Origin of the sequence: Streptomyces sp. 7N604, from assembly GCF_052245475.1 — a bacterium.
In the GTDB taxonomy this organism is placed as follows: Bacteria; Actinomycetota; Actinomycetes; order Streptomycetales; family Streptomycetaceae; genus Streptomyces.
Window position 1 is genome coordinate 113,741 of the sequence record NZ_JBQQBX010000019.1, and the last position, 57,474, is coordinate 171,214.

General features: G+C 68.0%; 53 protein-coding genes and 1 pseudogene (2 of these 54 only partly in view). 35 read left to right on the forward strand and 19 right to left on the reverse strand.

Annotated elements, in window-relative coordinates; all coding sequences use genetic code 11:
• The 7 genes from ACTWP8_RS21725 to ACTWP8_RS21755 all read right to left on the reverse strand — a co-directional run.
• A protein-coding gene (locus ACTWP8_RS21725) for a type IV secretory system conjugative DNA transfer family protein (protein WP_443323818.1) crosses the window boundary here: on the reverse strand, positions 1-1,002 show its 5' portion. Its footprint begins 861 nt before the window's first position; the window shows 1,002 of its 1,863 coding nt (coding positions 1-1,002); its start codon is at positions 1,000-1,002; its stop codon lies beyond the left edge, outside the window.
• A 166-nt stretch (positions 1,003-1,168) separates the two neighbouring features.
• Positions 1,169-2,410, reverse strand: coding sequence for an ATP/GTP-binding protein (locus ACTWP8_RS21730; protein ID WP_443323819.1), 1,242 nt, complete (start codon positions 2,408-2,410; stop codon positions 1,169-1,171).
• A gap of 125 nt (positions 2,411-2,535) precedes the next feature.
• Positions 2,536-4,026, reverse strand: coding sequence for an SCO6880 family protein (locus ACTWP8_RS21735; protein WP_443323820.1), 1,491 nt, complete (start codon positions 4,024-4,026; stop codon positions 2,536-2,538).
• Positions 4,027-4,071: 45 nt separating this feature from the next.
• Positions 4,072-5,277, reverse strand: a complete 1,206-nt coding sequence (locus tag ACTWP8_RS21740) for a hypothetical protein (RefSeq protein WP_443323821.1) — start codon at positions 5,275-5,277, stop codon at positions 4,072-4,074.
• An 83-nt stretch (positions 5,278-5,360) separates the two neighbouring features.
• On the reverse strand, positions 5,361-5,750 hold the full coding sequence (locus ACTWP8_RS21745) for a hypothetical protein (protein WP_443323822.1): 390 nt from the start codon (positions 5,748-5,750) through the stop codon (positions 5,361-5,363).
• A complete protein-coding gene (locus ACTWP8_RS21750; protein ID WP_443323823.1) occupies positions 5,740-6,534 on the reverse strand; it encodes a hypothetical protein in 795 nt (264 codons plus the stop codon). The genes ACTWP8_RS21745 and ACTWP8_RS21750 overlap by 11 nt, the downstream gene beginning before the upstream one ends.
• Positions 6,534-6,863: a hypothetical protein gene (locus tag ACTWP8_RS21755; RefSeq protein WP_443323824.1), complete on the reverse strand. Its 330-nt coding sequence runs from the start codon at positions 6,861-6,863 to the stop codon at positions 6,534-6,536. Before ACTWP8_RS21755 ends, ACTWP8_RS21750 begins: the two co-directional genes overlap by 1 nt.
• 1,078 nt (positions 6,864-7,941) lie before the next feature.
• Between ACTWP8_RS21755 and ACTWP8_RS21760 the strand changes: the two are divergent.
• The 3 genes and pseudogenes from ACTWP8_RS21760 to ACTWP8_RS21770 all read left to right on the forward strand — a co-directional run.
• Positions 7,942-8,325 (forward strand): annotated as a pseudogene (locus ACTWP8_RS21760) (M23 family metallopeptidase); the annotation flags it as partial.
• 54 nt (positions 8,326-8,379) lie between these two features.
• A complete protein-coding gene (locus ACTWP8_RS21765) occupies positions 8,380-9,069 on the forward strand; it encodes a hypothetical protein (protein WP_443323825.1) in 690 nt (229 codons plus the stop codon).
• Between the two features lie 129 nt (positions 9,070-9,198).
• The gene (locus ACTWP8_RS21770) at positions 9,199-9,408 is read left to right on the forward strand and encodes a hypothetical protein (RefSeq protein WP_443323826.1); all 210 of its coding nucleotides are present in this window, start codon (positions 9,199-9,201) and stop codon (positions 9,406-9,408) included.
• Positions 9,409-9,436: 28 nt separating this feature from the next.
• On the opposite strand, the gene ACTWP8_RS21775 is transcribed toward ACTWP8_RS21770, so the two are convergent.
• Together ACTWP8_RS21775 and ACTWP8_RS21780 are read right to left on the reverse strand one after the other, a co-directional pair.
• Positions 9,437-10,450 (reverse strand): hypothetical protein, encoded by a 1,014-nt coding sequence (locus ACTWP8_RS21775; protein WP_443323827.1) that lies wholly within the window; start codon positions 10,448-10,450, stop codon positions 9,437-9,439.
• Positions 10,451-10,456: 6 nt separating this feature from the next.
• Positions 10,457-10,873 (reverse strand): hypothetical protein, encoded by a 417-nt coding sequence (locus tag ACTWP8_RS21780; RefSeq protein ID WP_443323828.1) that lies wholly within the window; start codon positions 10,871-10,873, stop codon positions 10,457-10,459.
• A 641-nt stretch (positions 10,874-11,514) separates the two neighbouring features.
• Between ACTWP8_RS21780 and ACTWP8_RS21785 the strand changes: the two genes are divergently transcribed.
• From ACTWP8_RS21785 to ACTWP8_RS21810, 6 genes are all read left to right on the forward strand, one after another.
• Positions 11,515-11,889 (forward strand): hypothetical protein, encoded by a 375-nt coding sequence (locus ACTWP8_RS21785; protein ID WP_443323829.1) that lies wholly within the window; start codon positions 11,515-11,517, stop codon positions 11,887-11,889.
• Positions 11,886-13,559, forward strand: a complete 1,674-nt coding sequence (locus ACTWP8_RS21790) for a hypothetical protein (protein ID WP_443323830.1) — start codon at positions 11,886-11,888, stop codon at positions 13,557-13,559. The genes ACTWP8_RS21785 and ACTWP8_RS21790 overlap by 4 nt, the downstream gene beginning before the upstream one ends.
• A 30-nt stretch (positions 13,560-13,589) precedes the next feature.
• Positions 13,590-14,753 carry a hypothetical protein gene (locus ACTWP8_RS21795; protein ID WP_443323831.1) on the forward strand — a complete coding sequence of 388 codons (1,164 nt, stop codon included), beginning with the start codon at positions 13,590-13,592 and terminating at the stop codon, positions 14,751-14,753.
• A gap of 130 nt (positions 14,754-14,883) precedes the next feature.
• Complete coding sequence (locus ACTWP8_RS21800; protein WP_443323832.1) at positions 14,884-15,180, forward strand: hypothetical protein; 297 nt, start codon at positions 14,884-14,886, stop codon at positions 15,178-15,180.
• Positions 15,177-15,425, forward strand: a complete 249-nt coding sequence (locus ACTWP8_RS21805; protein WP_443323833.1) for a hypothetical protein — start codon at positions 15,177-15,179, stop codon at positions 15,423-15,425. Before ACTWP8_RS21800 ends, ACTWP8_RS21805 begins: the two co-directional genes overlap by 4 nt.
• Before the next feature lie 322 nt (positions 15,426-15,747).
• Positions 15,748-16,161 carry an acyl-CoA thioesterase gene (locus ACTWP8_RS21810; protein ID WP_443323834.1) on the forward strand — a complete coding sequence of 138 codons (414 nt, stop codon included), beginning with the start codon at positions 15,748-15,750 and terminating at the stop codon, positions 16,159-16,161.
• 150 nt (positions 16,162-16,311) lie between these two features.
• Here the strand turns inward: ACTWP8_RS21810 and ACTWP8_RS21815 are convergent, their stop codons facing one another.
• Complete coding sequence (locus ACTWP8_RS21815) at positions 16,312-16,641, reverse strand: NAD-dependent epimerase/dehydratase family protein (protein ID WP_443323835.1); 330 nt, start codon at positions 16,639-16,641, stop codon at positions 16,312-16,314.
• 148 nt (positions 16,642-16,789) lie between these two features.
• Here ACTWP8_RS21815 and ACTWP8_RS21820 point away from each other — a divergent pair, with 148 nt between their 5' ends.
• The 3 genes from ACTWP8_RS21820 (at position 16,790) to ACTWP8_RS21830 (ending at position 19,770) form a co-directional block, all read left to right on the forward strand.
• The gene (locus ACTWP8_RS21820) at positions 16,790-18,397 is read left to right on the forward strand and encodes a hypothetical protein (RefSeq protein ID WP_443323836.1); all 1,608 of its coding nucleotides are present in this window, start codon (positions 16,790-16,792) and stop codon (positions 18,395-18,397) included.
• Positions 18,398-18,399: 2 nt separating this feature from the next.
• A complete protein-coding gene (locus ACTWP8_RS21825; RefSeq protein WP_443323837.1) occupies positions 18,400-18,990 on the forward strand; it encodes a transcriptional regulator in 591 nt (196 codons plus the stop codon).
• A 321-nt stretch (positions 18,991-19,311) separates the two neighbouring features.
• Complete coding sequence (locus tag ACTWP8_RS21830) at positions 19,312-19,770, forward strand: hypothetical protein (protein ID WP_443323838.1); 459 nt, start codon at positions 19,312-19,314, stop codon at positions 19,768-19,770.
• A gap of 503 nt (positions 19,771-20,273) precedes the next feature.
• Here ACTWP8_RS21830 and ACTWP8_RS21835 read toward each other — a convergent pair.
• Together ACTWP8_RS21835 and ACTWP8_RS21840 are read right to left on the reverse strand one after the other, a co-directional pair.
• Positions 20,274-21,836, reverse strand: a complete 1,563-nt coding sequence (locus tag ACTWP8_RS21835) for an MFS transporter (protein WP_443323839.1) — start codon at positions 21,834-21,836, stop codon at positions 20,274-20,276.
• Between the two features lie 286 nt (positions 21,837-22,122).
• Positions 22,123-22,737 carry a TetR/AcrR family transcriptional regulator gene (locus ACTWP8_RS21840; protein WP_443323840.1) on the reverse strand — a complete coding sequence of 205 codons (615 nt, stop codon included), beginning with the start codon at positions 22,735-22,737 and terminating at the stop codon, positions 22,123-22,125.
• Between the two features lie 105 nt (positions 22,738-22,842).
• On the opposite strand from ACTWP8_RS21840, the gene ACTWP8_RS21845 reads away from it, so the two are divergent.
• Both ACTWP8_RS21845 and ACTWP8_RS21850 read left to right on the forward strand, forming a co-directional pair.
• The gene (locus tag ACTWP8_RS21845) at positions 22,843-23,148 is read left to right on the forward strand and encodes a hypothetical protein (RefSeq protein WP_443323841.1); all 306 of its coding nucleotides are present in this window, start codon (positions 22,843-22,845) and stop codon (positions 23,146-23,148) included.
• Positions 23,149-23,357: 209 nt separating this feature from the next.
• Positions 23,358-23,525 carry a hypothetical protein gene (locus ACTWP8_RS21850; protein WP_443323842.1) on the forward strand — a complete coding sequence of 56 codons (168 nt, stop codon included), beginning with the start codon at positions 23,358-23,360 and terminating at the stop codon, positions 23,523-23,525.
• Here the strand turns inward: ACTWP8_RS21850 and ACTWP8_RS21855 are convergent.
• The 4 genes from ACTWP8_RS21855 to ACTWP8_RS21870 form a co-directional block, all read right to left on the reverse strand.
• Complete coding sequence (locus tag ACTWP8_RS21855; protein ID WP_443323843.1) at positions 23,469-25,169, reverse strand: acyl-CoA dehydrogenase family protein; 1,701 nt, start codon at positions 25,167-25,169, stop codon at positions 23,469-23,471. The genes ACTWP8_RS21850 and ACTWP8_RS21855 overlap by 57 nt on opposite strands.
• 218 nt (positions 25,170-25,387) lie before the next feature.
• Positions 25,388-26,605 carry a beta-ketoacyl-[acyl-carrier-protein] synthase family protein gene (locus ACTWP8_RS21860; protein ID WP_443323844.1) on the reverse strand — a complete coding sequence of 406 codons (1,218 nt, stop codon included), beginning with the start codon at positions 26,603-26,605 and terminating at the stop codon, positions 25,388-25,390.
• Positions 26,605-26,832 (reverse strand): acyl carrier protein, encoded by a 228-nt coding sequence (locus tag ACTWP8_RS21865; protein ID WP_443323845.1) that lies wholly within the window; start codon positions 26,830-26,832, stop codon positions 26,605-26,607. Before ACTWP8_RS21865 ends, ACTWP8_RS21860 begins: the two co-directional genes overlap by 1 nt.
• Before the next feature lie 215 nt (positions 26,833-27,047).
• Positions 27,048-28,235 (reverse strand): beta-ketoacyl-ACP synthase III, encoded by a 1,188-nt coding sequence (locus ACTWP8_RS21870; RefSeq protein WP_443323846.1) that lies wholly within the window; start codon positions 28,233-28,235, stop codon positions 27,048-27,050.
• Between the two features lie 445 nt (positions 28,236-28,680).
• On the opposite strand from ACTWP8_RS21870, the gene ACTWP8_RS21875 reads away from it, so the two are divergent.
• The 13 genes from ACTWP8_RS21875 (at position 28,681) to ACTWP8_RS21935 (ending at position 46,914) form a co-directional block, all read left to right on the forward strand.
• Positions 28,681-29,067 (forward strand): hypothetical protein, encoded by a 387-nt coding sequence (locus ACTWP8_RS21875; RefSeq protein ID WP_443323847.1) that lies wholly within the window; start codon positions 28,681-28,683, stop codon positions 29,065-29,067.
• Between the two features lie 169 nt (positions 29,068-29,236).
• Positions 29,237-29,392, forward strand: a complete 156-nt coding sequence (locus ACTWP8_RS21880; RefSeq protein ID WP_443323848.1) for a hypothetical protein — start codon at positions 29,237-29,239, stop codon at positions 29,390-29,392.
• Between the two features lie 453 nt (positions 29,393-29,845).
• On the forward strand, positions 29,846-30,484 hold the full coding sequence (locus ACTWP8_RS21885) for a hypothetical protein (protein WP_443323849.1): 639 nt from the start codon (positions 29,846-29,848) through the stop codon (positions 30,482-30,484).
• Between the two features lie 717 nt (positions 30,485-31,201).
• Positions 31,202-32,467, forward strand: a complete 1,266-nt coding sequence (locus ACTWP8_RS21890; RefSeq protein ID WP_443323850.1) for a cytochrome P450 — start codon at positions 31,202-31,204, stop codon at positions 32,465-32,467.
• Positions 32,464-34,224: a non-ribosomal peptide synthetase gene (locus ACTWP8_RS21895; protein ID WP_443323851.1), complete on the forward strand. Its 1,761-nt coding sequence runs from the start codon at positions 32,464-32,466 to the stop codon at positions 34,222-34,224. Before ACTWP8_RS21890 ends, ACTWP8_RS21895 begins: the two co-directional genes overlap by 4 nt.
• The gene (locus ACTWP8_RS21900) at positions 34,217-35,413 is read left to right on the forward strand and encodes an alpha/beta fold hydrolase (RefSeq protein WP_443323852.1); all 1,197 of its coding nucleotides are present in this window, start codon (positions 34,217-34,219) and stop codon (positions 35,411-35,413) included. The genes ACTWP8_RS21895 and ACTWP8_RS21900 overlap by 8 nt, the downstream gene beginning before the upstream one ends.
• Positions 35,414-35,642: 229 nt before the next feature.
• A complete protein-coding gene (locus ACTWP8_RS21905; protein WP_443323853.1) occupies positions 35,643-36,272 on the forward strand; it encodes a hypothetical protein in 630 nt (209 codons plus the stop codon).
• A gap of 123 nt (positions 36,273-36,395) precedes the next feature.
• The gene (locus tag ACTWP8_RS21910) at positions 36,396-37,409 is read left to right on the forward strand and encodes a DUF4331 family protein (protein WP_443323854.1); all 1,014 of its coding nucleotides are present in this window, start codon (positions 36,396-36,398) and stop codon (positions 37,407-37,409) included.
• 1,915 nt (positions 37,410-39,324) lie between these two features.
• Positions 39,325-39,507 carry a hypothetical protein gene (locus ACTWP8_RS21915; protein ID WP_443323855.1) on the forward strand — a complete coding sequence of 61 codons (183 nt, stop codon included), beginning with the start codon at positions 39,325-39,327 and terminating at the stop codon, positions 39,505-39,507.
• A gap of 22 nt (positions 39,508-39,529) precedes the next feature.
• A complete protein-coding gene (locus ACTWP8_RS21920; protein WP_443323856.1) occupies positions 39,530-40,546 on the forward strand; it encodes a zinc-dependent alcohol dehydrogenase family protein in 1,017 nt (338 codons plus the stop codon).
• A gap of 489 nt (positions 40,547-41,035) precedes the next feature.
• A complete protein-coding gene (locus tag ACTWP8_RS21925; RefSeq protein ID WP_443323857.1) occupies positions 41,036-44,326 on the forward strand; it encodes a thioester reductase domain-containing protein in 3,291 nt (1,096 codons plus the stop codon).
• A 17-nt stretch (positions 44,327-44,343) separates the two neighbouring features.
• Positions 44,344-46,194, forward strand: coding sequence for an acyl-CoA dehydrogenase (locus tag ACTWP8_RS21930; RefSeq protein ID WP_443323858.1), 1,851 nt, complete (start codon positions 44,344-44,346; stop codon positions 46,192-46,194).
• Positions 46,195-46,425: 231 nt separating this feature from the next.
• Positions 46,426-46,914: a hypothetical protein gene (locus tag ACTWP8_RS21935; RefSeq protein ID WP_443323859.1), complete on the forward strand. Its 489-nt coding sequence runs from the start codon at positions 46,426-46,428 to the stop codon at positions 46,912-46,914.
• Between the two features lie 193 nt (positions 46,915-47,107).
• On the opposite strand, the gene ACTWP8_RS21940 is transcribed toward ACTWP8_RS21935, so the two are convergent.
• Positions 47,108-48,100, reverse strand: a complete 993-nt coding sequence (locus ACTWP8_RS21940) for a hypothetical protein (RefSeq protein ID WP_443323860.1) — start codon at positions 48,098-48,100, stop codon at positions 47,108-47,110.
• A 237-nt stretch (positions 48,101-48,337) separates the two neighbouring features.
• Here ACTWP8_RS21940 and ACTWP8_RS21945 point away from each other — a divergent pair, with 237 nt between their 5' ends.
• The 7 genes from ACTWP8_RS21945 to ACTWP8_RS21975 all read left to right on the forward strand — a co-directional run bounded on the left by ACTWP8_RS21945 (position 48,338) and on the right by ACTWP8_RS21975 (position 55,777).
• Positions 48,338-48,625, forward strand: a complete 288-nt coding sequence (locus tag ACTWP8_RS21945) for a type IV toxin-antitoxin system AbiEi family antitoxin domain-containing protein (protein ID WP_443323861.1) — start codon at positions 48,338-48,340, stop codon at positions 48,623-48,625.
• 781 nt (positions 48,626-49,406) lie between these two features.
• Positions 49,407-50,570: a hypothetical protein gene (locus ACTWP8_RS21950; protein WP_443323862.1), complete on the forward strand. Its 1,164-nt coding sequence runs from the start codon at positions 49,407-49,409 to the stop codon at positions 50,568-50,570.
• A gap of 679 nt (positions 50,571-51,249) precedes the next feature.
• Complete coding sequence (locus ACTWP8_RS21955; RefSeq protein ID WP_443323863.1) at positions 51,250-52,188, forward strand: DUF1173 family protein; 939 nt, start codon at positions 51,250-51,252, stop codon at positions 52,186-52,188.
• Positions 52,189-52,193: 5 nt separating this feature from the next.
• Positions 52,194-53,834, forward strand: coding sequence for an MFS transporter (locus ACTWP8_RS21960; RefSeq protein WP_443323864.1), 1,641 nt, complete (start codon positions 52,194-52,196; stop codon positions 53,832-53,834).
• A 99-nt stretch (positions 53,835-53,933) separates the two neighbouring features.
• Positions 53,934-54,071: a hypothetical protein gene (locus tag ACTWP8_RS21965; protein WP_443323865.1), complete on the forward strand. Its 138-nt coding sequence runs from the start codon at positions 53,934-53,936 to the stop codon at positions 54,069-54,071.
• A 323-nt stretch (positions 54,072-54,394) separates the two neighbouring features.
• Complete coding sequence (locus ACTWP8_RS21970) at positions 54,395-54,820, forward strand: hypothetical protein (RefSeq protein ID WP_443323866.1); 426 nt, start codon at positions 54,395-54,397, stop codon at positions 54,818-54,820.
• A gap of 594 nt (positions 54,821-55,414) precedes the next feature.
• On the forward strand, positions 55,415-55,777 hold the full coding sequence (locus tag ACTWP8_RS21975) for a hypothetical protein (protein WP_443323867.1): 363 nt from the start codon (positions 55,415-55,417) through the stop codon (positions 55,775-55,777).
• A gap of 202 nt (positions 55,778-55,979) precedes the next feature.
• On the opposite strand, the gene ACTWP8_RS21980 is transcribed toward ACTWP8_RS21975, so the two are convergent.
• Both ACTWP8_RS21980 and ACTWP8_RS21985 read right to left on the reverse strand, forming a co-directional pair.
• On the reverse strand, positions 55,980-56,114 hold the full coding sequence (locus ACTWP8_RS21980; protein WP_443323868.1) for a hypothetical protein: 135 nt from the start codon (positions 56,112-56,114) through the stop codon (positions 55,980-55,982).
• 543 nt (positions 56,115-56,657) lie between these two features.
• Positions 56,658-57,011: a helix-turn-helix domain-containing protein gene (locus tag ACTWP8_RS21985; protein WP_443323869.1), complete on the reverse strand. Its 354-nt coding sequence runs from the start codon at positions 57,009-57,011 to the stop codon at positions 56,658-56,660.
• A gap of 130 nt (positions 57,012-57,141) precedes the next feature.
• Between ACTWP8_RS21985 and ACTWP8_RS21990 the strand changes: the two genes are divergently transcribed.
• Positions 57,142-57,474: the 5' portion of a hypothetical protein gene (locus ACTWP8_RS21990; RefSeq protein ID WP_443323871.1), read on the forward strand. Its footprint extends 81 nt past the window's final position; 333 of the gene's 414 nt are visible here — the first part of the coding sequence; its start codon is at positions 57,142-57,144; the stop codon falls past the right edge of the window.

The window sequence follows — 57,474 nt, forward strand, 5'->3', positions numbered from 1 at the left end:
GGCCCAGCGCAGGATGTCCATGGCGCTGAGGCCGTCGAGAGCGGCGGCGTGTAGCCAGCAAGTCATGAGCATTTGCGCATTCATGACAAAGTATCCGCCGTTTTTTGTCCCTTCATCGGATTTGGTGGTTCCCGCGAGGGTCTCAGCGCGTTTGCGTGCCACGGTGAAGTCTTCGCAGCCGTCAACGAGGCTCCACTGCAGCTGGAGCGGCCAGTTGGACAGGCCCGTGGGGTCGAGAACCATGACGGGTCCATATTTCTCGCGGAATTTTGCCGTCGCGTAGAGCACGTCGGTTTTCGATGAGGTGGCCAGGACGGAGCCGGGGAAGTCGAGGATCCACGGAATGATCAACTGGCTGGTCTTGCCCTCTCGGGGCGGTGCGACGATGAGGGCTGTTTCTTCGAAGGGTATGTACAACCGGACGCCGGTGGGGATGGCGGTGCCGCAGAACACCGCGACTTCGGTCACTGCCACGTCCGTCACCTTCGGAGGAGCGTTGGTGCGCCATGGCAGCGCGCGTGCAGCGCCTGATGCCTTCTCCAAGGAGGGGCGCGGAGTTGACAGGCTTGGGCGCAGAGCGCCGAGCCGCGAGAGGGCTTTGGCCTCGCCCATGGCTTCCTCGAGCTGGGCGCGGGTGGCGAGGCCATCGGTGCCCTCATCACGCATGGCCCGCCAGCGGTGCCACCCGACGCGCACTCCCCAGCAGGTCGCGACCGCGGTCGCGAGGAAGGGCGGATAGAAGGTGAGGGGACCACCCACGCCTGCTTCGGCGGGGAAGGCGTCCTGCGGACGCAGCGGGTGGAAGAAGAGGTCGGGTATGGCTGCGGCCGTCTCGCTCCAGGACACCAGAGCGGGAGTGGCGTGAGCGAGAAGGCCGGACAGCAGTGCGGCGGCCCACGTCCAGAGGGTGAGGGCGACCGCGGTGAGGCACAGGGCGATCCACCAGGCGTCCTTGTACAGGTGCAGGCGGTTACCTGAGTGAGGGGTGACGACCTTGGCCACTAGTGCGCCTCCCTACGGGGAGCGATCGCGCAGCCGGCTGCCGTGCGGGAGGCAGCGAGCTGCTTGGGCTCGGGGTGTACGGGACTCCCGGTCGCGGTGATTCCACATGGGGGCATTGCGGGTGCGTGTGGCCGCGGGGCGTGGGCGGCACGGTTCTTGTGGGTCATCACGCTGCGCTCTTTCGCATCGAGATGAGCGGTGCCGCCGGGGTCTGATCGCCGGTCTGGGACTCCGTCATCTTGCGGTTGGTATTGGTCAGCTCGATCTCTGTGGCGCTGCGGATGTGCTCGACCAGGTGCATGCGGTTGCCGACCTGCCACACGGCGCGGCCGGGGGAGCAGCGGCTCGCGCCGTCGGTGATCGCTTCGCGCGCCCAGTCCGGCAGCTGCAGGTACTCGGCGGTGGTGTCTGCCTCCGCCTTGTCCATGTGGTAGAGCACGCGGGTGGCCGTGAGCTTCAAGATCGCGGAAGCTTCCGGGGCCTCGTCCACCATCAGATCGCCGAGGTGATGCAAGATCGCCCAAAAGGACAACCCCAGCCGTCGCCCATAGCGGACGAACTCCTCAAAGAGCCTGGCGACGGGCCGATGGGAGAGGATGTGCCAGGCCTCTTCCACGATCAACGTGCGCTTGACGGTGTCACCGGGCTTGATCCAGGCGTACCGCAGCCAGGGGCCGATGACGCTCATCAGCAGGGGCATCGCTTCGCCCTCGCGCGGCAGCTTGGTGAGGTCGAAGACGATCAGTCGCGCATCCAGATCGATGCCCGGGGTGGTGGGCCCGTTGAACAGACCCGCCAGGTCGCGGGTTTCGCTGCACAGCTGGTCCATCGCCAGCGACGCGGGCTGACCCCAGCGCACCATGTCCTCGATGCCGACCTCGCGCTTGCCGAGCATGGCCGGCTGTGGATTGGTGAGCGCGTCGTGGATGTCGGACAGCACCGGTACGCGGTCCTCGTCGGCAGCACGCACTCGCGCCGCGGCATGCGCCACCGACAGGGCGAACTCACTCTCGGATGCCAGCTCGCCACCGATGATCTCCACCATCGAGCAGAGAATCTTGAACTGGTGCTGGGACGGGATACGAGTGTCGAGCGGGTTGAGCCTGACCCCTTCGCCTTCCTCGCCGCCGTAGACCAGACGGATGGGGGTCACGCCCAGAGCGCGTGCGATGCTGTCCCACTCGCCGACGCCGTCCTCGCCTTGGGCATCCAAGATCGCGAATGACCGATCCCTGAAGCGCAACTGCCGCAGCACGTAGCACTTTTCGAGACTCGACTTGCCGAAGCCCGACTTCCCCAGGACCAGGGCGTGGCCACTGGGCAGACGTTCTCGAGCAGAGGGGTCGTAGAGGATGAACGGGTCGTAGATGTAGGCCTTGCCGGAGTAGATCTCCCGGCCGATGATCACACCGCGGGGGTCGGAAGACGGCGCCCCGACCGCCGGGTACAGTCCGCTTGCTGTTGCGGAGGTGGTGCGCAGGGCACGGCGCCGCGTCTGGGACTGGGCGCGTATGAGTTCGAGCATGAGACACCTCAGTCCTTCAGCAGGCCGGTGACGAGGGGCAGGGTGTTCGCGAAGGCGCGGTACTGTTCGGAGTCGCACCACTCCAGCGCCAGCTGCGACTTGACCGCCGCGGCTCTCACGGTGTTGCGGTGCTGAACCAGCAGGTCGGGGTCTGGGGCGGTCACGGTCACCCAGCCGGTGAGGCGAATGCCGGCCGCGCCGTTGGCGAGGTCGTGCATGGTGGAGGCCGAGGCGCCCAGCTCGCGCTCCTCGCGCGGGTCCGTGATCTTGCCGGGGTTGCGGTCGGCCTGACCGGCCTCATTGGTTACATCGGCCATTGCGTCTTCCAGGGCCTTGTCGGTCGGCAGCAGCCGCATGGTGACGCCGACTGTCAAGATCACATCCGAGACGTACAGCAGCAGCGGGGCCATGAAGTTGACCCCCACCGGCAGGACCGGAAACTGCTTGATCCAGGCAGTGGACGTGTACCAGGGGTCGGCGCCCTCCCAGCTGCGGGCTGCCATGCGGGTGGGCTCGCGGGCGTCCATCTCGGCGGGCCAGCAACTGCCCCTGTCCATGCCACGGGTGTCGTTCAACCAATGGTCGGGTGCGTAGCTGTGATGGATGAGCGAGGCCAAGGCCGGCTCATCAAGGTTCCGGATCCAGCGCAGTTGAGCGCCGGACAGGTTGCGGATGAACTGCTCGATTTCCTTGCCGAGGACTTCGCCGTACCCGTCGTGCAGGGTCTGGTACTGCAGGGCCTCGGCAGCCAGCTCCTGGGTGTAGGGGATGCCGAGCACGAGGAAGAGGCGACGGTCCTCCGCATAGACCGCGACCATGTCCACCAATTGGTCGTAGGAGTCGCTCAGCCACGAGGGGGCGGCCGGGTCACGGCGCGCGGCGGCGTCATGTGCGTGTGCGTTTGGATCCGTGGGCAGCAGTCGCGCCAGCCACTGCACGTAGGAAATCCGCCCGCCAGACTCGGCGGTCTCCTTGAGCAGGTATTCGTACGCGGCGACGAGCGCTTCCTTGTCCGCGCCGTCCAGGCCGCCGAAGTTCTTCGCTCCCTCCACCTCGATGGACGTCACGAACATCGACTCGGTCGGCTGGAGCAGGACGGCGATGTCGCCGTACGCGGTCTTCGCCGTGATCCATTCCAGCGACTCCGGAACACCCACGGGCTGGGCCACTGGCGCCGGGGTGCCATCCCCGCGCCGACCGGACAGCGGGGCCGTCGACCTGTAGAGCAACTTTCCGTCGCGCAGCAGCCGACGGTAGGAGCGACGGATCTCGAACCATCGCATGAAGGTCCGGCCCTTGTAGGGAACCATCGTCGCCCACACACACGTGCCTGCTGCGCCGAGGCATCCGAGGATCTTCAACACGACACTGGGCAGCGCGGCGAGTAGCCCGACGGACAGGGCGATGCCGCCGAGAAGGACCAGTTGCTCGTCCATTTCGAACCGGCGACCCAACAGGCCGCGGGGTCGCGGTCTGGGGAACGAGAAGACGCGGTCCATGGCGACTCCTTTCGCAGGGTGGCTTGGGTGATGGGCTGCCGATTGCTAGCGCTCGGGCGGCGGGGGGAGAGGGGCAGGAGCGGGCGGCGGGGGTGCCTGGCCCGCGGATGGCCCGGGCGGAGGCGGTGGGGGAGGAGCAGCACGTGACCCCGGCCGCGGAGGCGGTGCGGGAGGCCGCCGCGCGGCGCCCCCTCCGCCCCCGCTGCGTCCGCCCCCGCTGCGTCCGCCGCCTGAGGGGCCGCCACCTTGGCCACCGCCACGTGGGCCGCCGGTGCTGCCGCCGCCGGTCTGACCGGGACCGCCCCTGGAACCCGTCCCGCCGCTCGAGCCAGCCTGCTGGCCGCCGTCGCCAGAGGCGTTGTTGGTGCCGTCGGCAGCCGCCTGCGTGACCTGGTCGCGCACTTGGTCGGCGGCCTGCTTGACGGCCATCCCGGCCGCCACAGGTCCTGCTGCCCCACCAGCGGCACCAGCCCCAGCGCCGCCTCCGCCAGGGGAGGACTTGTTGGCGGCGCGCTGCTTCAGCTCGTCGTTGTCCTTCTTGGCGCCATCCCACCCAGCCTTGGTGTTGCGGTGACGCTGTGCCGCCTCACTCTTGGCCTGGTGCATGCTCTGGATCTCGTCGCCCACGAACGGCAGCCACTTGGCGACTTGGAAGGGCATGAGCAAGGCGATGAAGAACAACGCGAGGAAGGTGATCGCCCCACCGATAGCCCGAGGCAGCGTGATGGTGTCCAGGTCGGTGGCGCCGTCGAATATCGCTCCGGCCAGGGCCAGCGCAAGGTAGATCCCGAGCTTGCTAGCGATGAGCCCGCCCATGATCCCGACCCATTTGCGGATGTGGCCCCACAGGTCCTTGTCGACCAGGCCGCTGAAGACAACAGGCCCGAAGATGAGCCCCATCAGGATCAACGCCTCGCGCACGACAAGCATGACCCACAGGCCGAAGATGGAGAGCAGCAACATCACCAGGATCGGCATCGTAATGATCAGCCCCACGGCCGGCAGGAAGGTGTTGATGGCCACGAGGAAGGCGAATACGGCCAGACCACCGACGAATACTTCGGCGAGGTAATCACCGAGAATTGCCTCGGCGGAGCTATCGACAAAGTCCACCGTGTAGGCCACCGCAGCAGGAGCGAACGCCGTCACGGCGACCGACATCAACAGATAGCCGACGTTTTCCATCGCCGCCTGGCCGATGGGAACGCCGCGCACCACACGCTTCACCACCGATATCAGCCACATGACCATGGTCAGTACGGTGGCGAGCCCGAACACGAGCCCGTACAGGCGCAGGAACCCCGCATTCCCCCAGTCGATCTCAATAAAAATGGCTAGCCCCCCTCAGTCTTCCCAGTCTTCCGGCCATTCTTGGGGGCACTGGGCTTCTTGCCGGTGAGTTCTTCGCCGAATGCTTCGAACATGCCCTTGGTTCCGGCGCGGAGCTTGGACTCGATGTAGCCGAGTGGGTCAGTAGCGAAGTCCACAACCTCGGCCGTCGTCTCGACGGCGCCCTTGACAGGCGAGTTCTCATAAAGCCACTTGGAGCCCTCTTCTGCCTTTTTGCACGCAACGCCGCCGCCCGGCAGATTGCAAGGGTTGAAATCGTCCCAGTCGACGGCATGCGCTTTGGGAGCGGCCGGCCCGGCGACAATGAACGAGGCGGAGAGCAATGCGGCAACAAGCCCCTGGGCTAGCCACCGGCGCACATAATCAGCCTGCATATGGGGGAGCATCGAATTCCTCATTCGCAGAGCGCATCTGACTGGTGGATGATGGAGTCGAGTCAGCCGCAATCAGCGGGGTGGGCCCGTCCGCCCGGTTGATCGTCGCGACCTTCCAGTCGCTGTCCTGCCACTGCAAGATCAGCGTGTAGGTCGACCAGGTGCCCGATACCGGCATCGCCGACTTCTCGCTGGGGACACCGACGATCTCGCTCATCCAGACGTTGACCGTCGCCGTGTCCGAGGAGAAGGCGCTGACCCGCGTGCCAATCGGCGCAGAGCGCATTACCATCTCCGGCGCCGTCTTCGCGGTCACGCCGAGTGCGGCAAGCATCGCCTTGGTCGCGGTGTCGTCCTGTTCGAGCTGGCCCGGAAGTGCCGCGCGGGACATCACCGTCTGCAGCACCTGATGGCGCTGCGCCTCATCGGTGAAATAGCCGGGACTGGAGCGTGCCGTCTGGTAGTTGACGGCAGCAGCCACGGCGCCGTCCTTGGTCCGCGGGTATCCCACGGGCACGCCGTTTTTGACAGTGCGCGCCTTGGCGCCGGGACCGCTGCCGCCGGCCTGGCTCGCCGGCGTCGCCCCGGGGGACTGCGATGATCCTTGGTCCTGCTTTCCGCCCCCGCCGAACAGCATGAGCAGCATGCCGATCAGGAGGACGGCCCCAAAGATGATCGCGCCGATCTTCGCCCGTCGCCACGGGGACTGTGCCCCAATTCCGGGGACCTCGGCCGCCTTCGGCGTCAAATTCCGCGTACCGGACTGCTTCTGGTTCCCAGCCATTAGATTCCAAACCCGTAGACGATGGTGAAGAGCGTTGCCATGGATGCGACGGTGAACAGGCCGAGAAGAGAACTGGCGACCATTGTCTGTCCCTTCTTGGTTTCCATCGTGTTGTGCTGCTGATTGCCGACGCGGATATGGACGGCTCCTATGACGGCGCTACCAAGAAGGAAGAGGATGGCGCCCGCCATAATGACGCCGACAATGATCTTCGCTTTGTCGCCGACCTCGCCGAACACATCCCAGTTAGGCGAGATTCCGTCGACGAGGCCACCGATGCCATCCTTCTTGCCGGCCGCTATTTCGATCAAGTGCTGCGTTGCGTGCACGAATCCCTCCCAGGCTGCGGAAGCCTGCCCCAGTCCGCACGAGGACCTGGACATCCGGTCGTCAGTAGCGAGGAATTCGCGCCACGTGCCGAGAACATGGCACTTGGCAAGACGGGCTGCTGACTAGTTCACCGTCTTCGCCGGTGCGTTGACGCATCGGCGATTAAGTGCCATAGAATTCAACGCGAGTTGTCGATTCCCTGCTGCGTTCACTCGGCGCAGACGCTAGCCGCGCAACGCGCGGCTATGAACAGGCGCATTCGCAGCCCTGGGACGCCCGAGAATCCGGGCTCACCCCATGGCACGGGAATTGCGTTTTCCGTCCCTCGTGGCGGGACGCGCATCGACGACTGGGGATCGAAACATGAGCAAAGCCATCCGCATAGCGGCGGGCGGGGCCGCGGCGGTCTGCGGTGGTCTGCTCTTCCTGCCGCTCATGCTGGGCACCGGCGAGCGGGAGAGCGGCCCAAACTGGGAGGACGCCTGCACTCCGGCCGACCCGGCCGTCCCGGTGGCCGACGAGCAGGACGCCACCCCAAAACCAGCAGCAGGCGGACAGGTCCAGGTCCCCCTGAACCCACAGGGCAGGCAGAAGAGCGCCAACTGGAACAAGGAACAGCGGCACTGGGCCAGCGTGATCACCAACGTGGCCCGCAGCCGCGGCCTGCCGCCGCGCGCAGCGGTCATCGGCGTGGCCACGGCAATCCAGGAGTCCACGCTGGACAACATCGACTACGGCGACCGTGACTCGCTCGGCCTCTTCCAGCAGCGCCCCTCCCAGGGCTGGGGAACCGCCGCACAGGTCACCGACCCGGTCCACGCCAGCAACAGCTTCTACCGCCGCCTCGAGAAAGTGAACAAGTGGCAAACCCGCCCGCTCACCACGGCCGCGCAGGCCGTACAGCGATCCGGCCTCCCGAAGGAGTACGCCAAGTGGGAGAAGACCGCCGGAGAACTGGTCGTCAAGAGCTGGGGCAAGGACGCGGTGCTGACCACCACATCGGGGTGCGACCGCGTCGAGAACGCCGCCAACACCCGCGATGCCAAGGGCTCGGGAGCCTGGGCTCTGCCCGTCGAAAACTCTCGGGTCAGTACCCCCTACAAGGCCGGTGGGGGGATCTGGTCCTCAGGCAGCCACACCGGAATCGACTTTCCCGTCCCCACCGGCACCCGCGTCCAGGCCGTCGGCACAGGCACCGTGGTCGAGGCCGGCTGGGGCGGCGCCTACGGCAACAACGTCGTGATCAAGATGAGCGACGGCAAGTACACCCAGTACGCCCACCTCTCACGCATCACCGTGTCCAAGGGGCAGAAGGTCACCGCCCGCCAGCAGATAGGCCTGTCCGGCGCCACCGGCAACGTCACCGGCCCCCACCTGCACTTCGAAGCCCGCACCGGACCCGCCTACGGGTCCGACATGAATCCCGCCGGCTACCTCCGTGGCCACGGACTGTCGCTGTGACCTCATGAAGGAGGAGAGCTGCCGGCCCAAGGCGCCGGACGGCCCGCACACACCATGAACACCACCACGCGCCACCAGGTCCGCATCACCAGCGACGGCCGGCTGTACATCGATGCCGAACCCCAGCACGTCCCAGACGGTGTCGAACCCTCTCAGGTGGCCATCCACGTCCTCCACGTCGAAGCAGCTGGACGCGGTGAACCGGTCCTGGCTGAGGTCCAGGACGACCGCAGCAACTCCCAGTTCGACATGGAGGTTGGCCCTGACGGATCTACCCAGGCACCGGGCAGTACTCCCGCGCCCGCCTCGCGCCAGGGCGCCTCCTACCTCGAGCGCCTTGCCGCGGCCCAAGCGGCCGGGCGCGCCCACGACTTCACCACGGCCATTCCCGCCGCCGACGAGATACTCCAGCAGCTCACCGCCGAACTCGGCGACACAGCGCAAGAGACTCTCGAAGTCGCCCAGTTCCGCGCCGACCTCGCGTTCCTCAGCGGTGACTTCGCCTACGCCACTTCCTCGTGGACTTGGCTCGCACTCGCCTGGTTCGACCGGCTAGGGCCGGGCAAGCGACGCACTCAGGAAGCAGCGAGCAACGCCGCAGCCGCGTGGATGCGGCTGCCGCCCAGCGACGCGATCGGCCTGGGACCCGACCTGGTCAACATGCTGCTCGAAGTTGCCGCGCCCGAACGCACCGCGACCATGCGCGCACAGATCCAGATGCGACTGCAGGAGATCATCCGCTAGACGAGGATCAACACCAGATGGGTCTTGACAACGTAGTGATCGCCCCAACTGCTACAGTCGCCACAGGCCTGAACAGACCAACTCACCGTTGTTCAGGCGTGCAACCATGGAGGCAGGAGGAGGGAGAGTATGAGCGGTTGGCGTCTCCTGACCCCTTTCGTCTATCTCATCTTCACCATCGCGGGTCTCATCCTGTTCATGGCCGCCCTGATCCTCGCCAGCGACGGCATGAGCATTGACCTGATCGAGGCACTGGCTCTGCTCGCAGCCTGTCTCACTGTCCTCCTCATCACCCACCGCCTCGACACCGGCCGGTGGTTCAGGTGGTCGCGGCGCTGACCTACGAGGTGCCGGCTACCGGCACCTGTCACCGATAGCCAGCATCACGACTGGCAGACTGGGCGGCCTGCTGGCCCTCCTGCTGGGCTTGGTCATGCTGCTGCGGCGTAGCGGACGCGCTGGTCTGGCGGTCACGTGAGGCCTGCACCGCCTCTACCGCTGCACTGCGAGCCGCAGACATCTGCTCGGGTGAGGGGACGCGGCTCCCCACATAGGCCGCATCGATGCCCTGCGCGTCCAGCCACGCGCGCATGGCGGCCCGCTCGGACTCGGGCAGTACGAGCAGCCGCTGCAGCACACCACTGTCGGGCCCCTCTGTCTCCGGCGCGGCGCGCGCGACGCGCTCGGCCATCGCCACAATCGCGCTCCGCACCTCCTCGGCTTGCTCTGCGGCAACACCGAACCCGGCGAAGCCGGTCTGAGGCATCCGCGTCACCCGCGCCAGACTGCGGTGCATACGCAGGAACGGACCAGCAGGGTCCTGCGTGGGCAAATTCCGTGCCTCGCGCTCGAGGACCTGAACGGTGAGCTTGTCGAATGCCCGGGTCCCCCAGTGCCGTTCCTGCATGGTCAGGTCGACGAAGTCACGGGGGTCGAAGCGTCCGCGGACAGCCTGCAGGGAGCGCACCGCCAAGGTGGTCATGGAGCTGACGGGCAGCTTCTCCAGCCCCTGGACCTGCACCGGGTCGTTGTACTGCGGCATGCGCGCCGTGGTGAGACGGATCGGTGGCTCCTCGCCGTGGCGCTGGCCTGGGCCTGTGAACTGCACAGCACGGTAGGTTCCCGGCCCCCCAGCTCCGACAGGATCGGCCCTTACCTCGTAGCCGACGAACTGCAAGGCGCTGGTGATGAGTTCCATCACCCGGTCCGCATCGTGAGCTTGCTCGGTCATGAGGTTGATGTCGCCCACCTGCCGCCGCAGCGCCTGGTGCGCAGCCAGTGCGAGGCCCCCGCCGAGCTCGAGGCGCACACCGATCCCCTCGTGTACGGCGGCGGAGGCGATCTCAGCGGCATGGAGAGCCCTCGGGACGTCCCAGATCACCGCTGGTCACCCGCTCAGCTCAGGGAACCGGTTCTCCCAGGCCCCGCTGACGGGCGGCGGAAGGAGCTCGGTGAGCGCTGGCCACGCGTCGATGAGTCGCTGCGGGTGGAGGAGCTCAGCCTGTTCGGCAGGGCTTCCCGACACGAGGACACGCGCATACAGCTGCACCAGATCTTCCTCGGCGTCCACCCGCGCAGGGAGACCGGCGCGCCAGGCCTCAGGGAGATCGACGGGACCGGCCGGACCGCGGAGATCTCCCCACGATGGAACGATCTGGAACGGGCGAGCCAGGTGCCAGTCCGGACTGTCTGCCCTGGCGACAGCCTGAGCGATATCAGCGTCCAGCCGGCTGCTGAGGTCCCGTGCCATGGATGCGCGCGTGGCCTCCGCGCGACTGAAGTCGATCTCAGGTTCTGCTGCCATCGAGAACATCCCCACTTCCCCAAGGGTGCGACGGGGCAGCCGACGGCCGCCCGCTCAGAAGGTCGAGCCTACGCGGCAACCGATACGTCTCTACTGCAGCCGAGTTGAGGGATGCGAGCTACGGGAAAGGAACGGGCTCGTGCTCCCACGCCGCGGAATATCAGCCGCGGAACGTAGGACGGCAATTCGGGCAAAAAGGAAAGAGACCAGCCATACCCGCACCCCGAAGGGCTGCAGGATTTCGCTGCTCAACTCGTCGGAAGAGCCTGTGAGATGGCTGGTCTCGCTTCTCAGTTAAGCACACCTCGAACACCGACCGTCAAACCCGCCAGCCGCAAGACACTCAACAACAGTGACCCGGCACCGGCGGGACGAGGCATGCATGTCGGCGAACCCGTACCCAGCGGCGCCCCCTCGATGGACCAACTCAAGGCCCAAAACGTCCACCCGTGAACCCAGGGACCCAGCGACGGCGCCCACCCACACGCCAATGGTGTTCCCGCCTCGAGGGACGCCCGAGGAAGTTTTTGCAGTCCCCGGACTCACCCCTTGGACCACCCCCAGCGATCGGCTTGTTGCCGGACGAGCCCGCAGCGGAGCCTGCTAGCAGTCCGCCGTCCTCGTCCGAACGGAGTGTGGCCATGGCCGAGCCTGGCACCCAGACCGCCGCCTGGGCTGAACGGATGGAGCTCCTGAAGGACTCCGCCCAGCAGCGTGTCCTCGGAGCGCCGATGCCCGCCCCGGCCATGGAACAGCTCCTGGCGGACGGCAAGGCGGCCTCGCTGGGACGCTTCGAAGGGAGTCCGATCCGGTACTTGGACCGCTGGTGGCGCCTCAGCGAAGCCGGGTGGGTTGCCCTGGACGAGGCCGGCAGCGCACAGCTCGATCTCCATGCCGAGCGCTACCGCGCCGCGACCGGCGCAGTCGAAGCCGGCACCGCCGAACCGGCTGCCACCGCTCCCACGCCGCGAGACACCACCACGCCGCCCGCCCTTCCGCGCCAGGGGCCGGCATGAACAACGAACGATTCGGCGTGCCCCAGCACGAACTGAACGTGGTCAGCAGCCTGTTGCGCGACCGGCGGGTCGCCTTCGAACAACTGGTCGACTGGGGGCGTAGAGAGCCGCAGTACTGGCTGAGGCCTGAGCACTTCCAGACGGGCTGGCTCGGCGACGCGTACCGCGTGCTGCTCTCCGGCGGACTCGACGAAATCGACCAGAGCCTTCAGGCATACCCGAACGCCGACCCGGCGCAGGTAGCCGCCGACGTAGTCGTGCAGCGCCTCTGGACGCAATACCAGCAGATGGCCGAAAGCGGTGACCCCGGGGCCCGGGCGACCCTCCACGACCGAGAGTTCTGGACGAATACCTACAACGGCCTCCGCCAGCTGTCAGACGCATCCTGGCCCGCTGACCCGAGCGACGCACGCCACGATGCCTACGTCGTCGTGCAGGCCGCCCAGTACCCCTCCGCCACCGAAGGCGTGCCCTTCCAACTGGCCCAAGGACGCCCGTACGACGAGGTGACCCAGCACAGAGAACTCTCCGTCATCGGAGCCGTGCTCAACGACCCCGCTCGGGCCCTGCAGTTCCGCTACACGCCCTCCAACCCCGACGCGTCGCCCTACTGGCTGCAACCGCAGGACTTCGGCGACCCCTCCACCGCGGAGATCTGGGACGCCCTGGTCACCGGTCCCGATCCCGCCATCGCCCTCCCCGCAGCCACAGACCCCAACCTGACACCGGAACAACGCACACAGGCCATGGTCCAGCACGTCTACCGACGCCTTTGGTACAACGACTACCACCGCTCCGGAGCTGACCCGGCCGCACAGGCCCGACTGGAGAACAAAACCAATCAGGCCATAGCGCAAATCCTGGTCAAGGCCAGCCAACCCGACTTCAGCCCCAACCCGGACAACGCGAGCCTGTACGCCGTCAACTTCATTCTCGAGCCCAGCATCCCAGCCGCCGTCGACGCCCTGGCCGGCCAGGTGCGCCGCGACGGGCGCGCCGACGCCTCGCTCTACCAGGTGGCCGTGCAGCTCAGCACGCACGAGCACGCCCTGGATCAGCTGAAGGAACGCCTCGACCACTCTCCCCGCACACTCGACAACTACGGTGCAGCTGAACCCGCCGCCACGCCCTCGCAGGAGGAAGGCCCCCGCTACGCCTCCCGGGACGTCGAGCGGCGGGTCCTGATCTCACTGATCAGAGACCCCGCTCAGCTCAACGATGGCGGACGGGTGCAGAGCCTGGCCGCTCAAGACTTCACCCAACCCGAACACGCATACCTCTTCAAGGCGATCCAGTCCCTGCCCCAGCACGCTGCGCAGGACACGTGGGTGGTGGCCAACCAGGCACGCCAGCTCGCCATCCGAGACCAGGCACCCCGCCTGGACGGGTACGAGCTGGAAAACATCATGCGCGCCGCAACCTCCCTGCCTCCCGTCCCCCCAGCACAGCAGAGCGCCGGCCACCTCATCACCCTGACTGTGCGCCGGACATCGCACGAAGCCAGCACCGCCATAGCAGCAGCCGCGCAGCAGGCCAGTCTCGATCCGCGGCACCTGATCGAGCAGAGCCGCGCCCAGGTCCAGCAAGCCACCCACGAAGCACTGCGCTACCACGACCAGTCAGTACCAGCCCAGACCATGCACTCCGCACCCGGGGCCAATGTCGCTTGATCAGCCCGCGCAAGACTGAAGGGATGGACCGTGGTTGCCGATGAGCCACAGCCAAGCCAGGCTGCTGCAGACCAGCCGGACGACAGCATCCAGGCCGCAATTCGGTGGTTCAGCCTGGACACGGCGGCCACGCGTCAGGCCATCCCGCGCCCTGACCGCCCGCAGCCGACGGGACCGGGCACGCTCCTTGCTGACGCCACATACGACTTGCAGTTCGAGCGCCTGCTCCCTGGGGAGGGGCGCGAGCGGGCCCTCGTCGATGCGCAGGCAACGTGGCTCATCCGGCGACTGCCCGCTGGCCACCAGCCGCCCTCGCTTGACAGTGCCCAACAGGCCGGGCGTGCCTGGGGCGTGCTGATCGCTGCCCACACCGATGTCCTCCCCACCCAGGACGTGCTGACCGCGGTGGCACGCCGCACGGGCATGTCAGTTCGCGCCGCAGACCAGATCATTGCGCAGGCGCGCACTACCAGCGCCGCATACAACCGCGCCACATCCCTCGTGCCCTACGATCACGCCCCAGACGAGGCCCTTATAGCCGACTGGAACCGGCTCGCCGCATGTGGCCCCGAACTGCCCGATGCCGCCGAAAGAGCCCATGACCTCCTCGAACTTCTCGCGCCGCGCATCACGGGGGCCGATGACTACACCTGGATGAACCCCACCGCCCGGCAGGTCGCTCACCTGTACAACACCATCGTCCAGGCCCAGCCCATGCTGCCCTCGCTATCGAGAATCATCCCCGATAAAGGCGCACCAAACGCCGACGCGGGCCAGGACCGCCTCGTAGAAATGCAACAGCAAGGTGCGCTGACCTCCGCCACGACAGCGGCCGCTCGCGCCCAAGCAGTGCTGGACTGGGCCAACAGAGCAGGCACTCCCAACCTCGCCCGAACCAACGCGTTGGAAGCCGCAGGACCAGGGATGCGCACCATCCTCGAGCTGAACCGCGCACTCGCCGCCCTGGAACCCGCGCAGAGCCGCCCTCTGGAGCTCGTGCTCGCCCCCCAGCGTGTCGCCCAGGTCGTCGAGGCGTTCGACCGCCTGGTGGCGCGGATATCGGAAGACCCCCACCTTCCCAGTCCGCTCCCGTCAGCCACGCACCGCCCCGGACGACATCCCCACGCCAGTGAGCGCCACCACCAGCCCCCCGCACCCGGACCCGGAGGCGGAACACCACGGCCGGCTCCCTAACCGGGCTGGCCATGCGCCGTCGTCCGAACCAGCCGGACCAGGCTGATTCGCTCCGTTCTACTGCCACCCGCTGTGGCTGACCCCCACGCTCCGCTACGCTCGGAGTGGTCAGCCGCAGGAGGAGGTTCCCATGAGCAGCCGTGAGTGGACCATCGACGGGATCGCCCACGCGATCGGCGTGCCAGAACAGCGGCAGAAGTTCCTGCGCGACATAAACCTCACTCCGCTCGCGGACTTGCCCGCGGTCTTGGACCGCTGGGTTCGGCACGTGATCGCTCTCGAGGCCGCGAAGCCGGGCATCCAGGCACTTCATGCGGCCGCGGCCGCGGGCGAGGACCTGCCAGCCGAATTCCAGCACTCCGACGAGGCCGCGTCCGTTATGGAGCAGTGGCGCGTCCAGGCCCAGCAGGCTCGCGGAGCCGCGTGACCTGGACGTTCGTACGTAGCCCCCACACCATTGATCAGCTAGCGGGGTTGCCCGCCGAGGCCCGCGCAGCGGCCCTGGATCTCATCGATCGCCTGGAGACGGATCCGTACGGCAACTCGGCCTCCTACGGTGAAGACGACGGCATGACGCGGCAGACCTGGTTCGCTGACTGGGGCACCATGGTGATCTTGTGTAATCCGGTCACTCGTCGCATCACACTGCTCGCCGTGGTGTGGACGTCCTGACCTCGATAACTCCGGCTCCGCTGGGCGCCGCCCGGCCGCGAGCTGAGGGTGGACATCCTCCGGCCGCCCGCACACCTACTCAGTGTCGTCGAGGCGGGAGCCCTTGTGGGAAGGTGCTTCACTTCCCACAGCGGCCGGGGGAACCGGTCGACGCTGCTTCCCAGCGAGATCCACATACTCAAACAGCATGTGGATCTTGGTACCTGAGCGGAACTGGACGCCGCACCCGCGGTACATAAGCCGGCACCTCGCGGTCACTGTACGAATAGGCCGCTCTTCCGCCGCCTCGGTCATCAGTGCGGGAGGCAACTACGATCTCGCCATGGCCAAGCTATTCACGCACCGATTGCGAGTGCGCTACAGCGAGTGTGACCAGCAAGGCGTGGTGTTCAACGGTCACTACCTCTTCTACTACGACGTCGCCGTGACCGAGCTGTGGCGGGAGGTCATCGGGGACTACGCGTCCATGGTTGAGGGCGGAGCCGACCTAGTCGTGGCAGAAGCGCGGATTCTCTACCGCCTGGGGGCGCGCTTCGATGAGCTGCTCGACATTGAGATGCCCATCACCCATCTCGGAACAACGAGCATGATCGTGCGCCCGGTGTTCAAGGTCGGTGAACGGCTCGTCGCAGAGGGTGAAGTACGGCACGTATTCATCGATCCCGCGACCAGCAGCAAGAAGGAGATGCCCACCGCGGTTCGTTCGGCCCTCCAGCCCTACACCTCAGCAGGGTAAGAGGACCAGCACAGCAGCACGCGCTTCGCAAGCCCGATGATCAGCGGTGGGTCACGCCCAATAACTGATGAAAGGCCCCTGGCTCACGCCTCGGGGCCTTTTTCAACGAGTTCTTCAGCGGTTGGACGAAGTGAGAGCCGGCCCGTCCCGTCAAGGGCATCTTCGGCGTCGCGGGCGATGACCTTCGGGCACCCCCCGAGGGTTGACGCCCCTGAGATTCCCACCCGTGCCCCCGTACAGGCCGTCCGCGCGTACCGGGTCCTGTGGACCGGTGAGATCTGCGGCCGGATAGAAGCCGGTCACGCGGTTGCTGCTGGCCAGCACCACCCGCTCGGTCCCTCCGCGCCGCGCCGCTTCCAGGACGTGCTGGGTGCCGAGCACGTTGGCTTCGAGCAGGCGGCGCCGCCTCCACGGCGGCCGCGTCCCGCAAGGCCACGGTGTGCACGTCCTCATTTTCAGCCTCCGGCCGAAGCGGCACATGGTCGAGCAGGATCAACCGCGCCGCCTCGTGCTGCAGCGCCTCCCTTACCACGGAACCGATGTTCCCCGCCGTGCTGGGGCCCGCACCTTTTTGCAATTGCCGCAACTCCATTGCATATGCTGCAAGCCAGTGTCTATAGTTGAGACCATGTCGACGAGCACCCTGGAGTCGCTGCGGCGATCCGTAGACGCGCTACTGAAGGCCACGGGCCAGACTCAGGTCGAGCTGGCCGCAGGCATCGACCTCCCCCACTACGCCGTCAGTCGTCGCCAATCCCATTCGCCGTGGAGCTTTGACGAGGCGGACCGAATCGCCGTGCACTTCGGCGTGCCCGTCCTCAAGCTTCTAGCCGGCCCCGCGGAAGCGTGCGAAGCCCTCGCGAACCGCCTGGGGTACTCGTTGCCCGAGCTGCTCGCAAACCCGAGCCTGGCCACCGCCAACTCAGCCCCGGTGGCGCAGAACCCCGCCACCGACGAGCCCTTGGTCCCGGCATCGCAAGTCGCCCCAGTCCAAGAGGACTCGGCTGATGAAATGGAATGGCTTACCCAGCCCGAGCCCTGCGTCCTGTGTGGCTTCCCGGCCACGACGCGACTTCAGGGCTTCGTCCAGCACCCCACCGCCGACGACTGCCAGGCCGCACGGCAGGCGAGCCAGCCGACACCCAGTGCGAGCCCCGCCAGCGAGGCCGCACCGCAGCCTCAGGATCCGCCGACTGAGTCGGCCGCGCGCACTCGAGGAGTCCGCCGGAACCGGGACACCCGGCCCGGACGCCCGCGGCAGGAACGCGCGGACACCACAGCGGCTGGCATCACCTTCCTGCACCACAACGTCCGGGCCGCCCTGGAGAGCCACGGTGGAGACATCGAGGCCGCCCAGGAGTACCTGCTCCCGAAGGCCATTCCGCATGCCGTGGAACTGCTTGACATCACCCGCAGGGGCGGCCGCTATGACGTTGTTGCCTACCCGTGGCTTCCCGAGATCTTCGACAAGCCGACCAACGACAAGGCCGATCAGATCTGGGAGGCGCGTCCCAAGTGGACTCGCCGCCGGGAAACCCTCCCGCCGGGTACCCACACGATCGACGAGCTGGACATGAATGGTGCCTATCTCAGTGCTCTCAAGACGCACTTGCCGCTCGGCGAACCCGAGCACACCACCGGCCCGATCGATACCCAGAAGGAACGGCGCGCCGGAGTCCACCTCGTGACGCCGGGAGAGTGGGTGCACGAGCACCTGCCCAACCCCATCGGAGCCCGCGATGAACCCGGACCACTGTGGATCACGGAACCCACACTGCGGCTGCTCAAGCGCCTATCGACCGACAAGTACCACCGACTGTGCGCTCCCCCGGAGATCCACGAATCATGGACCAGCGGCAGCACGGAACACCTCTTCGAATACTTCCGGGCGGCGCTCACGCAGGTGCGCGAGGAGGCGATCGCCAGCCATGACGATCTCACCCTGGAATATGTCAAGGCGATGTACTCCAAGTTCGTCTCCACCCTGGGCCACTCGAACTACCAACGAGACATCATCCGCCCCGACTGGATGCACATCATCCGGTCACAAGCCTTCTCGAACCTCTGGGGGAAGGCGTACAAGGCAAACGAGGTCGGAATGCACGTCGTTAGGGTCATGGGCACCGACGAGCTCCACGTCATCGGCGACTGGCGCAACGTCTTCAACGAGGGACGCGCCGTGACACAGGTCAAGCTCAAGGACCAGCACACGATCACCATCGGCTCAGAGGAGTAGACGTGCCCGGCAGGACCATTGACTTCGGGCACTACGGCGCGAAGGGGGAGCGGAGCAGTCTCGCTGTCGCGCGAGTCCTTGACTCGCTGGCCGGCGGAATCTCCTCGCCGGTGACCACACGCCGCGGCCTCACCGCGCGCCTGCGCTACATGACCCGCTCGGAGCACGCCCGCAGGGCCATGATCGATGAAGGACTCAAGCCGAGTGCCAAGACACTGGCGAGGTGGCTCGAGGGAACCCAGACCCCCAGAGCCGCTAACCTCACGCTCATTGACCAGACGTATCGCCGCATGCGACGGCGCAACGTCGCTCGCTACCTCCTGCAGCGGCTCAACGCCAGCGGTGGCACGCGCGTCGAGATCCATCCGGCCGACGACAGTCAAGTGGCTCCGCGCCACCGGCGCCCGGACAGGCGCCTGCGCCGGATCAACATCCGCCGCTGGGACCGCATCGTCGAGGCATGGGCGGACGGTGGCTGGGAGAGGGGCATCGAAGCGCCCCTCGACGATGCGTGGATTGACGAGCTCAGCGACGCCATCGGCTCCGACTGGGGCGCCTACGAGTACACCAAGTCGCTCGGCTTCAATGCCTGACCCCAGCTGAGAGCACGCCGCAATCGGCGAGTTCCTTCAACCGCGGCCCGCGCCCCTGAACCGGGAGCGCGGGCCGCCGGCGTTCCTGCTCCGTGCCCGACGCGTGCCTCGGTCTACTTAGTCCCGCTTCTCGGGACGTGCTTGGCGATTGCGACCTCACCAGGTGGGACGGCGCGGTCCTGAGGCGGACTCGACGGCGCCGAGAGATAGAGGCTCAGCATGCCGGGCCGTCTTCTCGCGGGCGCCGACGCCGGCAGCTACCAGCCACCCGGCCACCCGGCCACCCATGAGCCTGCACCACCAGGAATGGAGTTCTATCCGATGCCCAAACTGCGCAAGACCCTCGCTGCTGCCACCGTCGGACTTGCAGCTGTGGCGGGCAGTGTCATGACCGCGCCCGCCGCCAACGCCGCCACATCTCTGTGCGGCTCCAGCTATGGCTACGTCGGTAAGCACGCAATGACGCGGTACTCCGGCGTCGGTGGGCCGCGGATCGGCGGCTACGTGTACGTCTACTACAGCAGCAAAACCCAGCACAACTGTGCGATAGCTAAGCCTGTCTCCGAACTTCGTGGTTCAGCTCGGAAGCTCGGAGTCGGACTGTACAGCCCCGCCTACAGGAGGGGGCACTCCGACGGTTACAACTCGTGGGAGAACTACCGGCGCTGGGCAGGACCGGTGTACGTCAAGGCACCACACTCCTGCATCAACCTGGTCGGCGACGTCTCCACAACCCTCGCCCACTACAGCGTGAACAAGAAAGGCGTTCACTGCGATTGATCACAGGGGGTAGTTCGATACGGCGAGAACCCCCGGGGTCAAGTTAGGAACGCACCGGCCGGGTGCAGGGGCCGCACCCCGCTTAACCGGGTTGCGGCCCTGCACCCGGCGGAATGCTCACCCGCCCGGTCAGCGGCTTCACGACGTCGCCTCCGGGTCACGTCCCTCCTGCGAAACCCACGGCGTGCAGGTGAACGCACCCCTCGGCGTACGCAGCGAGGCGCAAGCCCTCGACCCGCGGCCGAGTCGACGCCCTGGTCACCAAGGTGCTCAAGGCGGCGGCCGCGATCAACGCCGACCCGGGCGCCACCTTGTATTGGGTCCAGGAGATCCGCGCGGTGGGCGCCTACGCCGAGCCCGCAGCGGACCCGCTCCTCGCTCGACCGCTCGCGCTCGCCGGACGCAGCAAGGCCGTACGCCTGTTCACGCTGGGCGAGGACACCGACGGACCGGTGCTCTTCCGCGGGGAACGCGACCTAGAGTGGCCGGAACCGGCCAGGAGTTCAGTTCTGGACCGGGCTCGCCGCCGGCCGCTCCCTGGTCGCGGTGTCCGTCGGCACCCGGCGCAACACTGCCGCAACCACCGCGGCACCCATCGCCAGCACCGCTGCGCTCACCGCTGCCGCCACCCGCAGCCCGTCCGTGAACGCCTGCCCGGCCGCCGTCAGGACCTCGGCGGGCAGCTCACTGGCCGCGCCCTTGGCGCCGCCGAGCGTGGACCGGGCGGCCTCCGCCGCCTCGGACGGCTCGGCGTCGTGCGGCAGCACGCCGTCCATGCCCTGCCGGTACACGAAGGTCGCACTGCTGCCCAGGAGTGCGATGCCGAGGGCGATGCCGAGTTCCTGGGTGGTCTCGGTGATCGCGGAGGCGGCGCCTGTGCGTTCGGCCGGTGCGGCCCCGACCACGACGTCGACGCCGAGGGCCAGGACGGGCATGAGACCGCCGAAGAGGAACACCAGGGCACCAATCACGATCACCAGCTCGGCACCAGTGCCACCGAGCAGTGCCAGTGCGGCGAGTCCGAGAGCGGCCAGCGCCATGCCGCCCGCGAGCACCGAGGCCTGGCCCACCCGCTGCGCGAGGGTCGGGACGAGCACCGTCGTCACCGCCCCGGCCAGGAACGGCGGGAGCGTCCACACGCCGGCCTCGAACGGCGCCAGGCCGAAGACGAGTTGCAGGTGCTGCAGGGTCAGATAGCCGATTCCGCCGACGGCGACCGCGCCGACGGTGAGCGCGAGCAGCGCGACACGGACCGTGTTCCGACGGAACAGCGTGACATCGATCAGCGGGTTCGCGGTGGTGCGCTGCCGCTGTACGAAGAGCAGACAGCCGAGTGCGCCGGCGGCCATCGCCAGCACCGGCCACAAGGTCAGGCCGCTCTCCGCGACCTTCTTCAGGCCGTACATGCCGCTGAGCACCGCCACCAGGGCGACCATGGCGCTCGTCAGGTCGAGCCGCCCGGGCTGCGGGTCACGGTACTCGGGCAGCACCGTGGGCCCCGCACTGAGCAGCAGAAGCATCACCGGCACGCCGATCAGGAACGCCGCGCCCCACCAGAAGAATTCAAGGAGCGCGCCGCCGACGAGCGGCCCGATGGCCGAGCCCGCCATGAAGCTCATGAACCACAGGGAGATCGCTCTCGTCCGCTGCTGCGGATCGCGGAACATGTGACGGATCAGGGAGACGGTCGACGGGGCGAGCGTGGCACCGGATATGCCCAGCAGAGCGCGGGCCGCGATGAGCAGCTCCGCACTGGTGGCGAACGCGGCGAGTACCGAGGCCACGCCGAACCCGGCGGCGCCGATGAGGAGCAGCCGCCGACGGCCGATCCGGTCGCCGAGCGTGCCCATCGTGACCAGGAAGCCCGCAATCATGAAGCCGTAGACGTCGACGATCCACAGCAGTTGGGAGCTGCTCGGGCCCAGTTCCATGCTGAGCGCGGGGACCGCCAGGTGCAGCACCGTGAGGTCCATCGACACGAGCATGGCGGGCAGGCTGAGCAACGCGAGGCCGATCCACTCCCGCCTCCCGGCCGGGGAATGGTCGACTGACTGACGCGTGGGCAACTGATGTCTCCTTCGGCCCTTGCGGATCCCTCTTCGGCCCTGTGGATCCCTCGGATCGTGCGGGTCAGGCCTTGGTGCGGGCGGGCTCGCCCAAGTCGGCCCGGGTCTCGGCCCAAGTGGCCCGCCGGGCGACAGTCACGCGAGGATCGACGCGGCAATTACCACGTTTTCCCGGGCGGCTGTGACTCCCCCCATAACCGAGACCCGGCGCGTCAAGGCCGGGGGAGTGCGGGCCCGCCGTGACCGAATCAGGAGACACCAGCACATTCATTGTTCGGCACCCCTCTCAGGCGCACAGAGTTCGCTCGGCGGTCGTCAGGAGGGTGTCGGCGACCTGCTCGACCGGCGCGTTCCGGCCGGTGTACAGCAGGTCGAAGCTGTCGAAGCCGGTCAGCAGCCAGAGCACGTCGGCAGCCTGCTCGGCGGTGGCGTCCGGGCGCAGCAGCCCCTGCTCCGCCAGTCGGTCCGCGAGGTGCGCCATGCCTGCCGCCCGGCCTTGTTCCAGGCGCTGGACCGCCCCGCCGACCGCGGCGGCGTCCAAGAGCGCCATGGAGTGCAGCGCACGCAGCACGTCCCGGTGCGCGGCGTACATCTCGACCACGCCCCGGATGCAGCCGCGCAGCCCCTGGCGGGCGTCGGGGTGGTCCGCGATCTCGATCATGGACTCGAATCCGCCGCGCTGCAGGAGGTCGGCGCCGACCGCGTCGAACAGTCCGGCGCGGGAGCCGAAGACCAGGTACACGGTGGGGCGCGCCACCCGTGCCGCCTGGGCGATGCGGTCGATGCTGACCGGTTTCGCCGGCGCCTCGCGGAGCTGTTCGCAGACGGCATCGAGGATGCGGCGCCGGGTTGCCTGTGCCGTCTCTGCGCGCAGGCGCTGCTCGTACTTCCGGGTCGTCATGGCCCCATCGTAGTTCACTTGACAGAGTGTTTTTTGAAAGACAGAGTGTCTTCCGAAATGAGCCCGAGAGTCGGTGACAGTGACCCGGCTGCTGGAGGAGGAAGAGTGGCCGCGCAACAAGTGATGATCCGGTGGAAGGTCACAGCCGATGCGCTGGAGCGGCATCAGGAGATGCTCCAGACCGTCTACGCGGAGCTGGAGTCGGTCCGGCCGGACGTCCTGCGGTACGACACGTACCAGCTCGAGGACAAGGTCACCTTCGTGTCCTTCGTGGAGCTGGCCAACGGCCCGGGCGTGCTCGGCACTCTCGACGCCTTCCAGCGCTACCGGGCGGCACTCGACGCGATGTGCGAGGAACCCCCCTCGCTCACCGCGCTCGAGTGCGTCGGAAGGTACGCCGCCGAAAAGTGACCAGCCGCCCACCGGCGCCCGCGACAGGCCTTCGCCCCGCACCGAACAGCCCCCGTAACCGGCACAGCCACACCGCACCAAGCATTCGCCCCGTCAACAGCATCAGTTCCGGAGAGGCAGAATCACCATGGCTTCATCGCCCGAGCAGACCCCGGTCAAGGTCGCGATCATCGTCGGCGCCACCCGTCCCTGCCCGCAAGGCCGACGCCGTGGCCGACTGGGTCGACGGCATCGCCGCGGGGCGCGAGGAAGCGACCTTCGAGATCGTGGACGTCGCCGACTACGCCCTGCCGCGCAGCTTATCGAAAAGGCCCATCGGGTCAGCCTACGGATATCTGGCCGCACTCCACCTCGCCGCGATCCTCATCCGGAGGTGATGCGGTGAATTCAGGTCTTGTTAGGTAATTTTCTGCAGCTATGGGTGCTCTGAGGACGTTATTCGGCAGGTTGAAGCCGTCGACGAGCATCCGGGAGTAGGGGAGGATTTTCGCGCACAGGTCGTCTATCGTCCCGGAGATTCGGGTGATGTGCTCGGTGCGGAGTACTCCGTGAGCGAGGTACCAACCGCTGCGCTTGTCGACTTCCTGAAGGCCGTAGAGGGCGGCGAGCAGGCGTAGTGCGTGGCCGGCGTCTGCGGTTGCTGCCTTGTCCGCTGCGGCCATAAGTGCGCTGAGAGCCAGTCGGCTGCCGTGGCTGCGTCCGAGGTCAAGGGCGTCGTTGATGGTGCTGTTCCAGGCGTCGAAGGCGGTGACGCTGGGCTGGCGCAACTGTTCTTTGAACCTCCGTTTGGCGGCAGCGTGAAGGGTGTGTTCGCTGTGGGTGAGGAGGGAGAGAAGGAAGGCGGGGTCATCAAGGCGGGCGTCCTCGGGATGGATTGTCTCGGGCGGGGTGGTTTCCGGCATGGTGATGAGTTCTCCGGCTGCTTGGCTCAGCAGGACGGTGTTGTCGCCTTCGGCGGTGGCGACTCCTTGGGCGGTGCCGATGTAGGCGGCGATGCGGTTCACTGCGAACATGCCCTGGGCGCCGCAGCGTTGTTGGCATTCGGCGAAGGTTTCGGTGGCTGTCCAGGTGGCGACCGCTTTGGTCACGCTGATGAGCCGGTTGACGGCGGCCGCGCCGTGCCGGTCCGCCTGGGCATAAGCCTGCTTGGCCTGGTTGACGAGCAGTGTCATGGCGTAGGTGCTGGCCAGTGCGCCGAAGAGTGAGCGCTGGTGGTTCCGGTAGGCGATCGTGGGTACGGGGTGCGAGCCTGGGGCGTAGGTCAGCCGCTGGTGGGAGTAGCGGATGGCGATGTAGGTGCTGGCGCGCGCGCAAGCGACGAGAGCGCCGGTGAGGCAGAGCCTTCCGGGGATGACGCGGTCGATGGAGTGCAGGAATCTGGTTCGTTGATCAGCGATCATGCTGTGGAATCGGCCGTCGTCGGTGAGGTGGCCCATCTTTCCGGACAGCAGGCTGCGGCGTGGGATGCGGACGTGGTCGAACCAGGTGACGCCGTTGTCGAGGACGGCGCCAGGCTTCTCGGGAAGCTTACGGGCTCGGATTCCCGGGCGGAGACCGTTCTCGTCGCTGATGCGGACAATGAACGGCAACACGCCGTGATCAGTGTCGCCGACCTTGAGGCGGGCAAGGACGATGGCGATTTTCGGGATGTCTGTGAGCCCGGTGTACGGCATGAACTTCTGTGCCTGCGCGCTGGGCGTGTTCAGTACGAATTCCCGGGTCTGTGGGTCGTAGCTGGCTTCGGTCTGAAGGGCGGCTGCGTTGGTGCCGTAGCCGAGCTCGGTGACCATGAACACGCCCACGGAGCTCATCGTCTCCAGCTCTTCGAGGTAGTCGTCGAGGTCGTCTCGTCCCTGGCCGTGCTGCAGGATGCTGCCCACGACCAGGTTGTAGTGGACCCCGATCAGGGCAAGTGTGGTGCCGTCGAGGAGGGCGGGCCATTCGGCTAGGGCGAAGAGGCGTTGTGGGTTCTGTGCGATCTCAAGGGCTGATTCTTTGAGGTGGCGGTGGATGAATCGCATCCGCTGGTAGGACAACTGGCATGCCTGGTCCGTGGTGAGTCCTTCGTGGGCGTCGAAGATCTCTGCCTGGAGCAGGCCGCGGAGGTCTGCGTGGTGGGTGTCGAATCTGCCATCGAAGAGCAGGTGGGTCAGTTCCTCGCGCGGAGTCTGCAGGGCGGCGGGGCGGGTTTGCGTCTGCGGCGGTGCTTGCGTCATGGGTGTGGTCTTTCTGGCGTGGTTTAGGTGGACATGATGAGGGCGGCGTTGTGTCCGCCGAAACCGAAGGAGTTGTTCAGGGCCGCGGTGATTTTTCGGCGTCGCGGCTCTCCAGTGACCAGGTCCACCTCGATACCGGGGCCAGGCTCGTGCAGGTTGGCCGTGGGGGGGATCAGGCTGTGCTGAACGGCCAGGATCGTGTAGATGGACTCGATGGCGCCGGCGGCACCCAGGGAGTGGCCAGTGGTGCCTTTGGTGGAGGTGACTGCGGGGCCAGTGCCCAGCACGCGATGTATGACCTGGGCCTCGGTGATGTCGTTGAGGGGGGTGGAGGTGCCGTGGGCGTTGACGTGGTCAATGTCGTTGGGGCTGACGCCTGCGTCGGCCAGGGCCGCTCGGATTGCCTGTTCGGCGCCTCGGCCTTCCGGGTCAGGTGAGGTGACGTGGTGGGCGTCTGCGGACGCCCCGTAGCCGAGAAGGTGCGCGTGGATCCGGGCGCGGCGGTCGTGTGCGTGCCGTGCGGTCTCCAGCACGACCATGCCGGCGCCCTCTGCCATCACAAAGCCGTCACGCGCGGTGTCGAAGGGACGCGATGCCGTCTCGAGGGGGTGCCGGGTAGACAGAGCGCCCATTCTGGCGAAAGCTGACACATAGTAGGGTGTGATGACGGCTTCGGTACCTCCGGCGAGCGCGATGTCCACGGTGCCGGCGCGTAGCAGGTCGCGGGCCACACCGATGGCGGTGGCGCCAGAGGCGCACGCCGTGTTCACACCGAGGTTGGGGCCGGTTGCGGCGAGCTCGATGGCGAGTTGGCCCGCAGCCATGTTGGGCAGGGCCATGGGCAGAGCCAGGGGGGAGATTTTGTGCGGGCCGAGGTCCCGCAGGTTGCTGTACTGGGTTTCGGTGGTGCCGGCCCCGCCTATCCCGGTGCCGATGACGATCGCGACCCTGGTCCCCTCCCAGGTTCCCGGGTGCAGATCGGCGTCCTGGATGGCTTCCCTGGCCGCGACGAGGGCGAACTGCACGTAGCGGTCGAGGCGCCATGCGGTGCGTCGGCTGAGCAGAGCAGCGGCGTCGAAGTTGGGGACCGGGCAGGCGAAATCGACGGGCAGCTGGGACAGTTCCGGGATTCGTGTTGCGGTCGGCTTGCCAGCCAGAACCCGTTCCCAGCTGCTGGCCACCCCAATGCCCGCAGGGGTCACCAGCCCGAGACCGGTGACCACCACGGCGGTACCGTCCATCAGTGCAGTGCTGCCTTGCTGGTGAGGAACCCGGCGATGTCGCCGACGGTGGTCGCCTTCGATGCCTCCTCGTCGCTGATCTGTATGTTGAACTCTTCTTGCAGCAGCTCCACGAGCTCGAGTCGGGCAAGGGAATCGAACCCCAGGTCATCCAGGGTCCGTTCGGCATGTATTTCGTCTGCGTCGACGCCGAACCTGGTCAGCACCGAGCTGATGCGGTTGTTCACAGATGCCATGACGGTGGGCGCCGTCCGCGGCCCTACGGGGCCTGGGGCGGATGCGCCTGCCTCCTCAGTGGTAGTTGATCCTTGAGTGCGTTATGGGGAGAGACGTGTCCCTTGCCGCGGAATCGATGGGGGAGATCCTGGTACGGCCGGTGTCGCTCGCCCCGAGGCGAGGCGAGGCCCGCTTCTCCGGGGGTCCTCTTCGGCCCGGATGCGGGTCAGTGAAGCGTGGCTTTCTCCTCTCTCCAGATTGGGGCTGCGGTGGGATCACGCACGGCCGTATGCGAAGGCAGCTCGGGCCAGACCAGTACAGTCGACCCCCACGTCAGTCCTGCACCGAAGGCCGTCAGCAGGACGCGGCTACCGGAGTGCAGCACGCCGCGCCAGGCGGCGTCGGCAAGCGCCAACGGGATCGATGCGGCCAATGTGTTCCCGACGCGATCAAGGTGGATCACGAGACGATCATCGGAGATGCCCACCTTGCCGGCGACCACGCGCAGAATGCGCGCATTGCACTGATGCGCTATGAGATGGTCAACCGTTGCCGCAGGCCAGCCCGCACGATCCAAGACTGCCTGCGCCGAGGCAGTCATCCTGGCCACAGCGTGCCGATACACCTGGGCACCCGCCATCGACAGATACTGATCTTGAGGCGGTGGCGCGCCTTGGCCCACGCTGCGTGCCGAGCGCTGGCGGGACGCCCCCGCAGCGACGGCCAGGAGATCACTGTGCTCCCCGTCGCTGCCCAGATCCCATGGCCCGACCGCGCCGGGCTCCCCCGGGTCTCCGGCCCGCAGGACCACCGCTCCTGCACCATCGCCGAACAGGACAGCGGTGTCCCGATCGTTGGGGTCGACCAAAGAGGTGAATGCCTCCGCGCCAATGAGAAGAATTCGCTCGGCGATGCCCGCTGAGATCAGCCCGGCGCAGCTGGCCAGCCCGTAGATGAACCCACTGCAGGCAGCCGCCAGGTCATACGCGGGCACCCCGGCCAGCCCCAGCCGGGACGCCACTTCCGGTGCCGTGCTGGGGCAGAGCCGATCGGGCGAGGTGGTGGCGACCACGACTGCGTCGACGTCAAGCCCGTCCGCTGACTCCAGTGCACGAGCTCCGGCCTCGACAGCCAAGTCACTGGTGGCCATCCCCGGGGAGACCACATGACGCTGCCCGATGCCTGAACGGCGTTCGATCCAACCCGGTTCCAACCCCAGCCGCGCCAGCAGCGCATCGTTGGTGACGGTCCACGGAGGAACCCAGGCGCCCACCCCGGCAACAATCGCTGCCCTAGCCGTGGTGGTGGAGCGTTGATGACGCCACCGGCGCGCGGCGGAGACATCGCCGGAGCCTGCCGGACCAGCCCCGGATGCCTGCGAAGACCGCGCGTTGTGGTGTCGGCCCGTCGGCATCGTTCACTCTCCTCATACGATCGGTGATCCATCCGGGGGGCGCGTGCCTGACCTGTGCAGATCTTTGCCTCGTGCCGACCGCGCGTCCTGCTGGGAATGACCACCTTGGTTGTGCTGGCCAGCGCCGAACCTCGTGGCAGCGCTGTTCTCCCGTGGAACGGGTCAGCGATTTAGGAAGGAGATCCGCGAGGCGGGAAGCTCGCCGCAGGGATTGCCCTCAACTACTGGTTCGACGTGATTGACCGTGCCGACCCTGATGAGGCCGCACGGCTGGCTTTGTCCAGCAGTCACGGTTCTCGTGCACAGAGCCACAGCGGCCGTGGCGGAGGCCGGTACGGTTTCCGAGTGACTGAGCGGAACCCCCGCGGATCAGAATGTCGCCGCGGAAGAGCGCCTGCTACGCGACCTGAAGGAGGCTGCGGTAGGTCCTAGCGGCAGACCGCCCTTGCGAGCACTGGGCGGACTGGGCACCTACGAGGGCGAGTTCGTCGTCAACCTCGACAATCCGTTGTGCGGCAAGGACGCCCGCACTGCCCGCGACGTCCCCAAGCGTGCCGACACCTATGGGGTCCGCGTCCACGACCTCATCAGCCCGCTCAACCTCCGCGAGACGGACACCGTCGCCTACCTCGGCCAGCTGGTGCGCGCGGGTCTGCTGACCGGCCCCACCGGGGAGGACTGCCGCACCGAGCCGTGGGAACGCCGTGACTACCGGACCTGGAAACTGACCCCTGCCGGGCGGGTCCTCGCGTACGCATCGGGGCGCAGGCCCTCGACCCGCCGGCGCGCCGACGCTCTGGTCGGTGCTCAAGGCGGCGGCCGCGATCAATGACGACCCGGACGCCACCTTGCATTGGGTCCAGGAGATCCGCGCGGTCGGCGCCTAAGCCGACCCCGCAGCGGACCTGCTCCCCGCTCGCGACCTGGCCGTCCGGCTGCGACCACGGCTGTCCGATCACCGTGAACAGGCCAAGGCCGAGCCGCGTCTGCACGACTAGGTCATGGATCGGGGTGAGCGAGCCCGCGTGCGGGACATGGTCGCCTACGGCCACTGGAAGACGCGGCTCGCGCTTGCCGGACGCAGCAAGGCCGTACGCCTGTTCATGCCGGACGAGGAAACGACGGACCGGTGCTCTTCCGCGAGGAACGCAACCTGAGCGTGCGAGCCACGCCCACCGACCCCTACACCAAGCCGGCCGCCCCCGAGCCGCTGCCGAGCTGCTCGTGGTGCCGCCAGGACGTGTCCAGCGAACGAGTGGCCGGACTTGGCCAGGAGTTCCGCACCTGTCAATCGGGCTGTGCGAGACCTACCGGGTCTTGGGGCGGTGTCGCGGACCGCTCGGAATACAGCTGGTGGGGGAGCGCACGGCAGACGGCGCCGGCAGACGGCGGCCGCGCTCGCCGGCGAACCGCACCACCAGGAGGGATGCGCCCTGTGCGGCCGGGCTGCCACCGAACGGCGCTCGCAGTGGCCGCGCCCCGACAACGAAGGCCGGGGACCGCGTCAGGGAGCATCCCAGCGAGGGCAGGGCCGCCTGCTGGTGATCCGGGGCCCTAGACTCCTGCAGCAGAATGGAGTGCTGTCATCCGGTGGCACGGGGGGGTCCTCGGTGAACGCGGTGACCTGGCGACGGCTGCTGACAAGGCTGCGCGTGCGGCGACGTCACCAGCGGCCGGTTGCGGCAGCCGCCCGGATGGTAGCCGCCTGGGACGCCACGATGCGGCTGGAGACACGAGGGCATCTGCTGTGGCTCGCACACCAGCTGACCGAGGCGCGGCGCGCGGCGCAGGCGGCCGTTGACGACCTGGACAAGACCCTGGCGGGTCCCGGAGGCGGCAGCAGGCGCGCAGGCCTTGCCGGGCTATTGGACGCGCTCGAGCTCGCCGCTCCTCCCAACGTCCAGCACGTCGGCAACCGCCGCAGCCCGCAGGGCGCCGAGCAGCTCATGGCCGCCGTACGTCAGGCCCGGCGTGAGGCATCACAACTCACATCCACCCCTCGCCGTTCCGCACGCAGGATGCTGACAGCCCTGGTCGACGACCTCGCGGAGGCCTGCGAGACATTCGACAACGTGTGCAACGACTTCTGCGGAGCAGACCTGAGGGCAGCAGTTCTATCCCATGCCTACCTCGGCGGTATCCGCTGGGACGCTGCGACCCGGTGGCCCGCTGAGCGGGCAGACCAGGTCCGCTCTGCCTCGGCGCAGGCCGATGCTCCAGGCTCGTTCCAGATCAGGGATGACTGGTAGGAGGACGGAAGGCACACCACTACGGTGAATACCTGCGCCCGACGGGGCTGACCGCCAGCGGCTTGGCCAGGCGATCCCGGAGGAGGACCGCCTGGCCACTCTGCTGCGCGGCGCGTACCAGCCGCTGGCCGACCGCTGGGACCGGCGCTGCGCAACGACGACATCGCCGTCGCGCAGCCGGCTCTGCGTGCTCGACCAGAGTCACGGCACGGCCGGAGGACCCCGTTGGGGAAAGCGGCCAGACCGCGGCCGGTGGGTGGCTGGGGGACGTCCCCGCCGACTGAGACCGGCGGCCTGCCAGGACACGGAGTGCCATGCACCCAACTTGGCAGAACTGGAGCGGGCCAAGCCTGACGATCTCTCTGCCCGGCAGCCGCCCGCTTCGCAGGCCGCAGTGTTCGCCATTTCAACGTGAGGCGGATACCACCAGGGGACGGCGGCGCATGGCGCAAACGCCCCCGCACCCCGCCCCTGGCGAGAGCAGGGCCTCGCCTTTCTGCTCCGCCCGGCACACAACCCCGTCGGCAGCTCCCTCGCGCTGCTCCATTCCGCTCCCTGGGACCGGCCCGGCGATTGCGGCCTCAATCAGCGGGACAGGACGGCGCCCAGGCGGGCCCGACCTTGCCGAAAGATGCAGGCTCAGCATGCCGGGCTAGCAGCCCGCGTTGGCCGATCCCGGCAGCCAACAGCCCTTGGGAGATGTGACGGAGCAGCACGATGACGGTGATCACCAGTGGGTCCACCGCGGCCCGAGACCTGAGCCTGTTCAACCTCAGGCGCGCAGAGATCATCTGTGATCCGCACCCGTTCTACCGTCGCCTGCGCGAACACGGGCGCGTGCACTGGGACCCGTACGTCCGCTCCTGGATCGTCACCGGCTACACTCCCGTCGCCCGCCTGCTACGGGACCGGCGCCTGTCCGCCGCGATGCGGCATACCGACACCATCGCCACGGTCGCACCCCCGGAGATGAGGCGCGCGTTCGAGCTGCTGGATCGTCATATGACGTTCGCTGATCCGTCCGATCATGCCCGGCTGCGCGCCACCGTCGCCCAGCCGTTCCGGCCTCGCATCGTCGCAGGCCTGCACGACCAGATCGCCGCGGTCGTCGACTCCCTGCTGGAGAAGATGGCCGACCGCGGTGACCGCATTGACTTCGTCAGCGCGTTCGGCTGCCAGCTGCCGCTGCGGATCGTCGCGCAGCTACTGGGCCTGAAGGGCGTCACGGTTGAGCAGCTGCGCACCTGGGCCGCCGGGTGGGGCGACGTCGTCGGCTCGTTCGGCCATGTTCCCGACGACGCCCAGGCACAGGCGCGCAACGCCGCCGACCTGGCCCACTACCTGCAGACGGTGATTGACCGTCACAGGACCCGGCCGCGCCGGGACGTGACCGACGCGCTGATCGCCGCAGTCGACGCCGGGCAGATGGACGCCGACGAACTTCTCGGCAACATGATGATCGTGCTGATCGGCGGGCACGACACGACCGCCAGCCTGCTGGGCAGCGCCGTGTCCACCATGCTGCGCCAACCCGAGATCGCCTGCGAGCTGCGCCAGCGTCCCGAGCACGTCCCGGCGGCGGTGGAGGAATTCCTTCGGCTGGACAGCCCGACCCAGTACGTGGCCCGCACCGCCACCGCCGACCTCGACATTGACGGCGCCACCGTGCGTGCGGGCGACAGCGTCGTGCTGATGCTGGCCGCGGCCAACCGAGACCCCGCAGTCTTCCCGGATCCCGACCAGTTCCGCCTCGACCGCCCCCCACCCCACCACCTGGCCTTCGGACACGGTCCCTATGTCTGTTTCGGGGCCCCGCTGGCCCGCCTGGAGGCCACCATCGCCCTGACCGCCATCACCGGGCGCATCCGCGGACTACGGCCCGCCGGAGACCCACGCTGGCGGATGAACGGGAATCTGCGCGGCCTGGACAGACTGCCCGTGCACCTGGACCAGGTGGTGCCCGCCACCCAGGAGCAGCGATGACCACCGTGCTGCAGCTGATCGCTGCCCGCGTCCACGACCGCCCCGACCACGTCGCCGTACAAGGCATAGACGGCACTTTGACCTACGAGCGGCTGTGGAGCCGCAGCCTGGACCTGGCCCGGCGCCTGCGCGCCGCTGGCGCCGCCGCCGGCAGCATCGTCGGACTGGACACCCGGCGCACCGAGCAGGCCGTCACCGGATGGCTCGGCATCTGGATCAGCGGCTGCGCCGTCGTCTACCTGGACCCGGATCTGCCTGCGCAGCGGCGGGCGTTCCTGGCCCGCGACTGCCGCCTGGCGCTTGTGGTCACCGACCGCGACAGTGACACCCCCGGTGACCTTCCCGGGACCACCATGGTGCCCCTGACCAGCCCGCAGCGGTCCGCAGGGCCCACCCCGACGTTGTCCAGCGGTCATGGCGACCTGGCCTATGTCTGCTACACCTCCGGCTCCACCGGCGAGCCTAAGGGCGTCCTGATCGAGCACCACGGCGTGCTCAACATGGCCCGAGGCCTACAGCAGGCCTTCCGGATCCACGCCAAGACCCGCACCCTGCAATTCGCCTCCTGGGCCTACGACGCTGCCGTCGCCGAGATGATCCCCACCCTCGCCGCGGGCGGCACGGTGTGCCTGGCCCCCGACGAGGCCTGGAACGCCGGAGACGCCCTGGCCGACTACCTGCGTGACGAGCACGTCACCCTCGCCACCCTGACCCCCTCGGTACTGGCGGCCACCCCTGCCGACCGGTTGCCCGACCTGGTCTCGGTCGCCGCGGTCGGCGAGCAGTTCGGCTCCGACCTGCTGCAGCAGTGGGGACGTGGTCGACACTTCCACAACGGCTACGGTCCCACCGAGGCCACCGTCGCCGCGATGGTCGCCCAGCTGAATCCCGGGGACCGCGTCCACCTGGGCCGCCCGCTGCCCGGTGTCCAGACCCGCATCATCGACCTGAACACCGGCGTCCGGGCGACACCCGGGCACGACGGTGAACTCCACATCGCCGGAGCCAGCCTGGCCCGCGGCTACCTCAACCGCCCGGACCTGACCGCGCACGCCTTCCTGGTCGAGTCCAATGGCACCCGCTGGTACCGCACCGGCGACATCGTCCGCCAGCACCCCACCAACGGCACCGTCAGCTACGTTGGCCGCCGCGACACCCAGATCAAGCTGCGCGGCCAGCGCGTCGAGCTCGAAGAGGTCGAGGCGCGGCTGAGCGAGCACGAGCAGGTACGCCAGTGCGCCGTCGTCCCCCTCGGCGACGGCTCCGCAACTCGCCTAATCGCCCACGTCGTTCCAGCCACCCCTGGGGTGACCGAGCGCGAGCTCGCCGACTTCGCCCGTGCCTGGCTGCCCGCCCACATGGTCCCCGCCGAGCTCCACCTGATGCCCCAACTGCCGCGCACCGGGTGGGGCAAGGTCGACCGCGCCACCCTCACCTCGACGGCACAGCAGCGGCCAGCAGCGGCCAGGCAAAACGAAGACCCAGCCCTAGCCGGACAGAACGAAGACCTGGTCGACACTCTCCACGCCCTGCTCCGAGACATCACAAAGTCATCATCGCTGGGACCGGACGATGACGTCTTCCACCACGGCGGACACTCCCTGCTCGCCGCCCAGATCGCCGTGCAGGTCAAGACGACCTGGGGAGTGGAGCTGACCGTGCTCGAGGTGTTCGACCACCCCACCGCCTCCGCCCTCAGCGGTCTTGTGCAAGCCCGCCTGACAGCCCCAACCCCGGGCAGTGCTGCCCATGCCTGACTCCCACCTGCCTGCCACCACCCGGCGCGTCCAACTACGCGATGCCACGCTGCACGTGCACGCATCCGGACCCCACCACGCCCCGCCCCTAGTCCTGCTGCACGGCCTGGCCAGCACCTCCGCCTGGTGGTACCCCGTCGCCCACCGTCTCTCCACCCGCTACCGCGTGCTGCGCATCGACCTGCGCGGTCACGGCCTCAGCGACCGGACCCGGCCCAAACGCGGATACACCATCGACGCACTTGCCCAGGACATCGTCGCCGCCCTCGACCGCCTCGAGCTGCCGCCAGTACTCCTGGCCGGCCACAGCCTCGGCGCCACCATCGCCCTGCGAGCCGCCGCTCTCACCCCGCACACCGTCCTCGGCGTGGCCTGCATCGACGGCGGCCTCTTCCACCCCAAGGCGATGTTCGGCCGCACCTGGGAGCAGGCGGCAACCATGATGTGCCGCCCACGCCTGGACGGCATCACCGCGCCCGTGCTGGAGAAGTGGCTGACCGGCGCCCAGCTAGCCCCAGCCCCAGCACGCGACCAGGTGCTCGCTGCCGTCCTGGCCAACTACGAACCACAGCCGGACGGTTCAGGCTTGCGGCTACGCCTGGACCCCAAGCACGAAGCGGAGCTCGCACACAGCCAGTGGCACTGCGACCCCGCAACCCTTTTGGCCGACCTGCGCTGCCACGTCCTGGCCATAGCCGCCAACACCAGCGACACACGAGGTGACCGGGTCCGGCGCGCCAGCCTCGAGCTGGCCGCCACCACCCTCGGCAGCCGCCTGCACACCACCTGGCTCGACGGCGGACACGACCTGCCCCTGGAGAAGCCCGACGCACTCGCCCAGGCCTTGGGCGAATTCGCCGCCCAGCTGGCCCGTAGACGCCCCCGGCACCCACCCCGCGCAGCCACCGACCAACGCGCCGACCGGCCTCAGCCGGAGTGCACCACCACCGAGCGAACACAACCGGCCACGAGCACCCCGGGCGGCCAGCGCCCACGTCCCCGCAGGAGGCGCACCGCCCAGCGCAGGTCACCGGGGCAAGCCGGAGGCGAACCGCCCTCCTTCAGTTCGTACTGCTCGGCAGTCACCCCCTGCCCAGAGACAGCCGGACGCCGAGCTGGACGTCGACGCCAGGGAAGCCACAGGCCCGAGACCTGGCGCACCCTGCCGCCAGTCCACCCCTGCCGATAGCGGTGACCTCCGGGGGGTGCCCACGTACGGAAGGGCACCCGGCGGAATGGCGATCAGAACGCTTTCCCGCGGGGCGGGAGAAACAGCATGGATCCGGCCAGGGATGTTGCGCGACTGGCACTATCCGGAACGAGCTCTATCAGATGTCTCCCACGTTTCTTCGGGCGGCTGCGATTTGCACTCGCCCCCGAGAACGGGCAATCGAGTATCGGCCAGAGACAAACAGACGGTGGAAGTGGGCCAGATGGCAACAACACAAGACACAGAAGCGACCGCTCCGGCGGCCGGTCGGCACAATGAATCCGCGGGCGTCGCTGATGCCCGGAGCCGACGCAGCGTTCTCGCTGCTCTGGTCGCAGCTCCCTTGCTGATGACCCTGGGGTCTGCAAGCAGCACGGCCTCAGCCGCAGCGCAATCGCGCTCTGCTGGCTTTCCAGCAGCCGCGCAGATGAAGCGGGGCGGTGTACGGCGGTTCAGCCGTCCATTCCTGAAGCCTGGGCATCGGATTGTGCTGCCCGACGGAGTGAGGGTCATTCCACAGAAGGGAATTCAAGCGGCATCACGGACAGCTGGCGACACTCTGCTTCGGTGGCCGCATGTACCGGGGCCTGACGGGAAGACGATAGACGCGTCGGTCGCCCCCGAGCCCGGCGCGGCATCCCAGACTGCCTACCTCACCGGGTTCACCGACGGCTGGTACGAGATCACCGACGCCCGCGGTCGCAACGCTCTCCGGGTCGAATGGGATGCCCAACAATTTCCCTTCCTGTCGCTCTGGCAAGAATGGGGCGCATCCACCGACTTCCCGCACTGGGGAAAGTTCTACACGGTTGAACTGGAACCGTTCTCAGCGATCTGAGTCCTCGCACAGCTGATCCGAAATGTCCTGTGACTGGCTATAAGACAGGGCACTCTCCGCTTCCCCCACAGTCAAACAAGCGGACTCCACTCTCGATAATCAACCTGCAACCAGGAGCACCACATGTCTGATCACCTCGACGGCCTGTCCGCGCGGCAGGATCCTAGCCTGGATATCAGCGACGTGTACCTCTTTCGAGGCCAGAGCGGCACGGTCTTCGTGATCAACGTCAACCCTCTCTCAGGTACAGAAGGTTTCCACCCCGAAGCGCTGTACGAATTCAACGTCGACACCAACGGCGATGGAATCGCGGACATCGCTCTGCGTGCCATGTTCCTGCCGCCCGACTCGACCGGCAATCAGGCCCTGGTCCTCCGCGAGGTGACCGGCCCCTACGCCCCCGACCGCTACGCCCCCGGACATATCGTCGCTCACGGCCGGACCAACGAGAACATCACCGGCCCCACAGGCTTCAAGCTCTTCGCCGGCAGCGCCGGTGATCCCTTCTACATTGAGGGAAATGTCGTCACCGCGGTCAGGACTGCAGTGATGAACGGAAGCAAGCTCGACCTCAGCGCCTACGACCCCAACAAGGCCACCAACCTGTTCGGAAACAGCAACGTCAGCGCCATCGTTCTCGAAATACCGGACAGCTTCTTCGGATCCAGCTCCACCATCGGCTTCTGGGGCTCCGTAGCCGTGCCCACCGACGCCCCCGGAGGGTGGCGTCAGATCGACCGAGCAGCAAACCCCCTGGTCAGCACCCTCTACGGATTCAACGAAGGCGACGAGTACAACGCCGCGCCAACCGAGGACGACCTTGCACAGTACGGGGAGAAGATCGCGACCATGACGGCCCGTGTCGTCGCGGCTAACGGTACGGCCGAAGACCCGGACAAGTACGGCGCTGCCGTACGCGACATTCTGATGCCCGACGAACTGCACTACAGAGTTGGTTCTTCTGCCTTCTTCGGCGTGGATCGACGCAACGGCAGAGGCCTCACCGAGAATACCCCGGAAGCGATGTTCCACATCGTCCTTAACAGGGCCGTAGACATGGGCCTGGACGCGAGCTCCGCCACCGGGACGCTGCGGACCAAGTTTCCCTACGTGAGCAAGCCCGTGGCCAACGGCTGAGTCCTTGGGCCTTCCCCCCGCCTGCTCGAACACAAAGCCGGTGCCAGGCGACGGCGTTCCGCCGTCGCCCCGCACCGGCTCACCGATCAAACCGCAGCTCAAGGGTGCCGTGCGTCGGCGCCCTCGACGGCGGCCCGCGTCCTTGTCTGAGGCGTGGAAGTAACGGATCCGCGAGGAGGTGCCTGAGCTGTTCCTTCACCAAGGCGCGGTCGGCGCAGCGTCGGATCCGTTGTGGCGCCGTTGCCCAGCCCTGTGTGGGCGCACACGGGCAGCTGGTCGGCACTCGGGACGTGCCGGTCGCGTACGGGTGCGGCAGGAGGGGAAGAGGCCGGGGTGGACCGGGGTAGCCGCCGCTGCCGCAGCAGGCGATGGTCGGCGGGCGCTGGCCCGGCCCCCTGGGACGTTGACTGCCCGGAGCAGATCACCGTGCGGCTGTCGTTGGTTTTGGTGAGGTGCGCTCCGTGCTAGCACGCCTCCAAGGAAGCGATCGCCAGGTTGAGGGACTGGCGTGACGAGCACCCGGCCCTGCCCTGGTAGGCGTACCGATCCGTCGAGCCGAGGCGGATCAGGCGCTGAAGCCGAGGTAACCACGGCCGGGCAGAGCTGGCGGGCTGGGCTCACGCCGCGATCATCCCCTGCCCCGACAGGTACGGCCAGCGGGGTGAACGGCGACTGCGGGCTTTGCAGGTGCCCGTCCGTCAGGCGGCGAGTTCGCTTCGAGGGGGCCGCGCCGCCCGGACGGAGGGGGAGGGCACCCGGGTGGCGCGGCAGCGGGTGTGTGGGGGATGCCTGTTGGCTTTGAGGCGATGCTCAGGCGGCTGCCCGTGAGGTCTGGGCGCCGCCAGTCGTGGAGGTCGAGGTCTTCTTCGAGTCGGGCGTCGAGGCGGGCGAGTACAGTCAGCCAGATACCCGGGAGGTCCTCGCGGCGTCGGCTGGTTACGAGAGTGAGTTCCCAGGTGGGCACGTGTGCCAGGACATCGCCGCCCAGCCATCCGGACAGGGTGATGAGGGCCCAGGTCGAGCCAGCCCGTACGACGCAGGCCGTGTTCGGGTGTGGCCGCCGTCCGGGGACTTCAAGGGAGATTCCTGGATATCGGCCACGGCGAGCTCCTTTCGACAGTTACGTCGATGCGGGGGGTGGTAGATCACCTTCCGCCTGGTTCGCCGGCCCGGTCAAGATGAGTGCACCGTGGAATTGGGGCGGCCATGGTTGCCGGTGGCGGCGTGCCACCGGGCAGCAGGCAGGAACAGCCGGCGGCACGGCCCGCCGGGCGCCGACGTAGGGCCTAACGCGGAGTACCGGTCCTCTCTGAGCGGCTCACCGCCCGCCTGCGTGGACGGTTGCCCGGCACTCCAGCACCATCGCCCCTTGCGCCGCGGTGGTTCAGCCGGCCCGGGCGGTGGTGGCTACTCCCACCGCCCGCGTCCCGCCATGAACAGGCCCGTATCGCCGGACTGTAGCCCTGAACGGCGCCCGAGGCCTCCGCCCTGCGCCCGCCTGAAGCCTGCCCGACAGGACACCCGGCCCCGGGCCCAGCCGACAGCAGTTGCCGGGCTAATCCTGCACGCGGGCACAGTGCAGCTCGCCGGTCCCCCACCGAGCGGCCCAATACGCCGCGCGGCCCGGCTCCCTCCCCGCAGCGCCACGCTGGCCGACCATGACTTCACTTCGGTCGGCGCGATTCGAGGCTGACACCAGTGGGATGAGCGCACCAGCCAGTGCCGCCACTGAATCCCGCTGGATGGGATGCCTGGTACGGTCGCGGGCTCGCCCGGCGGGACCCCCGCGGTCGCACCGCCACCGCCAGCCGCTGGTAGGCGCACGCTCGGTGGCTCGGTTCACACTCCGGCGGGAGCGCCCCAGCCGGCCACCACGACCTGTCCATGCCGTTCATGGCGAACGGAGCTCCGCACGATGCCCTCCCCGCCCCGCATCCTGACCGCCGCTTGCTTCGGACTCGCCGCCACGGCGGGCACGGTGATGACTGCCCCCACAGCGCACTCCGCGTCATCGCTGTGCGGCCCCTGCTACGCCTACGAGGGCATGCGCGCGCTCCAGCGGACCGACCTGACGACAACCGCGGAACAGAGCATCTGAGCGGAGGAAGGAAGGAGCCATCATGCGAGGAGCTGTCATCCACGCTCCTGGGGACGTGCGTTTCGAGGAGCGCGACGACCCGGAGATCATCAATCCTGCCGACGCGATAGTCCGCACCGTTGCCACCTGCGTATGTGGCACCGATCTGTGGGAATACCGCGGCATCCACCCGGTTACCGAGCCCATGCCGATCGGGCACGAGTACGTCGGCATCGTTGAGGACGTTGGCGGGGAGGTCAGCTCCCTCAAGCCCGGGCAGTTCGTCATCGGCTCGTTCTTCGCCTCTGACAACACCTGTCCCCACTGCCGGGCCGGATTTCAGACTTCGTGCCAGCACCGTGAGTTCATGCGCGGCTGCCAGGCCGGGCTGGTCCGCGTCCCGCTGGCCGACGGCACCTTGGTAGCGACTCCCGAACAGCCGTCAGCAGAGCTCCTGCCCGACCTCTTGGCCCTGTCGGACGTCATGGGCACCGGCTGGTACGCCGCCGTCGCCGCCGAGGTGAAGCCCGGCATGACCGTCGCCGTCGTCGGCGACGGAGCGGTCGGGCTGAGCGGGGTGCTGGCCGCATCGCAGCTGGGCGCCGAGCGGGTGATCACCATGAGCCGCCACGCTGCGCGCCAGAAGCTTGCCCTCGAGTTCGGCGCCACCGACATCGTGACCGAGCGCGGTGATGAGGGCGCCGCCCACATCAAGGAGATAACAGAAGGCCTCGGCGCGGACGCCGCGCTTGAGTGCGTCGGCACCAACGAATCGATGCAGCAGGCCCTGCGCTCGACCCGGCCGGGCGGGAACATCAGCTTCGTGGGCGTCCCGCACGGCGTGAACATCCCGGGCGATGAACTGTTCTTCTCACACGTCGCCCTTCGGGGCGGGCCGGCACCCGTGCGCCGCTTCCTGCCCGACCTCATCGACCGCGTTTGGGAGGGCCGGATCAACCCGGGCAAGGTGTTTGACCTGACGCTGCCGCTCGATCAGGTGGCCGAGGCCTATCGCGCCATGGACCAACGCCGCGCCATCAAGGTGTTGCTGCGCCCCTGACCCATCCCATGGGGCACGAGCCGAGCATCCGTCGGGCGCCACGCCGCTCGCCACCGCTCTCGCGGGCCGCGCATCACTGACACGGGGAGAACGAGGTGTTCTTCCCTCGCGGCGGTGGTCGGGCGGATGCCGCCGCCCGTGCGCGGCCGCGGTCCGGGCTGGCTAAGAAGCCCCCCTCCCGTCGTACGAAACACGGCAGCACCTTTTTGACGATCGCATCTCACCCCGTGGGCCAGCCTCTGGAAGTCCCTTGCCCCCTCGGAGCGCCCCGCCGAGCCTGCCAGAACAACCCACCGGGTGTGCCTGGAATGAGGAGTGTGACCCATGTCTGAGCCCGTCGCTGACAACAGAAGCCTGGGTCGACCAGTACACGATGACGAGAATCGCAGCACGTCAGTACCTCCACGGCCCAGCCACCCCGGTACCAGCCAGGAACCGGATCTCTCACAGCGGATGGGCAGCCGCGCTCGGCCCCTGCAGGGAGCAGCGTTGAGCCACACGATGGTCGACATCCTGCGCGAGCGTTCCATGGGTGATCCCGGCGGCCGCGCTTATGTCTTCCTCGCGGACGGTGATGAACAGCTGTCGCTGACGTACCGCGAAGTCCACGACCAGGTCCTGGGCAACGCGGCGCGCATCGCCGCCGCGGCGGAACCGGGCGAGCGCGCGGTGATCCTGTGCCCGCCAGGTCCGCAGTTCGTGGTCGCCTTCTACGCCTGCCTGGCTGCCGGCCTGGTCGCAGTGCCGGCCTCCCTCTACGATCCGACCCGCGTGCGGCGCGGCCTGGAGCGGCTGGCCGGAATCCTGGAAGACTGCGCCCCTTCCGTGGTCGTGACCACCTCCGAGATGAGCGCGGGAATGGAGGAGGCGCTCGACGCCGCTCCCGCCCTGAAACAGTGCGCGCGGGTCGTGATCAATCCTGCCGTTGTACCCGGTCCCAACCAGGATGCGCCAACGCCTGCCCCTGGTGACACGGCGATGCTCCAGTACACCTCCGGTTCCACCTCGGAACCCAAAGGCGTCGTGCTGACCCACCGCAACCTCATGGCGAACGTCGCGGCCATCGCCGAGAGGTTCGAAGCCGACTCTGAGACAGTCGTGGTGTCGTGGCTGCCGACCTTCCACGACATGGGGCTGATGTTGGGTGTCCTGCTGCCCGTCTACACCGGAGGCGTAAGTGTTCTGATGCCCCCGGCAGACTTCATCCGCAAGCCGGCGCGATGGCTGGAAGCGATCACCACGTATCGAGGAACCGTTGCGGGGGGCCCGAACTTCGCCTACGAGCTGTGCCGCCGCCACGTGGATGAATCCACACGCGCGACTCTCGATCTATCGAGTTGGGACGTTGCGTTCTGCGGCGCCGAGCCGGTACGCGCCCAGACCATGGAAGGGTTCGCCGAGGACTTCGCCCGGAGTGGCTTCTCACAGGCCTCACTCCTGCCAGGCTACGGATTGGCCGAAGCCACCCTCATGGTCAGTGGCGGCCCCATCCGGCAAGGAGCACGCTGGCTCAGCGCGGACCGCGCCGCCCTGGGCGCTGGCATCTTGCAGGCCCCAGAGCAGCCCTCGCACGCCCACCAACTGGTCGACGTCGGTGCTGCCGCACCTGGCGTGGACATCCGCATCGTCGATCCCAACACCGGAACCGAGTGCAGCGAGGGCACCGTCGGCGAAGTGTGGGTGGCCGGTCCCAGCGTGGCGCAGGGCTACTGGCACAACCCCACAGCCACCAAGGAGGTGTTCGGCCGCGTGATGCCCGGCACCGACAAGCGGTTCCTGCGTACCGGTGACCTCGGCCTCCTGGCGGGAGGACGGCTGCACATCACCGGCCGCGCCAAGGATGTGATCATCAACGAGGGGCAGAACATCTACCCGCAGGACCTTGAGCTGACGGCCGAAGGAGCCGCCGTACAGCTGCGCTTGGGCGGGTGCGCTGCGTTCCAGGAGCCCGATGGTGGGGCCACGGTCCTCGTGGCGGAGGTCGACGACCGGTCCGCCCCCGAGGACTACGAAGGAGTCGTCAAGCGGGCCCGCGGATCGGTGGCCCGGGTGCACGGAGTCACCGTGTCGCGGATGGTGCTGATCACCTCCCGCTCGCTGCCCAAGACCTCCAGCGGGAAGATCCAGCGGACTCGGTGCCGACTGCTGCTGGCCTCCGGAGAGCTGCCCGTGCTCTACGACTGGCCCACCACCACCGCGGCGCCCACCAGCCGGAACGACGGGCGCCAGGAGGAGGACGTTACCGCCCTGGAGGCTGAGATCCTCGACACCTGCGAGAAGATCATCGGCATCCGCCCGCGTACCCGCGATGAGCACCTCTCCCAGCTCGGTGGCGGGTCCCTGGGACTGATCCGTCTGATCAACCAGATCAACAAGCGCTTCGGCTGCACGGTGACCGCGAACGAGGCCTTCCAGTCCCTGACCGTCGGGGGACTGGCGCAGACAGTCCAAGCGGCCCGCCACCGACATGCCCCCGCGCCCCAGGCCGGGGATGGCCGCGACTTGAGCAGCGACATGATCTTCGACCCCGCCATCACCCTGCCCGCCGACCGTGCTCTGGCCTCGGCACGCAACCCCAAGGAGGTGCTGCTCACCGGGGCCACCGGCTTCGTCGGCGCATTCCTGCTGAACGAGCTGCTGACCCGCACCCGAGCCGAGATCCACTGCCTGGTCCGGGCCCGCACGGCGGCCGACGGGCTCGCCCGGCTCGCCGCGACCCTGGACCGCTACGGGATGCCCTCTGCGAACCTCGACCGCGTGGCGGCCGTGCCCGCCGACCTCTCCCGTCGCCAATACGGCCTGCCCACAGAGCGATTCTCGGACCTGGCAGCCCGGGTGGACACCGTGATCCACAGTGCTGCCTCGGTTAGTGCGATTCAAAGCTACGACACCCTGCACGCCCCCAACGTCCTCGGCACCCAGGAAGTCATACGCTTCGCCACCTGCGAGCGGCTCAAGCGCGTCCACCACATCTCGACCCTGGCGGCCCTGCACGGTCTCGGCGACTGGTACAACGCCCACGCCCTCGAGCAGCCCGTCGCCACGCCGCCCCGAGCACAGCACACACTCAGCGGTTACCCGCGCAGCAAGTGGGCCGCCGAGCAACTCATCCACGCAGCCGGACAACTGGGGGTTCCGGTCAGCATCTACCGGCTGGCCAGGGTCTCGGGCGACACCGAAGGCGGTTTCTGGGCGGACAGCGACCTCTGGCGCCGCGCACTCGCCGGCAGCATCCGCGCCGGGGCCCTTCCCGACGCCGAATGGGTCGACATCTGGACACCCGTCGACTTCGTCGCCCAAGCCGTGATCGCCATCGCCCTGAACCCTCGAGCCAACGGGCGCATCGTCCACCTCGCGCAGAGCCCCTCCCTGCGCCTAGCCGACCTCGCCCAATGGCTCACCGACTGCGGCTACCCCCTGCGGACCCTCCCGTGGCAGGAATGGACCGACGCCCTCGCAGCCGACGCCGACAATCCGATGGGCCTGCTCCTTCCCCACCTGCGCGGCCACGTAGACACTCACCCCGGGCACCCGCCCGGCGACCCCGCAGACACCGCGGCCGCGGCGGACCTTCTCCCCACCGGTGACAAGATCCTGGTCGACACCTCCAGCGCCCAGGAACTCCTGGAGGGAACGGGCATCGAATGCCCTCCGGCCGGCCCCGCTCTCCTTGGCCGCTACCTCGACCGGATGGTCCGCGAAGGCCTCATCCCGCCCCCGGCCGCGGCCGCACACCACTCTGACCGCGCACAGCACAACGAAACGGCGGCCCGCTCGTGACGAGCGCTCACCACACCTTGGCTACTTCCGATACCGACCCCGTTGCCCGCTACATCGCCGACCTGGTCTTCGATGGCCAGTACGACCGTGTCCACAAGGACCTATCAGAGCTCTTTTCTCACCAAGTGTTCCGACGCCAGGAGGGGCTGAACGAGGAGCAGAAGCTGCGTCTGTCGTACGAGAGGCTTACATTCGTCAGCGACTCCCTCGAACCGGCCCGTCAGACCCTCGCGGACATGGATCGCCTGATAGCGCTGCATGAATGGTGCGCGATCACGGACGCATCCCTGTCCAGTCTCCTCTTCCCGCACTACAACCTCTGCCTGGGCACGGTGCTGGACCGGGAGACCGCCGACCCCGAACTCCAAGCCCTGCTTAAGGACCTGGAGTCGATGTCCGCCGTCGGCCTCTTCATGATGACCGAACTCGGCTACGGCTCCAATTCCCGGGCCCTGGAAACCGAAGCCGTCTACGACCGTTCCCGGCGCCGGTTCACCCTGACCACGCCCTCTGCCCGCGCTGCCAAGTTCATGCCGGCCACCGGCCTCGACGGAGTCGGCAAGATCGCAGTCGTGATGGCCCGATTGAAGGTCGACGGTGAAGACCACGGCGTCATGCCGTTCCTCGTACGGATCCGCGACGCCCAGGGGCAGCCCTGCGCTGGCGTCTCGATCACTACCCTCCCCGAGAAACCCGCCTTCGCACAGGACAACGCCCTCACCACCTTCTCCGGAGTGCAGGTGCCCCACGGCCTGCTGCTGGCCGGCCCGGCCGGCCGCCTGACCGAGGATGGCGCCTTCACCAGCGACAGCCCCGACCGCCACTGGCGCTTCCTGGTATCAGGCAGCCGCCTGCAAACCGGCCGCCTGCTGCTCGCGGCCGCCCTGGCCGCGTGTTGCCGCTCCGCACTCCAGATCACCCTCCGCTACGCCCACCAGCGCACAACCTTCGCAACGGGTGAGGATGAAGTCCCCATCGTCACCTACCGCAGTTTCCGCAAACCCATCTTCACCGCCCTCGCCTACACCTACGCCGCCACCTTCATGGTCCGCCACGCCCGGCACGTCCACGCCGAGCTGTCAACCGACAACCAGGTGGAGGTAGACCAGATCACCGCGCTGACCAAGGCCGCCGTCAGCCTCTGGGGCGAGCGCATCCTGTCCCAGTGCCGCCAGCGGTGCGGCGCCCAGGGCCTGTTCGCCGCCAACCGCATCGCCGACCACCTCGGCCTCGCCCACGGAACCACCACCGCCGAGGGAGACACCCACGTGCTGCTCCTCAAGGCGGCCAGCGAGATCCTCTCCGGACAGCAATACCAGCCCCCACAGCGACTGGACACCGCGCCGACCGACGAACTGCTCGACCAGGACTTCCTGCTCTACGTACTGCGCGAGCGGGAAGCCCGGCTGCGCGACCAGATCAACCGCGACCTGCAGGCGACAACGAACGCCACCGAGTCGTTCTTCGACGCCTGGAACTCGGTGACCAACGACGCTCTCGACCTAGCGCAGGCCTCCGCCGCGCGGATCGGCCTGGAACAGATAGTGCACGCGGTGGACAGCGCCCGCGACCCGCGGGCCGCGCAGGCCCTACGGCGGCTGGCCGCCCTGTACGCGCTCACCGAGATCAACAAGCACTCCGGCTGGCTCCTATGCGCCGGCCTGATCACCGCTGACCACGCCCGACAGCTGTCCAAGGCAATCGACGACCTCTGCGACGCGATCGCACCCTCGGTCCTCTCTCTGACCAGCGCGTTCCGCATCCCACCAGGGGTGACACCCGCACCCATCCTGTACGACGACTTCATCACCAGCTACACCGCACGCATACCGGCAGCCCCCAAGCTGGCCAAAGACGTTGAGAGCTGACAGCCATCGGGCAAGCCGGGCCCGGCCGGCCCCGGGGCCGCGGGGACAGCAGCCTTAAGCGGCCTACCCCTCTTCCAGGATGATGGTGCAGGTTCCTTCACACCTCAGTGGCGACAGCAGCAGCATGGCTGTCGTCGACGACAACATCGCTGATCAGCCAGCAGCACGGCAGGCATGCGCCCGCGTCTACGCGGCCTCAGCCGATTCCCGCTTGAGGAGACAATGACGGACATGCCGACCGAGCAGGAAGAACACACACCTGAAACTGGCACCCCGGATCGCGTGCGTGCCCTCGCCACCCCGCCGGATGTCGGCCCCACTGGTGACCATGCTGCGGTATGGCTCGACGACGAGGGCAGAGTCTGGGCCGTCTACCCGACCGTGCCAGCCGGCGACGATGTGCTGCCGATGGTGTGGGCAGACGAAGTCCCCATCCCCCGCCACGAGGTCGAGGAGCGCGGCTGCACACTGACGCGCATCGCCTTCTGCCGCACCGAACTGCTCTCCACGTTCGGGATGCCGCCGGCGAACGGGGCCGCGCAGCACGCCACCGTGTGGCTGGACGAGGACGAGGGGCGCGTGTGGGCCGACTACCCGACGGCAAGCCCCGAGGAGGACCAGGTCCTTCCTCTGGTGTGGGCTCGCGAAGAGGCCGAGCCCCGACGCGACTTGGAAGACATCGAAGGCTTCATGTTCACCCGCATCGGCTGGAGCCGCTGACCGTCCTCCAGTAGCGAGTAGCGACCAACCCGTACGCGAAGCCCAGACGATCACGGTCTCGCGTACGGGTTGCCGCATGTCATGGCTCAGGAATCCGTGAACCCGCGCGGTTCCGACCGCGTGAAATCAGCGGGCCAGGGCATGCCGGGGCGGAGCGGCGCCTGGTGGCGTTGGGTGCCCGGCCCCGCGCGCCTCACGCGAGTCCGGCCGCGCCTGGCTGATGTCCGTGCTGCTGCCGGTGGTGGGGGGCGTGATGCGATTGCTGCTGGTGCGGCGTTGAGACGGAGGGGACATGGCGTAGCAGTCGCTCTCGCGTCTCCCGTCCGGCCTCGAGCTGGCTGAGGAGGTTGTTCAGTCGCGCTGATGCCCCCGGCCCTCTGCCGGGCCGGGGGACACCACCTGGGCCCAGGCCGGTCTGATCGGCAGAAGGGCGAGCGCTGCCGCCGCTCAGCGGATCGCCGAGGATGTCTCTGGGACCAGGGATCCACACCGTGGAAACGGGCGGCCGCACGGGACGGTGCTGGTCGATGATCGAGGAGACCTGGCGGCCGTCCAACTCGTGCACGGTGGCCAGCCGGTCGGCTACCGTCTCGATGGCGGTCATGGTGCCGGGTGTGCTGAGCAGCCACACCGCATCGGCTACCGCCCGCTTGCGATCGATCACGAAGCCCTCTGCCTCGTAGCTGTCGACGACGGCGCGGTCACCGGCAGCGGCCACCTCAAGGACGCAGCGCCGCAGCTCCCTGTGATCGTAGTCGTTGGCGTCCAGCCAGATGGCTTGTGCGTGCGCGGCGCCCAGCTTTTCCAAGGCGAAGTGCTGTGCGTTGCCGGGGGGTTCCACCAGACAGCCGCCGCCTTCGGCCAGTGTCCGGTCCCGGGCCAGGAGCAGTCGCCGGACCCTGAGCCCGAGGGTGAGGGAGAGCACCGCGTGCGCCGCCTCATGGACGGCCTGGGAGCGCCAGTACACATCGTCGGGTAGCTGCGCGGTACACCACACCGTCGGCGGCTCGACCGGCCGCAGCGTGTTCGGGGGAAGAGCCTTGAGGAAGCTGGCATGTACCTGGAGGTGGAGCGCCTCCGTGTGCTCAATGCCCAAGGGGGTTCCGGCGGCGCGGGCTGCGAGAATCTCGGCGTGGAGCTGCTCTAGCAGTGTGGTCCGCCGTGGGTCCGGCTCGGGCTCAGGCACGTGTCCCCTCCCCTCACATAACCAGCCGACCTCCAGGCGCGGTGGCCTGGGTCATCGTCGCCACCGCTGGAGGGAACTGACCGGCGGGAACGCAGTACGTCCCAGCGGACGGTTCTCCCGGTCGAGTTGCGGATCCGCCCTGCGGGACGGCGGGACTCCGTCCCCGCGGTGCCTGCACCCGGCGGGGTCCCGGCCCGGCCGGGCCGTTCAGCTGATCCGCTCTGCGATGAAGCGCGCATGGACATCGCGGACGTGCTGGTGAAGCTCGGCAGATGGACTGCCGAGCAGTGGGGACTGGTAACCTCCGCGCAAGCAAGCCAGGACGGCATCGACGCCGTTCAGCTCACCCGGCTGACGCAGGCAAGCCTGCTGACGGCCGTGGGAGACGGCGTGTACCAACTCGCGGGGACACCAGTGCCGGCGCATCTGGAGATCAAGACTGCCTGGCTCCGGCTGGATTCGGGCACACCGGCCTGGCGCAGACTCACCCCTGGTGTGCACGCGGGGGCCATCTCCCACAGTTAGGCCTGCCGGCTCCACCAACTCGGCGACCTCCCTTCGGAGGTGGTCGAGATGCTGGTCCCGGGCAGCCAGATCGGCGGCTAGCAGGGCATCCGGCTGCATCAGGAGCCGGTCGGGGATCCATCCCAGGTCACCGTCGTCGACGGCTTGCGTGCGTCTGGTCGGATGTGGAGCGGCGCATCCAGAGCGCTTGAAGCCCCACCCGTATCTGCCGCGGCAGCTGGCCCGGCGACATCGCCCTGCTCTGCCGGTCCCTGGACTCCTGGCCGTCCCCACGGACTGCCCCGGGGGCCGCCGCCCACCTGGAGGCCGCGCCGCCTACCTCGAGCACCTGCACCGGCGTGGTGAGGGGTCCGCTACCGGCGCGAGCCTGCGGCCGCACGCGATCCGGCGCAGCAGGCGGCTCGGGTCACCACGGGCCCGGCCCGGGCGGCGTCACCGCACACTGACCCCGTCCTCGGCGTCACCCGACGCAGTCCGGTTCCGCCTGGCGGAATGCCGCGGGAGAAAGCGCAGTCAGGCCTTGGAACGAACCGCCGCCCCACCCTGGCCCCGGCTGCACAGGGCGCGAGGATCATGCCCACCGCCGTACCGACACTCAAGAAGGGGGGAGAAGCTGTGCCAGCTCCGCCCAGGCCGCGTTCACCAGGACCACCGCACCTGCTGTGGGTACGGCCCCGGCCGCGTACACCCAGGCCTCCGGCGCAGTCTGCGCGAACCGAAGCGCGGACCGATGGCAGGTGACAGGCCGTGGCGCCACCACCCGCGCACGCGGAGTACGCCAGTGATCAACCAGTGGCTGCAGCGGTACCGATCAGCTCGATTCGTGCCCGCGCCAGCTACGTCTGTCCATCACCACCTACGCATCACTACCTATCAACATCGTCAGGAGAATCTCAAGCGCATGGCCAGATCGTGGAGTCACACCGCACCTGTCCTCGTCACCGTCGGGGCCCTCACACTCGCATCCGGCTGCGCTTTTACCACCAACGAGAAGGACACCGAGAAGAGCCCTGCCCGGGCCGCCGCCTCAGCAATACCCTTCCCCGGCGTCGTCAGCCGCAGCGAGGCCAAGCGCTTCCTGCAGCGCTACGTCAAGGCCAACAACGCCGCGAATGCGAAGTGGGACCCGGCCTTGCTCTCCACGGTCGAGGGCGGGGCGCTGGTGGAAATGAGTAAGGCCGCGTACAAGCAGAAGCCGAACATGGACGCTAAAGAGCGAGCCGAGTACGAAACGCCCTGGTATTACACCTCGCCGACCGCCAAGGATTTCCACATTCCACCCGCGGGCGCGGCGTCCTGGTTCGCGATCACGGTGACCTCGTGGAGCAAGGTCGATCGGAAGGTGAGCAAGGAAAAGGCTCTGATCATCTTCGACCGCGACAAGGACGGCCGCTGGAAGTTGGTCGCCAGCTCCTGGATCGACCCCAAGAAGGCGGAGCTGATCGCCCACGACAAGCACGGCTTCGCCATCCCCGTGGTTCAGACGAGCAGGAAGCAGGGCGGCGCTGTGGCGCCCGATCAGCTCGACGAGGCCCTGGCCGATATCTACGCCACGGGCGGAACGAAGGCCGGGGACGTCTTCAAAGAGTCAGCCACCACCAAGTGGATGCGGAAAATCCCCAAGACGCACAACAGTCAACTCAAGCCGTATGCGCAGGCAGAATTCCGCCATGAGGATACGGAGCACCAGAAGGTCTACGCGCTGAAGACCAAGGACGGGGGGACTCTGGCGGTCTTCAACACAGCGCTGAGGGAAACTGACTTCGGTATGCGTCCCGACGCCATCATCAACCCGTCCCTGGATATGCAGACGTTCGTCGGCAAGAAGTCCAGGCCCGCGTTCCTGGTCTATTACTTGCACCAATCCACAGCCTACCTCCCGCCCAACCGCAAGGCAGAGCTGCTGACCTCTGAGTATGAAATGACACAGGTGAAGGGGTCATAGCAGGTGTCGCGACCAGAAGTAGATGACGTGTATATCGCGTTCGTACGTGCCTTTGACCTGCGGTGCCTCAACACGACGCCGTCGGCATCAGGAAGCAGCTGACCTGCAGATTCTCTGACTCGTAGCCCTCTGACCTGGCACGCAGCAACGTGCCCCGGACAGGCATCAATGCTTCCGGACGCGCTTATAGAGCCGCTGGTGGGTCTGAGTGACTGCGCCACGACGGGCGCCTGACGATCTTGTGCAGGGCGGTGAACTGTGCCAGGGGCGTGATCGAGAACGACGAGCACGCTTGATGCATGGGAGGTGCGCGGGGCTTGCGGTTCCGACAGTGCCTGCGGCGAGGCCCGCTGAACGCGCCGATGGCCGTGGCGGGGCGGCCATTCGAGGGGAGATCGTTTTCAGTGCCTGACCTGCCTGCCCCGAGTTCGACGGGTGTTCGGATCGCCGGCGACCGCCACCAGTGGCTGGTTGCCTGGCGCGGCCGACCTCGAACATGCCGCGTGCCGTCACGACACGCTGACCGCACGCGGAGCAATGCGCGACGCGCGCTGAGCCCCGTGACCCTCTGCCGGTGAGCCCAGCCATGCGCCGCAGATGCAGGAACCTAACGGCCGTAAAGGCAAGCGAGCACGAGGGTGCGGGCCGGGTTCGGCCGGCTGACCGGACCCTGCCTCACATGGCGCTGCGCGAGCGCGCAGCCGACTACGCCCCGCTCTTCGCGCGCGCCAAGGCAGAGGTCGGGTACGGCCAATGTCTCTGCCGCCTGCCAGGTCTCAGCCGGATCATTCGTTGCAGCAGGGCAGGCCGCTACCACCTGGCCGGATGGCCCGGCGAGGGGGACCGACACCGCATCAACTGCCCCTTCCACAAACTCGCCACACAACTCAGCGGCCGCAGCCGCTACGCGACCGAGGCCATACAGGACACCGACACCGGCACCACGATCCGTCTCGACGCACCCCTGACCCGGCAACTCACCCACCCCGCGCCACACAACCCGGGCGAAAACCAACCACGCCCCGGGCACACCAGACGCAGGGTGGGACTGGGACTGCTGCACTGGCTGTGGGAGGAAGCGCAGCTGACCGCGTGGCATCCGCTCTGGCGCCGCCGCAATTGGGGAATCTGCAGTTACCGGCTGCGCCAGCAGGCAGCTGACTGCTCGGTCACCGACCAAGCTTTGGGCGACGTACTGTTCGTGGTCCCGCCCTTCCGCCCTGAGACCAGCGAGCGCACCGCGGCTGCCTTCGCTGCCTTCCGCACACGCCTGAGCCCGCCCCAACAGGTCGTCAACCGCGGTCTCATCCTGGGCGAGGTCAAGGACATCATCGATACCCCTTACGTCCTAATGGCCGACCGGCTCGCCGAGTCCGGGCGGGCCTACATCAAGCCGCTGCGCTACGACGCCAGCGACGAGCTGCTTCCCGACTTCGTGCTGGTCGACACCCACCCCCACGCGTTCGTCGAGGTCTACGGCATCCATGGCCGCGAGACCTACGACCGCCGCAAACGCGTTAAACCGGCCCTCCACCAGCAACATGGCGCCCGCCTGATCGAGTGGGACGTGACCGCTGCGATGCCAGAGCTCACCCTGGCAATCCACCGCGGGCCGTGACCGACATGTCCATCACACCAGGCCCCCCACACCACCGGCCGGCCCACGCCGTGCCCGGCCCCACCCCAAGGCCCGCCGTCCCCCGTTCACAGGCCTGCGCACCCGACACCAAGCGCTGGAGAGCACTGGTCTTCATCGCAACAGCCCAGCTGATGATCGTCCTCGACGTGACCATCGTGAACATCGCCCTGCCCTCCGCCCAAACGGACCTCGGCATCTCCGACAGCGACCGGCACTGGATCATCACCGCGTACGCTCTCGCCTTCGGCGGCCTGCTGCTCTTCGGCGGCCGGATCGCCGACCTGTGGGGACGCAAACGCACCTTTATCGTCGGCCTGCTGGGCTTCGCGGCCGCCTCCGCGCTCGGCGGCGCCGCGGCCAACCCCGCCATGCTCTTTGGCTCCCGCACCCTCCAAGGCGCCTTCGCCGCCCTCCTCGCCCCGGCAGCCCTGTCCCTGCTCGCGGTGATGTTCACCGAGGCCACAGAGCGGGCCAAGGCCTTCGGCACCCACGGCGCCATGGGGAGCGCAGGCGGCGCCCTTGGCCTGATCATCGGCGGCGTGCTCACCGAATACATGGACTGGCGCTGGAGCTTCTTCGTCAACACCCCCTTCGCCGTGCTCGCCGCGACCGGCGCCTACGTCGTCGTCCGCGAGCCCGAGGGCAGCCGCAACCGCTCGCCCCTCGACATCCCGGGCGTAGTGCTATCCACACTGGCTCTGGCCTCGCTGGTCTATGGCGTCACACGCGCGGGGTCCCACGACTGGCGCGAGACGGTCACCATCGTCTTCCTTGCGGCGGCCGTTGTATTGCTTGCTGGCTTTGTGCTGATGGAGCAGAAGGCGAGGGCGCCGCTCCTGCCGTTAACGGTGGTGACCGAGCGGAACCGCGGCGGTGTCTACGCGTCGGTCGCCCTGGTCATGAGCGGAATGTTCGGCATGACTCTCTTCCTCGCCTACTACCTCCAAATCGTGGAAGGGTATACGCCGATCACCGCCGGCTTCGCGTCTCTCCCGATGAGCGCGGGCTCGATCATGGGATCGACGCAGATCGGCGCCCGGCTGATGAACCGGATCCGGCCGCGGCTGCTCATGGCACCGGGCTTCCTGGTCGCGGCGGCTGGCGGGCTGATGCTGACGCAGCTGGAGGTCGGCAGCTCCTACGCCCGGCTGGTCCTGCCCGCGCAGCTGCTGATGGGCCTGGGCATAGGCAGCGCACTCACAGCCGCGATGAGTCTGGCGACCCACGGCGTCAAGCCGCGCGATGCGGGCGTCGCCTCCGCGATGGTCAACACCTCCCAGCAGGTGGGCGGCGCGATCGGCACGGCGGTGCTGAACACCATCGCGGCCAGCACCACCACCGCCTACATCGCCTCTCAGGCGGGCGACGCGACCGGCCCGGCGTCCGCCAAGGCGCTGCAACTGGAGTCGATGGTGCACGGCTACACCACCGCCATCTCGTGGGCAGTCGGCATCCTCGCGCTGTCCGCGCTCAGCGCTTTCACCCTCATTACCACGCAAGGGTGGGCCGGTAACCAACCAGTCGCGGCCCCGGATGAAACGCAAACTCACTCGTGGCAAGAACCCCTGCCACCGGATACCGCACACGGGATGCTCGCCACGACGGAAGACCCTCGGGGGCTTTGACACTTTGGGAACGCGGGCCGTCATTCTGGTGTCGGCAGCACTCGCTTGTGCGCGGCGCTGCTCCGCCCGCGCGCGGGCATCCACCCCTGACACCTCCTGGTGGAGCATCGTGACCACGACCGCGCCTGGCAGGTCTGGTACCTGAGCCACACGGACGGCACCGCCCTGCGGCTGTGCCGGGCCGAGCTGCGCGCCACCGCCCAGCGGATCGCCGAAACGATCCGGGGCAGCCTCTGACGACCCGCCCACATGCACCGCTGGCGGGCCCGTCCGGTCCACCAACCCGCCGGGGCCACCCCCGTTTTGCTGCCGCCCGGTCCTGTTCCTGGTGCCGCCGTACGGTATGTGCGCATCCCGCGGTGGTGTCGTCGTGGTGCCCGGCGCCCGGTCACCGCGTCGGCCGCCCGCCCCTCCTCGTCGCCGGTGCATTCCGGCTTCCGCTTTATGTCTCAACATCCCCGGCCAGCACACGCGTGTTGCGGGGCTTGCGCCTGCTCCGGTCAGTGTGCCTGCCTCCGGGCGCACCATGTGCCCTTGATGTAGGAACGGAGTGGATTCCCATGTGGGATGTGACCGGTACGACCACCGGGCTGGCGATGCTCGCCTTGCTGCTGCATACCGTGCCCTTGTTCGCGTTGACGCTGGAGCGTGCTTTGAGCCCTAAGGCGCAGGACGGACACCAGCCGCTCAAGGCCTTGTTCTTCGGCTTGACGTCTGCCCAGCGTCGTCGGCGCAACACGCCGTTCGCGGGCATGTTCGCCTGCTCGGGTGTGCTGCTTGCCGCAGCGGCGGTGGTCAGCCTGGCCGGGGGAGCGGGGTGGGGCTGGACGGCGGTCTTCACCGTGCTCGCGCTCGCGGAGGGAGGTTGCGCCTACGCGTGGTACTGGCCCGCTGGTGAGGATCGGGCTGAGCCTGGTGAGCCGACGGCCTGCGAGGATCCCGCGCCGGAGCAGGGTCCCAACGCGGAGGACACACCGCCCAAGTAGGCGCGCCTGCGCTGAGCGGCCCCCGCCACACTCCCGCAAGTCCCGGGCCTGCCCGGCCGATTCGTTCAGCGGCCCCGTGCCTTCCCGCCTGCGGCGGGATCGTGCGGGCCGCTGCTTGTTTCCCGGGTGGAGGCCGCCGTGCGCGGCTCACACCGTTAGCCCGGCCACCGGCCCCGGTGGGCCGTGTCCGGTTCGCCCCTGCGGTGCACACCCAGGCTGCACGTGCGGTGGGGCCGCAGGCCGCCAGCCTGCTCGCCCGATTCGGAAATCGGGCGCCGGTGGCTTGTCGTAATGCGCAGCGAGTACTCCGCCGTTCCTGGCCCTTTGCCCGGGCGCCAGCTTCCCCAGGGTTGCGGGTCCGGCGCTACCTGACCCGCACGCCGAAGCGGTACCGGCGCCCACCGCAGGTGGCCCGGTAGCCCCGCCACACGGCCTCTCGGGGTCGGTCCCGGGGCCCGACCGGTCCCGGGACCGACCCCCGTTCCCAGCAGCGCGGCATAGCACAGCCACACAGCGTTGCCCGGCTAACGCCTCTCACCTCTACGGTCCAGCGACAACCACGCCCCCCGCATCAGACGAGTTGAGGAGTACCCCTTGCGTCGTTTCATCCGCCCGTTCAGCATCATCCGCCCGAACTGGACTCTGACATGGAAGGCACCGGAGCCCGCGCCCGGCACGGAGTACCCGTTCTCGATCTCGGATATCGCCCGCGCGGCCGCCGTGCTCCTCGGCGACGACTGGGCCGTGGAATCCGGGTACTGGGGCGTGACCGGCACCCTTGAGAGCCCCGACGGGGAGGTCTTCACCGTCGGCGTAGACGGCAACGGCGACCTGTACGTCTGCCGCGACCTGACCTACCTGACCACCAAAACCATCTACCTGCCCGACCTGACGGCCGCTGACGGCCTTGACGCGTCCGCCACAGCCATCGCCGAAGCGGCCCTGTCCCTGTCCTGATCACGAACCGGGGGGCGGCGCACCGCCGCCCCCCCCGGGAGTCCTTACACCTGGGACGTTGCCGCGGCTGACTGCTGCCGACTGCACGGCCACCCGATGGGACAACCAGCAGCACAAGGCCGACGCCGCCAACCGCCTGCTGACCTTCATTGAGGACGGGCTCCACCCCGAAGCCTTCTCTCCCGAGCTCTACCGCACCTGTTCACAGCATCTCTTCGGCCACATCGCGCACTTCAACCTCCACGGTTTTGCCGACACCTGGTTCGCCACCCAGCACACCAAAGCCGCCTTCATCGACCACGCCCTCAACGACCCAGCTGGCGGTGACCCCACCCACACCTGGTCCGATGTGGACAACACATCCAGACCGCGCTCGAAGCCCACCCCCACCTGCAAAACCCCAACACCTGGCCGGGCACCGCCCGCCCCCACCCGTGCCCGTCGTGCACCTGCACGCCCTTTCACCCTCACGGCCGAACCCGCCACTGACCCGGCGCCTCGCGCTCTGCGTACGGCCCGCACCCCTCGGGTGCGGGCCGTACGACGTTGCCCGCCCCGCAGGGCTGCGGCCCTCACCCCGTCACCGACACCACACCAGGCCGTCCGTAACGCCACCTCGTGCCCCTACCCGGCACCACCGCCGCCCCCCACAGCCACCTCTAACCCCCAGCAGGGGGTGCGGCTGCACCCGGGCGCCCCCGACAGCTCCCGTGCGGGGACGGGCCGACGCCGTACCCACAGCCTGTTCTGGTCTCACGGCCTGCCACCCGGCCCGGGAGGAGCTCGGCGCCGTTGTGGCCCGAGTCCTTCGGGTTGCACCGCTAACCACTGGTTCCCGCATGGCGGTTCGCGTCGGGCGGGGACACCCGGCCTTTTTCTTTCACTCCCTGTCCGGTCCGGCACTTTCAGGCTCCGGCCGCCCGGCGATTCCCACCCACGAGGCCGGTGCCCGACCGGCACCCCGGCTTTGGCTCCGGCAGGAATCGAGACCGCGGAAGAGTTCCGCCACATCGACGCCCAGAGCGTCGGCCAGCGCAAAGATCTTGTCCAGCGAGATGTTGTTCTTCCCGTTCTCGACGTTCACGTAGAAGGCCCGATCGACCCCTGCCTCCGCGGCAATGCTGGCCTGCGTGCGATCCGCGTTGGCGCGGAGCTCCCGTAGCCGCAGCCCGAACGCCCGACGGCGGATCGCAATGTCGGGAGTGGAAGCGGAGGCGGGAGACGCATTCGGCATGGTCACACCGTACTCAAGCTCCAAGGAGTTGCATATATCCAACACCTCGCGTGTAGAGTATAAGCAACATTGGCTAACCGCTCCGCCCGTCGCCACCAGGAGCGTGAAGCAAGTTCCAGGAGACCTGCGCATGGAAATCAGCGAGCTCACTTCCGCGGCCGTGGAAGCCCTCCAGCACCGTGAATCCACCGGCAAGGCCGTCACCTCTGTCACGGTCGAACCGACCAGGGACGACTCCGGCTGGATCAGCTACGAGGGCACCGCCCTCGTCACCCACCACGACGGCGAGACCCAGACCCTCAACATCCGCGACACCGCGCTCTCCGCCGCCCTGGAGCAGCACGCGGACGACGAAGCCGAGCTCGGGTCCGTGCTGACCGTGGTCATCTCGGTCCCGCTCCCCGAGGTCACCCCGAATAACCGGGTTCGCTGTGAGGAGCATCTCGGTGTGCACATCGAGACC

What these genes read in the sequence shown, in the direction of transcription:
- ACTWP8_RS21985 (WP_443323869.1), bottom strand. Translation starts at nt 57,011, where the DNA reads ATGCCGAATGCGTCTCCCGCCTCCGCTTCCACTCCCGACATTGCGATC.
- ACTWP8_RS21890 (WP_443323850.1), top strand. Translation starts at nt 31,202, where the DNA reads ATGACGGTGATCACCAGTGGGTCCACCGCGGCCCGAGACCTGAGCCTG.
- ACTWP8_RS21790 (WP_443323830.1), top strand. Translation starts at nt 11,886, where the DNA reads ATGAACAACGAACGATTCGGCGTGCCCCAGCACGAACTGAACGTGGTC.
- ACTWP8_RS21820 (WP_443323836.1), top strand. Translation starts at nt 16,790, where the DNA reads ATGTCGACGAGCACCCTGGAGTCGCTGCGGCGATCCGTAGACGCGCTA.
- ACTWP8_RS21740 (WP_443323821.1), bottom strand. Translation starts at nt 5,277, where the DNA reads ATGGTCATGTGGCTGATATCGGTGGTGAAGCGTGTGGTGCGCGGCGTT.
- ACTWP8_RS21800 (WP_443323832.1), top strand. Translation starts at nt 14,884, where the DNA reads ATGAGCAGCCGTGAGTGGACCATCGACGGGATCGCCCACGCGATCGGC.
- ACTWP8_RS21840 (WP_443323840.1), bottom strand. Translation starts at nt 22,737, where the DNA reads ATGACGACCCGGAAGTACGAGCAGCGCCTGCGCGCAGAGACGGCACAG.
- ACTWP8_RS21915 (WP_443323855.1), top strand. Translation starts at nt 39,325, where the DNA reads ATGCCCTCCCCGCCCCGCATCCTGACCGCCGCTTGCTTCGGACTCGCC.
- ACTWP8_RS21810 (WP_443323834.1), top strand. Translation starts at nt 15,748, where the DNA reads ATGGCCAAGCTATTCACGCACCGATTGCGAGTGCGCTACAGCGAGTGT.
- ACTWP8_RS21780 (WP_443323828.1), bottom strand. Translation starts at nt 10,873, where the DNA reads ATGGCAGCAGAACCTGAGATCGACTTCAGTCGCGCGGAGGCCACGCGC.
- ACTWP8_RS21945 (WP_443323861.1), top strand. Translation starts at nt 48,338, where the DNA reads ATGGACATCGCGGACGTGCTGGTGAAGCTCGGCAGATGGACTGCCGAG.
- ACTWP8_RS21765 (WP_443323825.1), top strand. Translation starts at nt 8,380, where the DNA reads ATGAACACCACCACGCGCCACCAGGTCCGCATCACCAGCGACGGCCGG.
- ACTWP8_RS21880 (WP_443323848.1), top strand. Translation starts at nt 29,237, where the DNA reads ATGGATCGGGGTGAGCGAGCCCGCGTGCGGGACATGGTCGCCTACGGC.
- ACTWP8_RS21910 (WP_443323854.1), top strand. Translation starts at nt 36,396, where the DNA reads ATGTCTGATCACCTCGACGGCCTGTCCGCGCGGCAGGATCCTAGCCTG.
- ACTWP8_RS21970 (WP_443323866.1), top strand. Translation starts at nt 54,395, where the DNA reads ATGTGGGATGTGACCGGTACGACCACCGGGCTGGCGATGCTCGCCTTG.
- ACTWP8_RS21745 (WP_443323822.1), bottom strand. Translation starts at nt 5,750, where the DNA reads ATGCAGGCTGATTATGTGCGCCGGTGGCTAGCCCAGGGGCTTGTTGCC.
- ACTWP8_RS21920 (WP_443323856.1), top strand. Translation starts at nt 39,530, where the DNA reads ATGCGAGGAGCTGTCATCCACGCTCCTGGGGACGTGCGTTTCGAGGAG.
- ACTWP8_RS21785 (WP_443323829.1), top strand. Translation starts at nt 11,515, where the DNA reads ATGGCCGAGCCTGGCACCCAGACCGCCGCCTGGGCTGAACGGATGGAG.
- ACTWP8_RS21895 (WP_443323851.1), top strand. Translation starts at nt 32,464, where the DNA reads ATGACCACCGTGCTGCAGCTGATCGCTGCCCGCGTCCACGACCGCCCC.
- ACTWP8_RS21750 (WP_443323823.1), bottom strand. Translation starts at nt 6,534, where the DNA reads ATGGCTGGGAACCAGAAGCAGTCCGGTACGCGGAATTTGACGCCGAAG.
- ACTWP8_RS21815 (WP_443323835.1), bottom strand. Translation starts at nt 16,641, where the DNA reads ATGTGCCGCTTCGGCCGGAGGCTGAAAATGAGGACGTGCACACCGTGG.
- ACTWP8_RS21960 (WP_443323864.1), top strand. Translation starts at nt 52,194, where the DNA reads ATGTCCATCACACCAGGCCCCCCACACCACCGGCCGGCCCACGCCGTG.
- ACTWP8_RS21955 (WP_443323863.1), top strand. Translation starts at nt 51,250, where the DNA reads ATGGCGCTGCGCGAGCGCGCAGCCGACTACGCCCCGCTCTTCGCGCGC.
- ACTWP8_RS21830 (WP_443323838.1), top strand. Translation starts at nt 19,312, where the DNA reads ATGCCCAAACTGCGCAAGACCCTCGCTGCTGCCACCGTCGGACTTGCA.
- ACTWP8_RS21770 (WP_443323826.1), top strand. Translation starts at nt 9,199, where the DNA reads ATGAGCGGTTGGCGTCTCCTGACCCCTTTCGTCTATCTCATCTTCACC.
- ACTWP8_RS21870 (WP_443323846.1), bottom strand. Translation starts at nt 28,235, where the DNA reads ATGCCGACGGGCCGACACCACAACGCGCGGTCTTCGCAGGCATCCGGG.
- ACTWP8_RS21935 (WP_443323859.1), top strand. Translation starts at nt 46,426, where the DNA reads ATGCCGACCGAGCAGGAAGAACACACACCTGAAACTGGCACCCCGGAT.
- ACTWP8_RS21860 (WP_443323844.1), bottom strand. Translation starts at nt 26,605, where the DNA reads ATGGACGGTACCGCCGTGGTGGTCACCGGTCTCGGGCTGGTGACCCCT.
- ACTWP8_RS21855 (WP_443323843.1), bottom strand. Translation starts at nt 25,169, where the DNA reads ATGCGATTCATCCACCGCCACCTCAAAGAATCAGCCCTTGAGATCGCA.
- ACTWP8_RS21735 (WP_443323820.1), bottom strand. Translation starts at nt 4,026, where the DNA reads ATGGACCGCGTCTTCTCGTTCCCCAGACCGCGACCCCGCGGCCTGTTG.
- ACTWP8_RS21900 (WP_443323852.1), top strand. Translation starts at nt 34,217, where the DNA reads ATGCCTGACTCCCACCTGCCTGCCACCACCCGGCGCGTCCAACTACGC.